Genomic DNA, 57,671 nt, shown 5'->3' on the forward strand with positions numbered 1-57,671 from the left:
CCAGAATAGTAAAGGTAAAGGTCAACTGACGCATTAATGAGTCATGGAAACGACTGGAATGTAAAATTTCTTCGAACCAGACAACACCTGCCCAGAAGAAATCGTTATTACCAAAGGTTTCCTGAACAGAATAGTTCACAACTGTCATCAACGGGATAATCGCGTTGAAGGCCACCAGAATAAGAACCGGCAGGACAAAGAACCAAGCTTTTTGATTTTCTGTTTTAGCCATGATTATGCTCCCTCTTCCAAAAGCCATCCATCTCCGTAGAGATAGGTACGGGATTGATCAAAGGATAAATGCGCACTGTCACTTGGAATATCAGACTTCTCATCCACAAGAAGTTTGATCATGCCACCATCTGATTGTGTTGTGACAATCTTGAAACGACCTGCATCAGATACAGCTTCTACACGGACCGGAAGGCCTTTATCCGCAAAATTAATAAATTCAGGGCGCACACCAACTTCAAGTTTCTTGGATGGAACAGCTGAAATTTTGTTGCTCAGTTCAACCGCTTGACCGCCGATAGAGGCTTGCTTGCCATCAGAGTCACAAGACAGGATATTCATACCTGGGGAACCAATAAAGTTTCCAACAAAAGTATGTTGTGGACGCTCAAACAACTCAACAGGCGTTCCGATTTGTACCACTTGACCAAAATTCATCACTACAACTTGATCCGCAAAGGTTAATGCCTCTGTCTGATCATGTGTTACATAGATCATTGTGGTTTTAACACGTTGATGAAGCTCTTTTAGTTTAGAACGCAACTGCCATTTCAAATGAGGATCAATCACGGTTAAAGGCTCATCAAACATGATAACATTCACATCTGTACGAACCAAACCACGACCCAATGAAATCTTTTGTTTGCCATCAGCCGTCAAACCGGATGCACGTTGATTGAGCATCGGTGTTAATTCGATCATCTCTGCGATTTCCATCACACGATCATGCACATCTTTTTCTGGTACCTTACGATTGCGTAGAGGGAAAGCCAGATTATCATACACAGTCATGGTGTCATAGAGCACAGGAAACTGGAATACTTGGGCAATATGACGTTGATCCGGTGGCAGAGTGGTTACGTCGTCATCATCAAACAGAACCTGACCATGACTTGGTGTCAAAAGGCCTGAAATGATATTCAACAATGTTGTTTTACCACAGCCGGATGGGCCAAGAAGTGCGTAAGCACCTCCATCTTTCCATTCAACGTCTAGATGCTTTAATGCGTAATCATCATCGCTTGCCGGATCAGGCATATAGCTATGACGCAAATCTTTAAGGGAAATTCTAGCCATTTCTTTTTCCTAAATCCTATAACGATACCAATTGATCTTTATCGTCAAAATAAAGACCCTGGGATACATCTGCGAAAAGATGAGCAACTGAACCAACATCGTGATATTGCACACCATGCGATTGGGAAACCCAGCTGTTACCATTCATATTGAAATGTACAACACTTTCAGAACCACTGATTTCTGTGATCTGAACACTACCTTCCACTTTGATAGCTTGTTCACCGAGTTCCTGAGCTGTCACATGATGAGGGCGAATACCAAATGTATATTGACCGTCTTTCATATTAGATAAATTGCCCTTGGCTTCCCATTTGATATCGGATCCAAGCTTGATCACATTACCTTCTTTGACAACTTTCGCTGTGTTGATTGGCGGCTCGGAAAATACCTTCGCGCTGATCAAATCTTTTGGGGTGCGATAAATGTCACTTGTCGGGCCGAACTGCGTCACGCGTCCTTGATGAAGTGTTGCGGTATGGCCTGCAAATAACAAAGCTTCAATAGGCTCCGTTGTTGCATAAACAACAACACAGTTACGTTTTGCGACCAGCTTTGGTAACTCGTCACGTAATTCTTCGCGCAGTTTAAAGTCCAGATTGGCAAGTGGTTCATCCAGTAAAACAAGACTGGAATCTTTCACCAATGCACGCGCCATAGCGGTACGTTGTTGCTGACCGCCTGAAAGTTCAGATGGACGACGTTGAAGCATCGGGCCCAACTTCATCAATTCTGCCATTTCATCAACGCGTCTCTTGATTTCAGCTTCTGGAACTTTTGCCACCCGTAATGGGGAAGCAATATTTTCAAAAACAGTGAAATTTGGATAGTTAATAAACTGTTGATATACCATTGAAACATTACGTTTCTGCACAGGTACACCTGTGACATCGGCACCGTTAAAGAAAATTTGACCGGAGGAAACAGGTTCTAATCCTGCCATAATTTGCATCAAGGTAGTTTTGCCTGAACCCGTTGTCCCCAACAGCATATTGAAACTACCTGTTTCCAGCTTCAAATCTGTTGGATAGATGTGGGTCTCGCCATCTACCTGCTTGCTTACGCCTTTCAGCTCTAATGACATTTCTTTATCCCATTAATTGCATGCGTGGTTATTGATTTCAGACTTTTCAGAGAAATCATACACAAAAATATCGTTTTTCAGAAAAGTCCTAATAATTAGGTCTTATACCTTAAAAAGGTACTCCCCGGGATGTTTAGGAGAACTTCGAGGCGATGAAGCCATCCCGGGGAGATTTAACAGGTCGTCAACAGGGAGGTTAGTTAGACGCCCAACGTTTTACCAACTCATCATAGTTGATTGTTTCACCTTGTGGTTTTTCGTTCGCAAGTTTTGCTTTCGCGCCACCTTTGCCCAACCACTCAGCCGCATCTTTTTCTTCGTTTAGACGAGGACCACAACCACCATATGTGTTGTTTGCTTCGTCCGCACGTTGCATGCGCGCCATAACTTGATCCATTTCTTGAGCCAAGCGAGACATAGCTTCTTGTGGTGTAAACGCACCAGAGTTCACATCACCGATATTCTGCCACCACAATTGAGCCAATTTTGGATAATCAGGAACGTTTACACCTGTTGGTGTCCACATTTCACGATCTGGAGAACGATAGAATTCAACCAAGCCACCCAATTTAGGCGCACGCTCTGTGAAGGATTCATGACGGATGTCACTGTCACGAATTGGTGTCAAACCAACATGTGTTTTCTTCAAGGAAACTGTTTTGGATGTTACGAACTGCGCGTATAACCAAGCAGCTTGCATACGATCCAATGGTGTAGATTTGAAGAATGTCCAAGAACCTGTGTCTTGGTAGCCAAGTTTTTGACCTTCTTCCCAATATGGACCATGTGGAGATGGTGCCATGCGCCATAATGGATTACCTGCATCATCAACAGTGTTGTTACCTTCAGATTTAGGCGCAACCATGGATGCTGTGAACGCTGTATACCAGAAGATCTGTTGCGCTACGTTACCTTGGGAAAGAGCTGGCAAGGACTGATAGAAATCATAGTCAGCTGCACCTGGAGGCGCATATTTACGCAACCATTCGTCCCATTTGCGGATCGCATAAACAGCCGCAGGACCGTCTGTACCACCACCACGTGTTACGGAAGCACCAGCAGGGTTACAGGAATTCTCTTCCATGCGGATACCCCATTCATCAATAGGCTTACCGTTTGGAAGACCTTTAGAACCAGCACCAGCCATGGACAACCATGCATCTGTCATACGCCAGCCTAGGTCAGGTGCACGCTTACCATAGTCCATGTGACCATAGATGCGTTGACCGTCAATTTCTTTTACGTCTTCAGAGAAGAACTCAGCAATGTCTTCGTAAGCAGACCAGTTAACTGGTACACCCAAGTCATAGCCATATTTCGCTTTAAACTGTTCTTTCAACTCTGGGCGGTCGAACCAGTCTTTACGGAACCAGTATAGGTTCGCAAATTGCTGATCTGGCAATTGGTAAAGTTTACCATCTGGACCTGTTGTGAAAGAAATACCCATGAAGTCATCAAGATCAAGACCTGGATTTGTAACAGCTTTACCGTCACCTGCCATAAAATCAGACAAGTTTACAGCAAGTTGAAGACGGGAATGAGTACCAATCAAGTCAGAGTCATTAATATAACCATCATAAAGGTTACGGTTTGTTTGCATCTGTGTTTGAACAGCTTGCACAACTTCACCTTCACCCAACAACTGGTGGTTTACTTTAATACCGGTGATTTCTTCAAACGCTTTTGCAAGTGTTTTAGACTCATACTCATGAGTTGGAATTGTTTCAGAAAGAACGTTAATTTCCATGCCAGCATAAGGCTTGGCAGCGTTCACAAACCATTCCATTTCATTGATTTGTTCACTTTGTGACAAAGTAGATGGTTGGAATTCGCTTTCCACCCATTTCTTCGCTTCATCCATACCTGCAAAAGCTGCAGACCCCATGGATGAAACCATAGCAACAGATACTGCTGTCGCCATAAGGAATTTTTTCATTGGATTTTCCCTCCACTGTTTCCCTATATGTTCGTCATGCCAATCCCATACTTTGAAAACTAGCATGTTCATTCATGTTCACTTATACTTTTTTATTAAGTAGCCTAACTTAAATGCGAACATAAATGAATGTCAACAACAAAAAAAACTTGAGCTACGAAACAAAAACGAATAATAGTGAAAATAAACGAGGGAAAAATGAACATTCTTACCGCACGTCAGCAAGACATCATTGATCTTGCGAAAAACAGGGGACATGTGGATGTGGAAAATTTAGCTGAACATTTTCAGGTAACACCACAAACCATACGCCGAGATTTGAACTTTTTATGCGAACAGAAATATCTGGGGCGCGTTCATGGCGGTGCTGTTCATTTATCCAGCGTCACAAATTTTGAATATCATTCCCGACGCCATATTGCGGCAGAAGGAAAAGAAAAGATCGCACAAGCGACGGCAGAAATCATTCCGGATAATGCCTCCCTTATTATGAATATCGGGACAACCACTGAACAAGTGGCTCATGCCTTGTCCCATCATAAAGGCCTGATGGTTATTACAAATAACCTCAATATCGCCAATATTATGATGGAATCACCAGAGGCTGAAGTATTGATTGCCGGGGGGATCGTCAGAAGACCAGATGGCGGCATCATTGGTGCGCCTGCTGTGGAATTCATCCGCAACTTCAAAGTGGATTATGCGGTGATTGGCGTATCTGCCATTGATGAGGACGGTAGCCTTTTGGATTTTGATTTCCGTGAGGTGCGCGTCTCTCAAGCGATCTTGGAACAAGCGCGCGAAGTCATTCTTGTCACGGATGGCATGAAATTCGACCGCCGGGCGCCTGTCCAAATTGGGGATCTTTCACAAATCAATACATTTGTGACGGATAAAACCCCGCCAAAAGAAATTGTAGAATTATGTAAGCTTCATAATGTCCGATTAATTGTAACCGGACCTGATGAAGTCTCGGAACTTGAAAGTGATTAGATGAGTCAGCAAACAGATCAAATTTTTGATTTATTTATTGTAGGTGGCGGTATCAATGGCGTTGGTATCGCCCGCGATGCTATTGGACGTGGTTTTTCTGTATATCTTGCAGAAAAAGATGACTTGGCAAGCGGTACCTCTTCCGGATCTACAAAACTGATTCATGGCGGCTTACGCTATCTTGAACATTATGAGTTCAATCTTGTTCGAAAAGCTTTAATGGAACGTGAAGTATTGTGGAAAATGGCACCACATATTGTACATCCACTGCGCTTTGTTTTACCGCATCATAAAGGTTTACGCCCCACATGGCTTCTACGTCTTGGTCTGTTTTTATATGATTACATTGGTGGTCGTAAGCTATTACCAGCAACCAAAAAGCTGAACTTAAAAACCCATGCGGCAGGTCAACCTATCAAAGATGACTTCACAACTGGTTTTGAATATTCAGATTGTTGGGTGGACGATGCACGCCTTGTTGTATTGAACGCTGTGGACGCACGCGAACGCGGCGCCGTTATTGAAACACGTCAACAAGTTGTTAAAACAAATAAAGTCGATGGAATTTGGGAAGTTGACGTAAAAGACGTTCTAACCGGGGATGTAAAAACCATTAAATCCAAACTTGTTGTCAACGCAACAGGACCATGGGTCGATCATTTCCTGAATGCGACCGGTAAGGGATCTAACATTCAAAATGTACGCCTTGTTCAAGGTAGTCATGTCATCGTTAAAAAGCTTTATGATCATGATCGTTGCTACATCTTCCAAAATGAAGATGGTCGAATTATTTTCGCAATTCCTTACGAAAACGATTTCACTATGATCGGTACAACTGATCATGATTTTACAGGTAATCCTGACGATGCAGGCATTACCAGAGAAGAAGCAGAATATATCTGTAAATCTGCCAGCGAGTATTTCAAAAAAGAAATCACCGCTGACGAAGCCGTCTGGGAATTCAGCGGCGTCCGCCCTCTTTACAATGATGGCGCCTCCAAGGCACAAGAAGCAACACGCGACTACGTGTTACGACTTGATGGGGAAGAAGGGGAGGCAAAAATGCTCAACATTTTCGGCGGTAAAATTACCACTTATCGCCGATTGGCTGAGGCAGCTATGGAAGAGATTGAAACCGTTCTAGGCACTAAAAAACCAGAATGGACAATGGGCGCAACTCTCCCAGGCGGTGATTTTGCTCATAATGGTCGCGAAGATTTAGCGGCGCGCATCAAATCTGCGCACAACTATTTACCAGATGAAATGATAACACGTTGGGTTCGTAGTTACGGAACATATGCCTTTAATATCCTCAAAAATGTATCTTCTTTAGCAGATATGGGTGAGCATTTCGGAGGTACTTTATACGCTGCCGAAGTCGATTATTTAATGAAAGAAGAATTTGCTGTGACTGCAGAGGACGTTTTATATCGACGTAGTAAGCAAGGGTTGATTTTTAATAGCGATGCGGAAGAAAAACTGGCAAGTTACATGATCGCAAAACGTTCATAATCAAAAAACAAGCATAAAATTTAATAGGGAAGTTTATCATGAGTGGGGAAACAAAATTCATTTTGTCCATTGATCAGGGAACAACCTCGTCCCGGGCCATTTTGTTCGATCAGAATTATAATATTTGCGCGGTCGGGCAAGAAGAATTTCCCCAACATTTTCCAAAATCCGGATGGGTAGAACATGACCCAGAAGATATCTGGAACACCACAATATCTACCTGTAAGAAGGCTATTGAAAAAGCAGGAATAACAGCAAGTGATATTGCGGCTATTGGCATTACAAATCAGCGCGAAACCACCGTTGTATGGGATCGTGATACAGGCAAACCTGTTTATAATGCCATCGTCTGGCAAGACCGACGCACATCAGAAACCTGTAAAGCGCTTAAAGATGCAGGCCATGAAGCAGGTGTAACCAAGAAAACCGGATTACTTTTAGACCCTTATTTCTCCGCGACCAAGGTTGCATGGATTCTAGATAATGTAGAAGGTGCACGCGCGAAAGCAGAGACAGGTAAATTGGCTTTCGGCACTGTTGATAGTTTCCTTTTATGGCGTTTGACAGGTGGCAAATCCCACGCAACTGATGCGACAAATGCAAGTCGCACCATGCTATACGACATCAATGAAGGTCGTTGGCGCGGTACGCTGTTAGACCTGTTTCGGGTTCCGGAATCCGTTTTACCTGAAGTGAAAGACAGTGCCGCCGATTTTGGTATCACCGATGAGAGTATTTTGGGTGCAGCCATACCCATTACTGGGATTGCTGGTGATCAACAAGCAGCAACGGTTGGACAAGCTTGTTTCAAACCCGGCATGATGAAATCCACCTATGGTACAGGTTGCTTTGCGCTTTTGAATACAGGCGATAAGGCCGTTGCCTCCAAAAATCGTCTCCTCACAACCATTGCCTATCAAATTGATGGGAAACCCACCTATGCCTTGGAAGGTTCTATCTTTATTGCAGGTGCTGCGGTGCAATGGCTACGTGATGGCATTGGCCTAATTGAAAAAGCAGAACAATCCGGCGAACTTGCGCTAAAAGCCGACCCAAATGAAGAGATTTATGTAGTCCCTGCTTTTGTGGGCATGGGAGCCCCATATTGGGATGCGGATTGTCGTGGCGCCATGTTTGGCTTAACTCGAAATACTGGACCAGCTGAGATTGCCTTAGCAACCTTGGAATCTGTTTGTTATCAAACAGCTGATCTTTTATCTGCCATGCGCAAAGATTGGGGTGAAGCACAAGAAACAGTTCTTCGTGTCGATGGTGGTATGGTGGCATCTGACTGGACCATGCAACGTCTGTCCGAAATTCTGGATGCTCCGGTTGACCGTCCTGAAGTTCTTGAAACCACAGCATTAGGGGCTGCATATCTTGCCGGGAAATTTGTGGGCTACTACCCAGATTTGGATGAATTTTCGCAAAACTGGAAACTGGAAAAAAGGTTTGAATCCCATATGCAGGATGATGTGCGGCAAGCGAAACTCGCACAATGGTCAAAAGCCATTAAATCCACATTAAGTTATCGACCATAAAATTTGAAAGCCTCCGATTTTCGGAGGCTTTTTTTATTAGACCGATGTTAACAGCATACTGGTCTCACTATTAGAGACACCATCAATCAAACGTACTTCCCGCAAGACACGATCAAATGATTGCAAGCTATCCGTATGGATTTCAGCAACCAGATCCCATTTTCCGTTAGTGGTATGCAATTTATTTAACTCCGGCATACCCCGAAGTTTCTTAATCACTTCTGTTGTCGACTTACCTAAAATCTCAATCATCATCACAGCACGGATTGTAGAATCCCCATGATCTTCACGGACGCGAACGGTGAAGCCTAGCAAAGCACCGCTTGCTAATAATCGATCAATCCGATTTTGAATGGTTGCACGAGAGACCCCCAATGCCCCTGCTAATACGGAGACTGGTGCGCGCCCATCGATGCGTAATTGAGAGAGCAATTCGCGATCCAGATCATCAAAGATATATTTTGCATTTTCATTCATAAATTTAACTTTTTGTATAATATAATTTAACAAATTGTATAAATTATTTGCATATTTTTCAACAGATGGAAATTTACGTTACAAATTGAAAGCAGGCATGATGCTTTCCTAAAACAAAATAAAGGATAAAATCATGTCTGCACCTCTTCCATCTCCTCTTGCCTTTGTTCCCTTCGTAAGCGTGGACCATATGATGCAATTGATTCATGAAATTGGCATCGAAGAAATGCTGAAGGGTATTGCGACTTATGTTGAAGATGATTTTAAGCGGTGGGAGTTATTTGATAAAACACCACGTGTTGCGTCTCATTCCAAAGAAGGCGTGATTGAACTTATGCCAACATCTGATGGTCAAACCTATGGATTTAAGTATGTAAACGGCCATCCAAAGAATACGAAAGAGGGCCTACAAACTGTCACAGCCTTTGGCATTCTATCTGATGTGAATACAGGATATCCGATTTTACTATCTGAAATGACCGTATTAACGGCCTTACGTACCGCTGCAACCTCTGCCATGGTTGCCAAACATCTTGCACCGGAAGGCACAAAAACGATGGCGATGATTGGCAATGGTGCGCAATCTGAATTTCAGGCGCTTGCGATGCGGGTCATTTGTGGTATCGAGAATTTACGCCTTTATGATATTGATCCAAAAGCCACATCTAAAGCACAAAGTAACCTGACTGCTTTTGGCTTTAACATCACCGCTTGTGATACAGCTGAAGATGCCATTCAAGGCGCTGACATCATCACCACATGCACCGCGGATAAACAATATGCAACCATCTTAACTGATAATATGGTTGGTTCAGGCGTGCATATCAACGCGATTGGAGGTGATTGCCCGGGCAAGACCGAATTACATAAAGATATCCTATCCCGTTCCGATGTTTTCGTAGAATTCCCACCTCAAACCCGTATTGAAGGCGAAATACAGCAAATGCCCGAAGACTTCCCGGTTACTGAAATGTGGGAAGTTATCACAGGTACAAAAGAGGGCCGCACTAGCGCTAACCAAATCACATTATTTGACGGTGTAGGTTTCGCGACGGAGGACTTTTCGGCACTTCGTTATGTACGCGATCAACTAGAAAAAACGGGTCTGTTCCAACAACTGGATATGCTGGCAGATCCAGATGATCCCCGTGACCTTTTCGGCATGGTACAACGCGCGAAGAAAACACAAGAGGCAGCCTAATGAATTCCCAACAACCTCTCTTGTCAATACAAGCGCCTTCTGCTGTCGTCATGATCCGCCCGCATCATTTCACGGTAAATACAGAAACAGCGGCTGATAATGCCTTTCAGGATAATGTGAGCGCAAATTCATCTGACGCAAAACTTGCTTATGATGAGATCACAAATGCAGCCAATATCCTGATAACCCATGGTGTTCGTGTTCATATGTTCGAAGATGAGGGAAAGCAAACACCAGATTCAGTTTTTCCCAATAACTGGTTTTCAACCCATTCAGGCGGGCATGTCGCCATCTATCCGATGAAACCGGAAAATCGCCGATTGGAAAGACGTTATGATATTATTGAAATGCTGAAGAAGGATTATCGTGTTCAGGATATGACTGATTATTCCGGCTTGGAACAAGACGATCTATTTTTAGAAGGCACAGGCGCCATGGTTTTGGACCATATGGCGCGGGTGGCTTACGCTGTTGAATCTGATCGGACCAATCCGATTATTCTGGAACGTTTTTGCACGCATTTCAATTTTGAACCCATGGTGTTCAAAGCAAGTGATGAAGAAGGCACAGCCATCTATCACACCAATGTTCTAATGTGTATTGGAACAGATTATGCGTTGATCGGACTAGATATGATCGAAAACCAAGCCCGTAGGGATGAAATCGCAACCCGATTAGAAAATTCAGGAAAACGCGTTATTGCATTAACCAATGATCAAATTCGTAACTTTGCGGGAAATGCAATTGAGTTACAGGGGCAAGACGGGCGACTATTGGCATTATCACAAACTGCCTTTGAGGCCTTGAGTAAAAAACAAATATCTATGTTGGAAACTTCGGTCAAACTTGTACCTCTTGAAATCCCAACCATTGAAAAGGCTGGTGGATCAGTCAGATGTACCCTTGCAGGTATTCATTTAGCCTCAAGAGATTAAAATGAAAAAGGCCTTCAATAATTTGAAGGCCTTTTAGAGTTATAAGTTATATCCTACGCATGTAGGTCTTGAGAAATCTTTGTGCCATCCGGCGCGACTTTTTCTGTCGGTTCCGGCGCCGCTGAACTATCTTCTTTCAACGACTTATAGAGCCCACAAACCATTGTCAGGATAACAAAGGATATTGGCAAGGCCGCGGCAATTGAGGCTGTTTGAAGCGCCCCCAAACCACCAGCCAACAAGAGCACTATTGCTGTACCACCAATACTCACACCCCAGATGATACGGAATTTCTTTGGTGGATGTTCATCACCCAAAGACAGGATTGTTGTAATTACCAAAGTCCCAGAATCCGCAGATGTCACAAACCAGGAGACCAACAACAACGTTGCCAAGGCAGATAACGGCCATCCAACCCAAGACATATCGCCTAACCAGGATGTCTTGCCTAGATTTTCGATTGTACCAAATAATGCAGAAGGTAGATCCCAAGCACGCACGGTGTTAATCAAACCAGCACCGCCTTCAGAAGCAGGACCAGCAGCCATATTCAGCTCTTGCCAGATCGCATTGCCACCAAACATACATAGCCAGAAGAAGGCAATTGCAGTTGGTACAAACAATACACCAACCATAAATTCACGGATGGTACGACCTTTGGAAATACGTGCGATGAAAATACCAACCATTGGAGCCCACGCGATCCACCAGCCCCAATAGAAGATGGTCCAACCGCCTTGCCATGCAACATTTTCTTCACTGCTTGCTGTCCAGAAGCCCATTGGAATGAAGTTCCAGAGGTAATCACCTAAGGTGGTTACATAGAATCCCAACAACCATTTGATTGGGCCAATAAAGACGAATGCACCCAGAAGCAACATAGACAACCAAATATTCCATTCGGAAATCATACGGATACCTTTACCAACACCAGATACTGTCGAAACCGTCGCAATGATGGTCACAATAATGATCAAGATAATTTGAGTGAGTGTTTCTGCAGGAATACCGAATAAGACATTCAATCCCGTTGTAATCTGGCTACTTCCTAAACCAAGCGATGTGGCGATACCAAATACGGAACCAAATACAGCCAACAGATCAACCATGTGACCAACAGGCCCATAAATACGATCCCCGATCAACGGATATAAAGCTGAACGCAAGGTCAAAGGCAGTTTTTTACGGAAACCAAAATATGCCAAACATAGTCCAACAATCACATAAAGGGCCCAACCATGAAAACCCCAATGGAAATATGTCACACGCATCGCATCAACGGCGCGCTGCATATTCATTTCACTATGTCCATTTAACTCTGCATGTGGGTTGTTCGGATAGCCCCATACAGCTGAATTATCAAAATAGAAAATAGGTTCAGCAACACCAAAGAACAGAATACCGATACCGATACCTGCAGAGAAAAGCATTGCAAACCAAGAGAAATTGCTAAACTCGGGACGAGAATCATCATCCCCTAAGCGTAAGCTACCCCATTTTGACATCATCAAGTAAAAACAAAATAACATGATGCCGGCTAGAACTGTGATATAATACCAGCTCAAACCACTTTCGATCCAACTACGAATGGAGCCATAAACACCCCCTGCAAAGTCAACGTTGATCACTGTAAAGACGATAAAGGCCAAAATCATTGCCTTCGCCGCCATACCCATTCCTGGGTGAAGTCCGGTAAAGAAACCGGATTTTGCCACAAGTTGCTCGTGGCTCTGCTGATTGGACATAGAAACCTCCTATTCCCACTAAGTTACTATGATTATTATTTTTATTATTCTGGTAAGTATTTTTCCGACCATTCACGCCCCGCGATTCCTTGTTGAATCATGGAAGCAATTTCCGCATCGGAATAACCAGCATCTTGCAAAATCTTATGCGTATGCTGACCATATTTCGGCATATAGCCAGGGATTGTAATTTTCCCCTTTCTTGGACGCACCGCATTCGGGGCTACCAAGTCACACCATCTTCCCATTGGATGCAGATCATGTCGGATCACCCGGAAAGTTGATTCTGTTAGATCGATATTTCCTTCGCTTTCACGCTGTAAGGAATTATCACGTGTATCATGCAATGAAGATAAAGGTACGATGGTTGCTGCACCTTCTTTAAATTGCTCTCGCCAGTAAGATAGTGGCTTATCTAAAAAACGATCCGCTAATTCAGCTTGCAACTGTTGACCTGACAACTCAGATAAATCGGCTAGTTCAGGTATTCTCTTTAAAGCTTCACCTTCTTCACTTGGCGCCGCAAAAAATGCCCATTCATCTTCCGTTTTATAACAGTGATAGAAAGGTCCCCATCCAAGAACTTCGCGACCAGACGGTTCATTAAATGCGGCGCGACCGTCGTAATCATACATAAACTGCGCTTGGATCATATTTCCTGCGCCTGCCAAAGCAGCGCGTGCAATACTTCCCTCACCCGTCGCTTTTAATTTCATCAATGCACCACCAAGACCGACACATGCACAATAGCCGGTCAAGACGTCGATAGTTCCGAAATGCGCATGCTCTTCCGGTGTTTCCATACCACCGCCAAAACGCACCATCACACCTGTTGCTGCCTGGGCTAAGTCATCATATCCTAGATGATCGGATTTAGGGCCTCGCATTGGGCCACCAAACGCATCCAGTTGCACCAAGATCAATTTGGGATTGATCGCTTTTAGCTCTTCCAAAGATAAACCAAGTTTATCGCGTTGCTCATCCGTCCCATTCATCGTGATGATATCAGATTGCGCAATCAATTTTCGCATAGCTTCCTTACCTTCATTCGAAGATAAATTAAGCAAAACACTCTCTTTGCCACGATGGGCATGAATACCAAAGACAACCGTATTCCATGGATCCACAGAAGGTTCAACAGGTTGCACCGATGTAACTTCCGCCCCAAAACGCGCCAAGGTAGATCCAATTGTCGGCCCGGCGATTACATTGGTAAGATCCAACACCTTCAAACCATCCAGCCACCCAGAGTAAGCTTGATGATCAGATTGCAGACGTGGTGTTTCTGCAAGAATATTGGCTAGCTTAACTCGCGCATCATCCGCAACAGGGCCAGCTTGCTTTTGTGCTGCCCCTTCATCTGTGGTTAACCATGCAACATTCCCCATTTGACGCATCATACCGTAACGTGGATCATCGACTTCCAACACCAAACCTGATGCCAAAGCATGCGGATCAGCAAGCCATTCTTTTGTAAAACGTTGTGCTGTCGCTGGCGCTTTTGCAACTCCAAACAACTCTTCCCATTCATAAGATGGTTTGGTCAGAAAAGCTTTCTTCATTGCTGTGGAGATACGCTCTCTTGCGTCCACGCCAACCGGATAGTTTCTTAACGACCAACTATCGGGCCATTCTTTTGTGTCTAGATACGCGCTAAAATCTGGTAAACCATCCAGTAGGTCGGCCAGTCCTAAAGTCTCAAGAACACGTCGAGGATGGGTCGCTACACTTCCTGATACAACATAAAATCCACGTCCATCTGCACAGGTATAAGTCCGATAGAAAGGATCAAGAAATTCTGAAAGCTCCTCAAATTTCAAATCCATTGGCAAGCCTGCTTCAGCCCGACGATCTAATTCCACTTCACGTGGAGACTTATAACGTTCAGGATAATCTTCAATTTGTTCGCAGTTATAAATTAGACCTTCCAACAAAGCCGAAGCCAAAGGTACCTCAATATGATCCCCACCATTTCGATCACGTGCGGCCAATGCAAATAGGACAGACATGGCCCCAAAAGAAGCGCCATAGGCAGATGCAAGTGTTAACGGCGTGAAGGAAGGATTGATACCCATTAATCGACGGTTCAATCCCATATCCGTAAACTGCCCTGTATAAGCCGCAATAACGGCTTCCCAAGCAGGAATATGAGCCAATTCAGGATCAGTAGATGCAAAACCCGGTAAGGAAAGTGAGATGATATTATTATTTAATTTTTGCAATTCATCAGGTGATAAGCCGAGGCGCGACATTACTCCGGGGCGGAAGTTATCAATCAGAACATCAGAACGCTTCACCAATTCTTGTATCGTCGCTTTCCCCTCTTCGCTTTTTAAGTCCAAAACCAAAGAAGACTTTCCACGTGATAGCATGTCATAGGATGGATCGTTAAATAAAGGGCCTTCCGGTGGGTCGATACGAATAACTTCAGCGCCCATATCGGCCAACATCATCCCCACCAATGGCCCCGCCAAATACTGCCCAAAGTCAAGCACCCGAATATGCGAAAGCGGTCGCTTCATCATTTTCACCCTCTATTTACTCACCTGTCTATTTTGCACTTTTTCAGCCTTATTTGACTGATTCCGACGATGTAAACAGAATGACAAAATAATTTAAAGGTGAGACAAATCTATTTTATCCATAGATTTTTTCTATACTATGTTTTACGAATATTAAAATCATACCAGTTAAAATAATTGTACAATTGTAAGATAGATGAGTAAGAAATTTAAACATGTCCCGGGCTCTCTCAACTCGCTTATTGTTCTTGAGTCTGCTGTACGACATGCAAGCTTTACCAAAGCAGGCGATGAGCTACTTTTAACCCAACCTACGGTCAGTCGACATATTGCGGTTCTTGAAGAAAGATTAGGCAAGGAACTGTTTCATCGTATTAAGAATCGCATTGTGCCAACAAAGGAAGGGCATCGCCTTGCAAATGCGGTATCTTTAGGCATTGGCCATACAGAAAGCGTATGGGAGGAACTTTCGCGTACCGAACATGAAGATACCATTGTATTGGCTTGTAGTTTTGGTTTTGCGGATCAATGGCTCTTACCACGCTTTTCTTCACTCCAAGAAGCAATTGAAGGTAAAAAGATAAGCGTAGTCACATCTGACTGGATGGGTAGTCTTGATATGACACAAATCGACGTGGCCGTTGTTGCCGATCTCGCACTCTCTTTTGATCGTCCCATCATTCCTCTTTTCCCTGAGATTGCATTTCCAGTCTGCAGTCCCGACTTTCTGGAACAACACCCTCAAATTTTAAATAATCCTCATGCACTTTTAGATGTAGAACTTATCCAGTTTGATGTGGGAAGTTCTGGATATTTGGACTGGAAAATATGGTTTGAGAAGGTCGGCATAAATATGAAAGAACGTAACTATAACCACATCTATGACTCCTACCCCTTCTTATGCAGAGCCGCACAAGAGGGTAAGGGTGTCGCTATTGGTTGGACCTATCTTGTAGATAAATACATTCAAGAAGGATCATTGGTCCGTATTGGTGCCGCTGTCAGGAATCGAGACAGTGCTTATTACCTTCAGTTTAAAGATGGTAGCTATCACAGTGCGACTTTAAAAAAGATTTCAGACTGGTTTGTTAAACGGGTAAATGAAGAACAAAACTTGGCGATTAGTGGCGGTTTAAACCCTATTGGATAAGTACAAGAACTAGTATGTACCAATCACTGTTTTGATCCACTTGCTAAATTCTTTGGCCACCTCCGCTTCAGAAACTGTTGCCAGATAATATCCCTCATTTCCCATTATCCCAACTTGACCAATCTGCTTAAGTTTGCCCACATCAACTGAGGATTTCGCAAGCAGTGAACTGGTCAAGGCAACACCGCTACCATTTGCAGCAAGATCTAATGCGACACCATAAGAATCCACATGTAGACTTGGCGAAAGATCAGTCCCATATTTTGCTTTCCTCGCCCATTCCTGCCATCCTTTTGAGGTACCAACAGCTTCGATCAAAATACTATCTTCCAACGGGGCAGTATGATCGACAGCAGCAACAGCGATAAGCTCATCTGGTCCTAATCTAGCAGCCCCTTTACCAACTTGTTTTTCAGAACCAAATCGGATCTCAACATCCGCAATTGAGGTATTAAACTCATCAGGCCAAATCGTACTCATCAACCGGATACGCAATCCCGGATGCATATCCAGGAAGTCCTGCATATTAGGCGCTAATATCCATTGAGAAATACTCACTGACGTGGCGATGGTTAAAAGTCCTTGCGTCGGGCCAACATCAAATAAACTTGCCGCAGCCCCTAGCGATTCCATCGCTGATCCAACCATTGGTAAAAGCTTACGGCCATCATCCGTCAAGGCCAAACCGCGGGCTTTACGGATAAACAACTGGGTTGCCAGCCTTACTTCCAAAGACCGTACTTGCTGACTAACTGCCGATTGAGTCATCCCCAATTCGTCGGCAGCAGCTGAAAAATTTAAATGTCTGGCAGAAGCTTCAAATGTCCGAAACCAACCAAGCGGCGGTAATGATTTTCCCATAGATGTAACCTAGATATAAGTATTACTAATATCTTAGTCTATGAATCTGTCGTTTGTCAAAAATAGCATTTCCTGTGATTAGTTTGTTCAAAGAATTACGCCATCTGTATTGGCAAAATAAAATCAACAAAAGGAAATGGAAATGAAGGCAGAAATTAGAAAAATCGTGACCTATGAAGAAGAAGTTCTGATCGAAGGGTATCGCGAAGTTTCAGAGCCTTGGCGCTTATTTGCTGTGGCAGCAGTTATTACCAACCCTTGGGCCGGCCGTTACGTGGAAGATCTAAAGCCTGAAATCCACGCATATGGCCCTGAACTAGGCGCATTACTAACAGACAAAATCATTAAACTAGCTGGTTCAGGTGATGCAATTGAAGCTTATGGAAAAAGCGCAGTTGTCGGGCTTGATGGCGAAATTGAACATGCCTCTGGCTTGATACATACTTTGCGCTTCGGGAATTATTTCCGCGAAGCTGTAGAAGCCAAATCATATCTCTCTTTTGCCAATACACGTGGCCCTGCCAATGCGCCTATCATGGTTCCTTTGATGGACAAAAATGATGCAGGGCGCCGCTCCCACTACCTCACCATTCAATTTTCCATTCCTGATGCACCGCGTGCGGATGAGGTTGTTATCGTACTTGGCGGTGCCACAGGTGGTCGTCCACATCATCGTATCGGGGACCGCTATCAAGATTTGAAGGAATTAGGTCATGATCTGGACAACCCAGCAGCGGTCTGATTTCGGGCAACTTAAAGCCATTATCAAAGGCGAAGGCCAAAACATTGTGTTACTTCATGGTGTTGGTCTTCGTGCAGAGGCATGGAATGCACAAATCAATGCCTTCAGTCAAAGCTATAAAGTCATCGCCCCGGATATGCCTGGGCATGGTGAAAGCAATCTTGATGCGATTACCTTGGACCTATCCAGCTATACAAAAAAAATCACAGAAGCCATCAGCGAACCTGCGATTGTGATGGGTCATTCCATGGGAGCTATGATTGCGCTTGATTTGGCTATTCATCATCCAGATAAAGTAAAAGCTGTCGTTGCATTAAACGCTATTTTTCAACGTGACAAAAATGCCGTAAATGCGGTTCAGAAACGCGCGAAAAGCCTAGATGGGAAAACAGTAGCTGATCCAACAGGCCCACTCACACGTTGGTTTTCGGATCAAGAAAGTGATGCTGCAACCGCTTGCAAAGAATGGCTCATAAATGTGAATCCGGCTGGTTATAGAAATGCTTATACAGTCTTCGCCACAGAAAATGGTCCTTCGCCTGAAAACCTAAGAAAACTAGCAATGCCAGCTTTGTTTATCACTGGCCAAAATGAACCGAATTCTACCCCAACCATGTCAGAGAGAATGGCCGCACTCACCCCAAAAGGTCAGGTAATGATTATCAAAGATGCCGCACATATGATGCCAATGACCCATATGGATGAAGTGAACCAAGCGCTCCTGAGCTTTATTGAGGAGGAAGTAAAATGATTAATATTGACCCACGTAAATTACGCGACGCTTTTGGAAGCTTCATGACCGGTGTGACTGTTGTCACAACAATGACAAAAGAAGGAAATCCTGTCGGCTTCACAGCCAATTCTTTCACGTCAGTATCCCTTGACCCACCGATGCTGCTGGTCTGTCCGGGGAAATATCTCTCTTGTTTCGATATCTTTGAGAATTGCGATTACTTCGCAGTCAATATTCTATCTGCAGATCAACAGGAAGTTTCCGATATTTTTGCAAAATTCAATGGCGATCGTTTTCAGCAGGTTTCATGGCAAAAAGGCCATATGGAAATGCCTTTATTAGATGCATCAACGGCACAATTCATTTGCAAAAAATCAAAGGCTATTCCCGCGGGAGATCATTCCATCCTTCTTGGTGAAGTTCATGATTTTAACAATAGTGGTCAACCAGGCCTTGGATATGCCGGCGGCACCTATTTCACACTCAACAACCAATAAAAACAATCGGGAGGAGACCTTATGAAATTCTCACTTTTTGCGCATATGGAACGTCTGTCACCGGACCAACCACATACGGAGCTTTACGAAGAATTTGTATCTCTATGTCAAATTGCTGATGAAGGTGGTATGCATGCGATCTGGACAGGTGAACATCATGGTATGGAATTTACCATCGCGCCGAACCCTTTTGTAACATTGGTTGACCTCGCTCATCGGACAAAGAATGTACGCTTAGGCACAGGTACAGTCATTGCGCCTTTCTGGCATCCGATCAAACTAGCAGGCGAAGCAGCTTCAACTGATTTAATCATTGATGGGCGCTTGGAATTAGGAATAGCACGTGGTGCTTACTCTTATGAATATGAACGTATTATGCCGGGCCTTGATGCTTGGGAAGCTGGTCAACGTATGCGCGAAACAGCACCATTATTGCGTCAATTATGGGAAGGCGATTGTGCCCATGAGGGAGAGTTTTATAAATTCCCATCCACCACATCCGCCCCAAAACCAGCACAAACAGATGGTCCACCTATATGGATTGCAGCACGTGATCCAAATAGTCACGAATTTGCCGTTTCAAATAACTTCAATGTTCAAGTAACTCCGCTTTGGCAAGGGATTGAGGAAATCGAAAGCCTCATGGAACGTTTCAATAATGCATGTGATAAACATGATGGTCCTCGCCCAAAAATCATGTTGCTTCATCATACATATGTCGGATCAGATACAAATGATGTTGATCTCGCAGCGAATGAACTAAGCCGATATTACAATTACTTCGGGGCTTGGTTCCAAAACAAACGGCCTGTGAAACAAGGTTTAATTGAACGGTTATCTGATGAAGATATCGCCAATAATGAAATGATGGCGGCCAGCAAATTGCGTAAAGACCTAACAATTGGCACAGCGCAGGAAGTGATCGACCAGATTAAACACTATGAAGATTTAGGATATGATGAATATTCTTTCTGGATTGATAGCGGCATGAGTTATGAGCGCAAACGCGATTCCCTTAACCGCTTCATCAATGAAGTGATGCCAGCTTTCGCCTAAGGATAACACAATGAACCAACCACATTATAAATTATATATCGATGGAAAATGGACAGAAGGCAGTACAGGACAAGTGATGCATTCACAAAATCCTGCCACAGCTGAAAACTGGGCAAGTTTCGCTTGTGCTTCTGAGGAAGATGTAAATCAAGCCGTTAGTTCTGCTAAAGCCGCACTTGATAGCCCTGAATGGCGGGATATGACACAAACCGCACGTGGTAAACTCCTATACCGCCTCGCAGAATTGATCGAAGAAAATGCAGAACTTATCGGGCGTGTTGAAACGACAGATAGCGGTAAATTACTTGCCGAAACCCAAAGCCAAACAAAATATGTAGGCGATTACTATCGTTATTATGCAGGCCTCGCCGACAAAATCGAAGGTGCAGTTTTGCCAATCGACAAGCCCGATATGCATGTCTTCACCACGCGCCATCCTATTGGTGTGGTCGCAGCGATTGTGCCGTGGAATGCCCAAATGTTCCTAACCGCAACTAAACTGGGACCAGCTTTGGCTGCAGGTTGCGCGGTTATTCTAAAAGCCTCCGAATATGCGCCAGCCCCAATGTTTGAATTTGCCAAACTTGTAGAACAAGCAGGTTTTCCAAAAGGTGTTGTATCTGTGATTACGGGAGATGCGCCAAACTGCGCAATTCCGCTCACCCGACATCCTGATATTGATCGCATCGCCTTTACAGGTGGGCCAGAGACTGCCCGTCATGTAGTTCGTAATTCTGCGGAAAACTTTGCTGTGACAAGTTTGGAACTGGGTGGAAAATCGCCGATCATTGTGTTTGAAGATGCAGATTTGGAAACGGCGTCAAATGGCCTGATCGCAGGTAATTTTGGTGCTTCTGGCCAATCTTGTGTAGCGGGTTCCCGCGGCCTTATCCATCGCCCAATCCTTAACAAATTGATTGAAATTATTAAGGAAAAAGCGAGTAAAATTGTTATTGGGGACCCATTAGAAGCAAATACTCATGTAGGCCCTCTTTGCACCGAAGCCCAAATAAACACGATTAAAGATACTCTTGAGAAAGCAAAATCCCAAGGGGCATCGATCCATCTTGGTGGCGCCCCGCTTGATCAAGCGGGCAATTATATGGCGCCGACCTTAGTGGAATGCGCCCATAATGAAACCGAGACCCTAAAAGTGGAAATGTTTGGACCTGTTATGTCTTTAATTCCATTTGATACGGAAGATGAAGCCATCGCGATTGCCAATGGTACTCAATATGGTTTGGGGTCCGGGGTATTCACCCAAAACATTGCCCGTGCCCATCGCGTGTCACAAAAAATCCGATCCGGAATTTGCTGGGTCAACACTTATCGTGCCGTGTCGCCCATAGCACCATTTGGTGGATTTAATGAATCCGGCTATGGTCGTGAAGCTGGCACCGAAGCCATCTTGGATTATACACGAACAAAAACAACCTGGATTAATACTTCCGCAGAACCAATGGCAAACCCATTTGTAATGCGTTAGGACAATTCGTGAAGGACGGAAAAAATGGATAATAACTTATTTGAAAAAGGGATAGAACAACGCAAAGCTACCCTTGGCGCAGAATATGTAGAAAACAATCTAGCCAAAGCCGATGATTTCACCCGCCCATTTCAAGAAGCCATGACTGCATGGTGTTGGGGTTTCGGCTGGGGCGATGATAGCATTGATGCCAAAACCCGTTCCATGATGAATCTTTCCATGATCGGTGCTTTGGGCAAAATGCATGAATGGGAAATACATTGTCGTGGCGCCTTAAATAACGGTGTCACTAAAGAGGAAATGCGGGCCATCATTCACGTGATTGGGATTTATTGTGGTGTCCCTCAATCACTTGAATGTTTTAGGGTTGCCCGCAAAGTTTTAGAAGAAGCTGGTGAATTGTAAAATACTGCCTTTAAAGTAAAAAACGGGGATGAATTTTCATCCCCGCTTCTTTTGACATATAAAGCAATTTATTCTGCAGCTGCCTTTGTTTCCGGCGGATGCGCTTTATGATGTTTAAGATATCCTTGTTGGGTTGCGATATGATCAGCAAGATATTTTGCATCATGCCACACGCCCCAGATAAAAGTGGATCCACGGCGAGACAACCAAGGTAAACCTACAAAATACACTCCCGGTTCAGAAGACACACCGCGTTGATGATTTGGATTTCCGTTCTCATCCAATGCATTTACCTTCAACCAACTAAAATCCGTTTTAAATCCTGTTGCCCAGATAATGGAACCAACTCCAGCCTCTTTCAAATCCAGATCCGAAAGTGGATTGGTCACACAATCCGGTGCACCCAACATTTCCCGTGCTTCTGGTTCTTCTGGCAAATCAAGGCCGTTACGCTCAATATACGCATCTGCCTGATCCAGAACGGATAGATAATTTGCGTCACCATCCGCAACATTCTGGGCCAAATCATCACCAAAGACCATCTTGCCATTTTCATAGCTTTCCGTTCGACCAACAAGGGTCATTCCATCTGCCGCAAGCTGTTTAAAGTCGATCGTATAACCACCATAAGCACCACTTACAGCAATAGTGACATGTTCTTTACCTTGTTCAGGTGTCGCCATATCCCACAGACCTAACACACCTAACCACCATACAAAGTCACGGCCACGGTAACTACGAGGCGGACGATCATGTGGGCCAACAGACAAATAAACCTTCTTACCAGCACGCATCAATTCTGTCGCGATCTGCACCCCGGAAGAGCCTGCACCGATAACCAAAACGGCCCCTTCAGGTAATTGATCCGGATTACGATATCCTGTGGAATGCATTTGTTCCACGCCTGCATCATCCGGCACAACCGCTGGGATCACAGGTTGTTGGAACGGCCCAGTTGCCGAGACAACATAACGTGCTTCAATCACACCATCAGATGTTTCTGCGACGAATCCCGGACCGCCTTCATTTTTTGTGACTTGCTTAACTTCTACACCGCAACGAATTGGTGAATTGATATGTTCTGCAAATTTCACGAAATAGTCTGCAACCTTCTCTTTTGGAACAAAATCACCCGGCTCATAATCTTCAAATTCCAATGTTGGAAAGCGGTCATGCCATGCCGGACCATTAGCCACCAAAGAATCCCAACGATGTGAACGCCAGCGTTCCGCAATACGATCTTTTTCCAAGACAAGATGTTCGATACCTGCATTACCCAAATGCTCGCTCACTGCCAAGCCAGCTTGGCCCCCGCCAATAACAAGCACCTCTGTTTTTTCAACTGACATTCATATGGTCCTTTTGATTATTCAAGTTTGTTCACATGTCTAATCCGCAGACTACCTAAGGACCCTTCTTAGCAAAATCATTTAATATTTAATCATTGATTTGGAATTGCCTAATTAAGAAGATTAGTTTTCATCTAATCATCTCTATAGGCCAATATATCTCAATCTGATAAAACAGGCTTATCAAAATGCTTGGGGAAAAGTTCTGATAGAAATAAGAAGCAATCATAGCGAGCTTGTTGTCTTTTCACCGCCTTGGGATACAGTAACATATGCAACCAAAGCCCATCGATCATTGTCACTAAACGCCTTGCTGTGACTTCTGGATCCAAATCATAATTCGCATCCATAATTAATTCTTTGGCGATACGTTCAATTTGCTCTGAACGCTCTTCATCATAACCACTATGAATATCCAGATAGGAAGGGCGATACATCGCCTGCCCCCAAAACGCAAAATAGACGGCCAGTTTCTTATGTGAAACTGTTTTTGGGCTAAAATCTGCCTCTAACATAGACGCCAATTGCATAACTGGATCATCGCCGGCTTTCTCCAGCGCCTTAAACCAATATTCGTAATGTTCACGAGTTAGATATTCCAAAGTTGCATCATAAAGAGCTTCTTTAGATTTAAAGTGAAAGTTCACCACACCATGAGAAACACCAGCGCCTTTGGTAACTGTTGTCAAAGTCGTTGCAGAAAATCCGCGTTTTGCAATGGAATCGATAGTTGCATCAATCAATTCCTGACGACGTGCTTCACGTGCCATCACGCGGCTATTTGGTAATTTTTTTTCTTCTGCTACAGCCATTTGATTACAAACCCAGCTCTTATTCTTTTTCAGATATGTGACATCATAATCACATCACCCGAAAGGATCAAACAGATAGCAGTTTTTCATTATATTTATCTGATTAGTCAGTCAATTTATATAGACAAAACAAAATAAAGCATGGAGAATAGCTACAGTTAAATACTAATTTAAAAAGGATATCTACATGAGTAACGTGAAGCGCGTTTATCGATTAGAGAAATTCGGTCCTGTCAAGACAGGTATGCAGGAAATGGAATGTAACGCAGAAGATTTTCACAGCCCTATTCCGACGCAGACACTGCATAATTACTATAATGAAGAAGAAATCGGTTTAAATGTTGGAGTTTGGACCACAACGCCTATGCAAGAAGCTTTTGGCCCTTATCCTGGCGATGAATTTATCTGGCTCTTGGAAGGCGGATTTAAGATGGTAGATGAAAATAACACTCTTCTTGATAGCTATCAGGAAGGGGACAGTGTTTTCTTCCGAAATGCAGCGCCTGTTAGCTGGCTCCAAGAAGAAAACTTGCGTAAGTTCTATATAACTTATCTACCACCTAATCGCCCGACGCCAGAAAATGTCCCTGCAAAAGGTGCCGTTCAGTCCGTTAATCCGGATATCACGCCTGATCAAATGGAAGTTTTGGAAACCACAGCCCCCTTTACCATTGAAGGGCAAAAGCCCAGACAGCGCGATTACAATTACTTTACCAATGATACTGAAGATATGTTTGTAGGTATGTGGGACACGGAAAGTTTTGAAAGTAAAATGGAAGCGTTTCCCGTCTATGAATTTGTGCAAATCCTAGTAGGTACAATCACTATCACAGAAGAAAATGGTACCGTGAATGTCTTCCAGAAAGATGAATGCTTCTTTATCCCGAAAGGTACTATCTGCAGCTGGAAGGTAGATGGTTACGTAAAAAAATATTACGCTATGCTTGATCCAAAATGAGACTAGACAAAAACGGGCGAAGTAAAAGTGAATTAACTTTTTTTGCCTGTTTTCGCCCCTTCAGCATAACCATCATTATATCCATGTTTATACCAAATATGGACGAGTTGATCGACATTATGCTTTAAATCATCAGGCAAGCATTTCAAAAGCTCAATATAGGCAGGGTCTTCTTCGGGTTTCATGACAAATCCCTTTCTTTTGCGTTTTCAAACGCCTCCCTACCTACATCATACTATATCTTTGAGCAGAAGTATAATTTCTGGAATTATCCCTCCTGGTAGAAAACACGATCCTGACGAGCAGAATGATCATTATTGACTTCCCTATCCATTTCACGCGCATATTTATGCCCCGCATATATTGCAGCCGCGATAATTGCGGGCGCCTCAGCATCCCCTATACGTTTAACGCTTTTTGGCACCCCTTCTTGCTTACTCTTGATCGCTTGTTGAACTTGATAATATAAATCATCTTCAGGCTCCCGCGATGTAATCATCACGATACTGTCTACGGCAATTTCTGTTTCTTTATCAGTATAGCTGCAAGCAATCTTCGCGATCATCCCATCAAAGCTATCCAGATATTTATTCAAGACAATTTCAACACCAACCTCATCAAGACGACAATGGACACGTTCTTGTTCTGCGTTATTTACGCTCCAATGCGACACCATGCTGGCTGGCGTCATGTAGACAACCTCATTTCCGTTAAATGCCAGTTTCTCGGCAATGACACTCCCCATATAAAATCCGTCATCATCATAAATAAGCGTTTTTCCCTTAGGTAACTTGCCATCCATAATATCATCAGGTGTGTAAACTTGCTCTTCTGGCATAACTGGTGAAATCGATTCCTGCAAAGTCACCCCAAAGCCATCACGCCGCCATTTCGCCCCAGTAGCAATAGCCACGTGATCGGCGCCAACCGCCAAAATATCGTCCAATTTCATACGACTTTCGCGAAAAACTTCCACATTCATCATTTTATCCAATTGCGTTTGACGATAGTCCCGAACCCGTGCCCATTCAGATAAACCCGGCAATGCAGATTCTTTTGTGACACGCCCCCCTAAGTCTCGGTTTGCTTCTGCCAACATCACCGCATATCCGCGCTGCCCCAATGCACGCGCTGCCTCAAGCCCAGCTGGACCACCACCAACAATTAACACGGAAGCATCCGACCCTTTATCTTCAATCTTTTCCGGATGCCATCCGCGGCGCCATTCTTCACCCATGGCTGGATTTTGCGTACAACGAATAGGGTAATGTTTACTGTCCCCCGTATAACAAATGTTACAACCAATACATTCGCGAATATCTTCCGGTCGCCCTTCCTCTACCTTTTTTGGCAAGAAAGGATCCGCAATGGAAGGACGAGCAGCGCCTACAAAATCAACAATGCCACGCTTAACCTGACTGACCATCGTATCTGGAGATGTAAAGCGCCCTACGGTAACGACAGGCTTGCTAGTCAAGGATTTCACATTGGCCATATAAGCTTCCAGCGCGCCTTCCTTCACAAATCGAGACACACCCATTTCATAGGAATAATCCCAGATATTCACATCCCATAGATCAGGTAGTTCGGCCAAAGCCTCAAATATTTCCAGACGATCTCCATGCACGGGCGTCCCATCCTTACCACCACCGTCATCCGTGGTATAACGCACCGCCACGGCACATGTATCACCAACAGCCTCCTTGGTTTCTTCGATCAATTCCCGCACCAAGCGCATACGGTTTTCTTGACTTCCCCCATATTCGTCACGACGATTATTCAGTTTCGGATTTAGAAAATTATCCAAAAGGTAATGATGCGTCGCATAAACATAAACGATATCAAATCCCGCTTCTTTCGCACGGATCGCTGCATTTCGATGCCAACGTCGTAAATCCTTAATATCTTGCTTATCCATGGCACGAGATTGAATTGGATCCCCCGTCCCACCCAGCATAGAACGTACATCCAATGAAACTTCACGGGATAAAAAATTAGGGGAACGACTGCCACCATGCCATAGCTCTACCCCTGCCAGACCACCATGATCATGGACTTGATCTGTCATCAAAGCATGTGCGCGAATATCATCATTATTCCACAAAGCATGTGTTGGATAAGGCGTGTCATCAGATGTCTGATGGATCGAACAATATTCTGTACATACGACGCCCCAGCCCCCTTCCGCCTTAATGCCACGCATGTCTGCCACCATTCGCGGGCGTAACCATCCCATACCTGTGCAATGCGGGACTTGGTAAAATCTATTCTTCGCTGTCACCGGACCGATTTTTACAGGTTCGAATAAAATATCATAACGTGGATCCCGGGCCATTTCTCACCTATCACTCAAAATTTACTTTTCTTTTAATTGATTAGAACTTATATTTATCTGACTAGTCAGTCAATATTTGAATCAAAAATCAAATTTTAACAATTAAAAACAAAAAACTAACTATAGATATCAGGTAAATTTACATGCCCAGAGACCCACGTTACGACATTCTTTTTGACTCAGTTGAGATAGGCCCGGTAAAAACCAAAAACCGTTTTTACCAAGTCCCGCATTGCAACGGTATGGGGCATCAATTCCCATCCAGTATGGCTGAGATGCGCGGCATCAAAGCGGAAGGTGGCTGGGGCGTTGTATGTACTGAGGAAACTGAAATTCACTATTCTTCAGAACACACCCCAATCATTGAAGGACGTTTGTGGGACGATAGGGACATCCCTACTTTTGAAAGAATGACCAGTAAAATTCACGATCACGGAAGCTTAGCGGGATTACAGCTAGCTTATACAGGTTTTACATCGCCAAACCATTACAGTCGCGAAATACCAATGGCCCCAAGCATAATTCCTGCAGAAGGCTCTATCCCTGTCCAAGCCCGTGCGATGGATAAAGCAGATATCAAGGCGTTACGTAAATGGCATGTGGAGGCTGCCCTTCGCGGCAAAAAAGCAGGCTTCGATATTATCTATAATTATGCAGGTCATGATATGACCATCCAGATGCACTTCCTTTCCAAGCGCATCAATCATCGTACCGATGAATATGGTGGTAGCTTGGAAAATCGTGTTCGTCTATTTAAGGAAATCATGTCTGACATCAAGGATGCTGTGGGAGACACATGCGCGGTGGCAGTGCGTTTCGCTGTCGATGAATTACTTGGTTCCGGGGGCATCACCTGTGATGGCGAAGGTCGTGAAGTTGTAGAAATGCTAGCAGAGGTCCCAGACCTTTGGGATGTGAATTTAAGCGAATGGGCAAATGACTCCTTGCCATCCCGCTGGGGTGAGACGGGAAATCAGGACAGCTATACTAAATTTGTCAAACAAGTCACTGGAAAGCCTGTCGTTGGGGTTGGACGGTATACATCCCCCGATAAGATGGTTTCCTTAATCAAATCAGGCCATCTGGATTTAATCGGTGCGGCACGTCCGTCAATCGCAGACCCCTTCCTGCCCAAGAAAATTGAAGAAGGAAGATTGGAAGATATTCGCGAATGTATCGGCTGTAATATCTGTGTTTCTGCTGATTTCATTTGCGCGCCTCTTCGCTGTACACAAAATCCAACCATGGGCGAAGAATGGCGTCGCGGCTGGCATCCAGAAAAGATCGCAAAGAAAAAATCAAATGATAGCGTTTTGATTATCGGCGCAGGTCCAGCTGGATTGGAAGCAGCACAAGCAGCTGGTAAACGGGGATATAATGTAATTTTGGCTGAATCCGGCATCGATTTGGGTGGGCGTGTAACAAAAGAAAGTCGCTTGCCGGGTTTAGCTGAATGGGGACGTGTCCGTGACTATCGGGAGGGGCAGTTACATAAACTGCCAAATGTAGAAATCTACATGGATAGTCATTTGGATACGTCCCAAATCCTTGAATTTAGTTTCCAACATGTGGCAATTGCTACCGGTGCAAAATGGGCACGAGATGGACGCGGAAAAAGTAACCATTACCCAATAAACATTTCCCCCGATGCAATGATCTACACACCTGATGATTTGATGGATGGCCAGACAATCAAAGGGTCCGTTGTTTTATTTGACGATGACCATTTTTATATGGGTGGTATTTTGGCTGAAAAATTACGAACAGAAGGTCATGACGTAACCTTCGTCACCCCTTTTGCAGATGTATCTAACTGGACACATTTCACTTTGGAACAGGAACGTATTCAGGCACGTTTGTTAAAGATGGGGGTTAAAATTTTGCCTCATAAAAATATAGGAGCAATTCGTAAGGGTGAGGTAGACTTAGAATGTGTCTTCACAGAAGAAACCGAAACTCTTCACGCAGATAATGTCCTTCTCCTCACGATGAAATATCCATCCGACACCATATATGAAGAACTTATGGCAGCACCAGATAAACTCAAAGAAGCAGGTATCAAAACGGTTACCCGCATCGGAGATAATTTATCCGCAGGCACCATCGCCGCAGCTGTCTGGTCTGGTCATCGCTTTGCCCGTGAATTGGACGAACCGATATCAGAAGACGTTCCCTTCAAACGTGAATTGCCAGGGCAACTGGTTGTTTAGTCAGAAAGGTATAATCATCTATTTCCATTCCAGTTCAGAAACATTAAGCTGCCCCCCAAAATGAATTTCAAAATCCTAGGGGTCAAAAATGATTGAGCGTCAAGAAATCGGTACACGTATGAGTAAGATCGTTAAACATAACGGTACGGTATATTTATGTGGTCAAGTTGGTGGAACCGATCCAGATATCAAAGAACAAACACGCGAATGTCTTCGCCGTGTAGAAGCCTTATTGGAACAAGCCGGCAGTAGCAAAGAGAAAATTTTGCAATGTGTGATCTGGCTTTCTGATATGAAATATTTTGCTGAGATGAATGAAATTTGGGATGCATGGGTACCAGAAGGTCACGCACCTGCACGCGCCTGTGGTGAAGCTAAACTAGCCCGTCCAGAGCTTTTTGTTGAAATGATTGTTACCGCCGCTTACGACTAAACGAAATTTGGATATTCCTCATGTCAGAGATCAAGTTGGAAAAAAGCTGGTTGGATAAACTGGAACCTGAATTTTCTGCGCCATATATGCAGAAATTAAAAAGCTTCTTGCAGGCTGAAAAACAGGCAGGAAAAACCATCTTTCCGGCAGGTAGCGAGTACTTCCGTGCGCTTGATCTCACCCCACTTGATAAAGTGCGTGTAGTCATCCTTGGACAAGACCCTTATCATGGTGATGGGCAAGCTCACGGCCTCAGTTTTAGTGTAAAGCCAGGCGTTAAAACACCGCCATCCCTGATGAATATCTATAAAGAACTTCATGCTGATCTAGGCATCACACCGCCAAAGCATGGCTTATTGGAAGATTGGGCCAAACAAGGTGTTCTTCTTCTAAATGCCACATTGACTGTCGAACGCGCCAATGCAGGATCACATCAACGCAAAGGATGGGAAGAATTTACGGATCGCATCATCCACGAAGTCAACAACCTACCTCATCCTGTTGTCTTTATGTTATGGGGCAGTTATGCACAAAAGAAAGCTGGCTTCGTTGATCAAAATAAACATTGTGTTTTAAAAGCCCCCCATCCCTCGCCACTTTCAGCACATCGTGGTTTTTTGGGATGTGGACATTTTTCCAAAGCCAATACGTTTCTACAACAAAACGGATTGGAACCTATTAACTGGCATTTGCCCGAAACGGTTTAACTATTACTTATGAAAGAGCAGGAATAGTTACATACAGGAAAACTATTTTGATGGGGTATTCTTTTGTTCCTCAGCCACGATATAAAGCGGTCGTGATTTTACTTCAGCAAAAACACGGGCAAGATATTCTCCAATCGTGCCTAATGAGATCAATTGCACACCGCCAATGAAGAAAATGGCAACTGACAAGGTGGCAAATCCTGGAATATCTGCGCCGGTAAACAAGGTTTTCACCAAAATCCAGCTACCGTATAGTAAAGATAAACTCGCCAAACTTGTTCCAATCACAGCCCAAATCCGTAAGGGTAAATTCGTAAAGGAAGTAAGTGCTGTTAAAGCGAGTTTGGATAAAGACTTCAGCCCGAATTTCGAACGTCCAAACTGTCTAGGTTTCATATTGATATAGATTGGTATAGATCGAAAGCCAACCCAGGCAAATAGACCTTTCATAAATCGATTTCGTTCCGGTAAAGCCAAAATACTATCAACCACCTTACGATCCATCAAACGAAAATCACGCGCATCTTCAGGAATATTTACATCTGATCCCATTCGCAGCATTTTATAAAAAATCTCTACAAAGAAGCGCTTTAATTTTGACTCATCTTCACGATCCTTGCGCACCGCATAGATCATCTCATAACCCTGATCATAAAGATCCAACATTTCATGCATATAGGAAATCGGCTCTTGAAGGTCTGCATCTAAAATGAAAACCGCATCACCAATGCAATGTTCCAACCCTGCTGAAATAGCATTTTCTTTACCAAAGTTCCGAGACAAACGGATCACACGTACAACTGCCTTCACGTCTGCTTTAACAGCAACATGAAACGTATCATCACAACTGCCGTCATCCACAACCAGAATTTCAAAACTTCTATCCAACACTGCCATTTCATCGGCAATCTGGATGATCGTAGCTTCAATTGTTTTACTTTCGTTATAGGCAGGCACAATAAATGAAAGGTCACATTTTGCCTTTATATGATGTGGCCCCAAAGTCATAGGAACGAAAGAGAGAGGTAATGCATCCATTTTATTGCTCCCATTTCTCAATCAATATCGCACGTCGATTTGTCATGTAAGGCGCATAGAACCTTTCTTGATATTCATCTGACAGCAACGACAAATCCGACTGTAATAAAACCAACGCATCTTGCTGGTCATTCTCCAACAACATTTCAACGTCTTGAATATGATCTATTCTTTCAACTTGTCCGGCACTATAAAATTCAAGAGAAAAACTTCGCTTGCCCAGATAAGTGATATCAACATCATCAAAATTTCCATAAACCCATTCGGCTGTGGCTCTTTCACTTTTTAATAAGCGGTTATCTGTATTCAACAACAAAACTGCAATCATTAAACAATAGAATATTGTTACGATTTGAATACCTGTTAACTGTATATATTTGGACAATCCTAAATCCCGTACCACCAAAGCTGTCAAAATTGCCGTCGCGGGAATAGCGGGTAGGACATATGCTGTCAGAATATTGGCGGACATGGTAAAAATAATTAAAGGACTGATAATCCAACATAAAAGATAAGATTCTAAACTTGGCGTTTTGCTCCTAAGCCATGCCGTCGGCCTGCAAACTTCTTTTTGAATCACTCGATAAATATACCCACCAATTAGAAGAATTGACCACGGAGCAAACGCTATGCCCCAGTCCAACCAGATTTTCCCTTTATGAAAAGCATGTCCATTGCCGTATCGATCCCCTTCCCAGCCAGATATCAAAAATCTATAAAAATGTTCTTCGACGAAGAAGTAATAAGCGAAACCTGGCGTTCTAAGTTCTGCGATCACAAACCACGGTAAAGACATGATCAAAAATAAACATATTCCGATAATCCAGTTCGTATTAAAAAGTACTGACCAACGCCCAATGAATGAGGTCCAGGCAAGAACCGCAACACCGACAATAAGTATGACGATAGGGCCTTTAGCCAAGAACCCAATCGTTAATCCAAACGCGAAACCCAGTATTGCTCTATAATTTGGTGCAGTGCATTCGTGATAACGCCAGAAAGCTAACATTATCATTACACAACCAAAAGTAAGCGGAATATCCGTAGACACGAAGGCAATTGAACCAAAAAACAAACCGGATGAACATAAGATAAAAATCGTCCAAAGAGCTATATGGCGATTAACTTCTTTTCTCACGAAATCAAATAATATCAGAATTAAAAATAATGATACTGATGCAAAAAATATACGTCCGGCAAGCTCCGACGTTCCCCAAATTTTAAAACCAATCGCAGCCATCCAGGTATGCAATGGTGGCTTTCCCCAAAATGGAATGCCATAATCAAAATAAGGTGTTATCCAATCTTGAGTTTCAACCATTTTCCTGGCGATTTCCGCATAACGGGCTTCGGTTGTGTCCGTGAAAGGAACCATTGCCGCAGCCAAAATTCGAATGCTACACAAAAAAATAACCGCCAATATTAGGAACTTGGATATATCACCTATGAGAACATTTCTTTGTCGCTTCATAGGAAAACCGAAGATTGAAGAAGGCATCATAATTTTATGACTTTCTATTTCGTAACATCAGTTGTTTTACCATGATTAGGCAGCATACGTGGCAACACATCGTGACCATCACGTCTATGCTTTATAACGGCGCCAATATGAAAAATTGTCAGTCCTAGCAATCCATAGGCTGCGTATTTGTGGACTGTCTCGCTTAACTCTTCCACATTAATACCTGCATAAAATTCCATGGTTGGGAAAATCTTTGGCATTTCGATACCAAACCATTTTACCCCATGACCACCAAGGTCGACCTCGGCCCAGCCACCAATCAAGGCAACAAAAATTAGCGCATAAAGTGCGAAATGACCTAGATGCGCAATCTTAACTTCAAATTTTGAAAAGGCTTCTAAAGGTGCAGGAATTTTACTTCGAAAGCGATTAATGACACGTGCAAGAAATAAACCAAGCAAAGTGACACCAACAGAAATATGCAACATGAAGAGAATTTCTTCCAAGGCACCATCATCAGGCACCAACGTTGTCATGGCATATCCGCAAGCCCACATAAAAATGAAACCAACTGCCATAATCCAATGAAAGAAACGCATCATTGGTGAATAAACGGTTTGTAATTTTGACATGCTCCGAACTTTCTTAATTCAATAATCCTGAGCATCTTTTACTAAACATAAGTTAAACGTGATTTTGCCTGAAAATTAAACTTTGTTCATGTTCTCCAAAGCCATTTCATCTTCCTGAGGAATCGGAAAAGAGATCGTCACCACTAAGCCATTGTCATTCGCAAGATGAATGTCGCCTTGGTTTAACTCAACTATCGCAGCAACCATACTCAAGCCAAGGCCATTACCTTTTTCATGTCGACTATTGTCCAAGCGATAAAATCTTTCAAATACTTTTGTAACCTTATCCTCAGGGATGCCTGCACCCTGGTCTTGAATAACAACTTCAAAAGTCTCACTTGTTTGTCGCAAGATCAGTATGATTTGAGATTTGGCGGGCGAATATTTAACCGCATTATCCAACAAATTTGAGATAGCTTGAAACAATAAATCACGATAGCCAGGAAGTCCCAAACCTTCTTGAATTTCAACGATCAGATATTGCTGTTTTTCCTCTGCCAAAGGTTCGTATAACTCGGCGACATCGCGACAAAGCTGGCTTAAATTAATTTCTTCAATATCTTGCGAAATTTGTTTCTTTTCCAGCCGACTAATATGCAGCAAAGATTGAAAAGTGGATAATAGTTCTTCAACATCATGCAGTGCTTCTGAAATATTTATTTCGCTATCTCGATCTTTGGTTCTTTGGTGAAGATTTTCCAGTTTATTATGCAAACGGGTTAAGGGTGTGCGCAAATCATGCGCAATGTTATCTGATACATGCTTGATTCCATCCATTAAAAACTGAATGCGATCTAACATTAAATTAAAGGTAATTGCGACTTGATTAAGCTCATCCCCCTTTTCTTCTGTCTGCATACGATGATCAAGATCACCAGCACTGATTTTCTGACACCCGTCAATGATAACGTTAATACGTTTTTGCAACTGTCGATGAAAAACGATGCCGAAAACCGCACCGACTATAAGGGAACATATAAGAAGAAATATAAGAGCGAAATATGTACTAAATCTAAATAACTCAATCTGACTATTGCGATGCCCAACCAATAGATGCGTCCCATCAGATAAGGTCCTATGGAAATATCTTAATTCAAGCCATTCTACCTCGCTCTGCCAGTCCACCTCTCCCCAGACAGTCGATTTATCAATAATATCTGGCCATTCCCGGATGTTTCCTAAGACCGGATGAAAATCACGATCCGTTAACAAATAAATACTTTCAGTATTTGGGTTTGTCCGCAGCCGATGAGAAAGAAGCTCCGTTAATCCCTCAAGTCCATTCAAATCATAATATTCAACCAAGCTATCAGAATCTGCCCGAATAATACTGTTCAATTGTTGGCTGAGGGAACTATTAGAAAGCCATAAGAAACCTTGTGAGAAAATGAGCGTTAACGCAATCAAACCGGATGTATAAAAGGCCATATATTTAAAGGATATGGATTTTTGTTTGAATTTAGCGAACATATTTTTCCCTTGGCATCTTTGGGAGGTAGTGTGGTTCCATGAACATATCATACCCCCCTGTTTTATGAAGGCTCAACTTTAGCCGACCTGATGCATTTCATTTATATCCAGTAAATTTTCACCATGACGATCATTTTCATAATTACGAATAAAAATCATCTTTCCCGTCACGGCATTGATCAAAGTAAGAGATAATCTATTTTCAAACCAGCTTCTGATTTCGAAATAAAAAATATCATCCTCTTCTTCCAATTCTACCGATAAAATGCCTCCTTCAATTTGTTCGGATGCCAATAGAAATTTGGACATAAATGTTTGCTCTTGCTCTGGGCTAAGAGTTAGCAAACCCAAAGTTACATAATTTGCCAAAGTTGCGCTTGAATCAATACTTTCATAGATCACCTCACCTGTTTCCGCTTTATAACGGAAATGATACACACTTGAACCGCTTGAAACTTCCACTTCATAAAATAATTCGCCATCATCCATATCAACCTCTGCACGTTCCACGATACCAGGGGTTGTCTTAAATGATTTTTCGATTGCATCGATTAGGGTAAATTTGCCTTTTGCATTTTCTCCAAAATCCAAAAGCGCTAAAACTTCCCAATCGCGCATATCATCCGCCCGAACGATAGGCATATTTAGGGCAAAGATTAGCGATATAAAGACGAAGGTTTTAAGTATAAATTTCCACATTTTTCTATCCTTAACAAACTGAATTAACGCCGTTATAACGATCAGCAAGTGGATAGAAGGTGTCCTTAATCTAAATAATTGTTCATGTTTTAAATAATATTACCAAGCCGATACCCTGCCCCACGCACCGTGTGCAGTAGCTCCCCCTCAAAATCGGAATTTAGTTTCTTGCGCAAACGGCTAATATGCACATCAATCACATTTGTTTGCGGGTCAAAATTATAGTCCCATACATGCTCTAAAATCATTGTTCTGGTGACAACCTGACCTGCATGACGCATCATATATTCAAGTAACTGAAACTCACGTGGTTTTAACTCGATCAACTTTCCTTGTCTCTCGACCCTACGTGTCAATAAATCCATGGTAAGATCTGCAACTTGTAGGGATGATTCACTAGAGAACGGACCTGATCTTTTAAGCAATACATGAATACGTGCAACCAGTTCAGAAATAGAAAACGGTTTAACCATATAATCATCAGCCCCGGAACGCAGACCTTCGACGCGGTTATCGACATCACCAAGTGCGCTCAAGATAAGCACGGGGACCTGAATATCATTTTCCCGAAGTAATTTTAACAAAGATAACCCACTAATCTTTGGTAACATGCGATCAAGCACTACAACGTCATACGCTTCTTCCGTCGCAAGAAAAAGGCCATTCTGCCCATCATTGGCAATATCAACTGCAAATCCATTTTCCATCAACCCTTTGGCAATGAAATCAGCGACATCACTTTCATCTTCTATGACTAGTATTCTCAATCTAAACCCTCATGCTCGCAATTAATTCCGAAGACGCCATCTTAACATAAAGAAACTGAATCTTATCTTACCGAATTATGAACAAGATTTAATATTTTAGCGAACTGTCGCTAAATAACCTCGTGGCGACAACCCAAATTGCTTTTTAAACTGGGATGCAAATCGCGCCTCAGATTTATACCCACATGCTAATGCCACGTCGATCGGACGTTTATCATCTTGCAGTAAACTGAGGGCAAATGTCATGCGTGTTTCGCGCAATATTTGTCGGAAGCTTGTATTTTCTGAATCCAGCTTCCGTGCCAAAGTCGCACGGCTCATAGATAATCCCTGCGCCACATTTTCCAATCGGAAATCCTGTCCCGGATTGTTTCCAATCAAAGAAAAGACCTTTTCGGCATATGTCGCCTGCTTTTGAGGAAATAAAAGCCGCAGGATACCTGCTTCATTTAATAAGGCGTAAAACCCATAGATAAACTGCTTTTGTGCTAACTGAGGTAATTTTTGAAACTCTTGAGACGTAATCACTTCCAAACCATAATCCAGCGCTTGGCTTCTCTTTATACGTGGTTTAGCTGGCGATGAAAGACGCCCTTCCACCAACATTTCTTCGGGTGGCGATAAAAAGAAAGATACACATTTAGACTGAAACAGCGTTTCTTCCGGGATATTCAGAAAGGTCAAATGTTGATTGGCATGAACAACCAACCAATAAGAAGGATCAAGATTAACCATCTCGTCTCGCCGCAGTAATTCTTTCCGGCCTTTTTGCACCCACATTATTGTTGGAACGCTTACTGGAACGTTTCGTAATTTTTGTGGGCTACGGCTATTAATATACTGTGTTTGAACAAATGGATTCATCTCTTGATCCTATCTCATCTTCAAATTCACTCAGTTACAAAAGTCGCTGTTAAACGCGCCTTATCAAGGTTCATATGATTTAGAAAATATCCAACTACAGCATTTGATGCACCTTTTGGGATTTCCAGCTTTTCAACTGGCAAAGCCCAAACCGTAAATTGATAGCGATGCATTCCATGCCCTTTAGGTGGGCAAGGACCACCATATCCAACCATACCATAGTCATTCATAAGTTCTTGGCCCGAGATACCATTTCCGCTTGCCCCTTTTGCTAAACCATTCTCTGATTCTGGGATATCTAAAACCACCCAATGCCAAAAGCCGCTCTCCGTCGGGGCATCAGGATCATACGCCGTCACAGCGAAACTTTTAGTATCTGCCGGTGCATTTGACCAACTTAAAGCCGGGGAAACATTTCCGCCTTCACACCCAAATCCGTTAAATTCGAAACTGGTATCCATGCGACTGCCTTCTTCGATATCCGCACTTTTTAAATCCAATGCAAATGCATTAACTGACAGCACAGCAGCGCCCAAAATTGTTACAATCCTTAACATCTATTCATCTCCATCTTTGAAATTGATGACGTAAAGATAGCAATTTCATTTCTCAATTTTATCACACAAATGCTCAACATTCATATAATTAGTATTAATTTGAGCATTTTTGAACAAAAAAACGCTCCTTCATTGGAAAGAGCGTTTTAAAGCTTCGACCGTCACTTAGATTTAGAAGAATATGTTAAACAAAAATCCTGCTAATATTGCCATACCAAAGATCACAGATAGAAAAGCAATAATCATTTGGCGCTTAAACATCGATTTCAACAAGATGACCTCTGTGATACTTGCACCAGCACTACCAATGATCAAAGCCATCACAGCCCCCATCCCCATTCCTTTTGCGGCTAGCGCTGCAGATAATGGAATAACAGCTTCTGCGCGCACATATAAAGGTACTCCAATCACTGCTGCGATCGGAACCGCTAAAGGATTATCTGCACCGGCATAATCTGCAATAATATCAGCAGGCATGAAGCCATAGGTCATAGAACCGATTGCCACGCCAATCGCTAGATAAGGTAGAACCTTCAAGAATTGTGACCAGGTTTCTTTCCAAATACGCAACCAACGATTATCAGATACGTCGCTGATCACAGCGGCACCGCAAGAATTCACTTCGACTTTCACATCGTCCGAAGGCGTACAACTTTTACTAACACAACTATTTTGCGTAACCTCTATCTTTGGTTCAGCACAACTACTTTTACAACCACCAACACCTTTATCTGAGAAAACTTCTTCCTTAACAAAGCGATCAAATTTAAAGTTTTCCAACAAATAAGCCGAAACCAACGATACCAATAGCGCGATCAAGGCATAAGCTATTGTAACCTTCAATCCAAAGGTCGCCCAAAATAGTCCTATAATGATTGGATTAAGTAAAGGTGAGGTAAACAAAAAGACCAATGTTGGACCAAAACCCGCTTTTGCCTTTAAAAGGCCAGTTAGCATCGGGATGGTAGAGCAGCTACAAAACGGGGTTACACTACCCAATAAAGCAGCAGAAAAATAACCCTTACCGCTTTTGGAACTCAAGATTGATTGAATTTTCTCTGCTGGCAGAAACTCTTGAATAACACCCACGATAAAACTGATTATCAGGAATAAGAGCGTCAGTTCTGTTCCAATGAATAAAAACATACCCACTGTTTCAGCGACCATAGGCCCCCATTCCCCCAAAGGTAAAGAAAGAATAAAGTCCGTTAACATTTTTTATCTCCATATTTCTAGAATTATCGAAATATATAATCTCAACCCATTTCAGAGTCAACTATATTTCCAGAACTATCGAAATGAACTTGTGAAAGGCACATTCAAACCTTATATTTAAATTTGAAAAACAAGCGAAAAGAGTGCGCAAAATGGATATGGAAAAAATGGCAGCCTGCTTTGCGGAATTAGGCCACCCCACCCGTCTTAAAATATTCCATTATTTAGTAAAAAATGGATTTAAAGGCGTGCCTGTTGGGGAATTGCAATCTACCTTGGATATCCCCTCATCCACCTTATCTCATCATTTAACCAAGCTGATTAACGTTGGTTTAGTAAAACAAAGACGAGAAGGTAAAACTCTTTTTTGCACTCCAGAACTGGAGGAGCTCTATCACGTTCTCAGTTTCTTAATTGATGAATGCTGCCGTGATGATGACGATGTAACAGACGATTTAAAACAAAAACTCTTAAAACAGTTTAAGAGTTAAGTTCTTTACGACCCGTGATCATACTATTTGCTAACTCGACAAAACCATAGCCGCCTTTTTGATTGGTTAAATACTTTGGCTGGTCTTTAAGGTCCGTGAGAAAAGCTGAAATATTTGCCACACCTACTGTATTATCAAAATGAGTGAACATAGCTTCATCATTTGGAGAATCACCAATAAAGGCACATTCACTTTGATCAACAGAAGCACTCTCTTCCTGTAACCATTTTAATGCTCCTTGCGCCTTATCATACGCCCCCATCCAAACATTAATATGGATGGAGCTACAACGCGCCAAAGCCCCTTTCATCTTCCACCAATTGGCAGCTTCCAACGCTAACGGCCTTTCAACTTTCACTTGTTGTCCAATATCAAAAGCAATATCTGTCAGACGAAAATTTTGATCCTCTGTATCTGGAATATCCGGAAATATTGAGTGAAATTCTTGTTTGAGATCATTTAACTTGTGCCAATTATTCCGGCGTTCTGTTTCATCCAGATAATAGTGACGTGTAACTTTGTTGGATGAATCCTTGGACAACCACATGCTACCATTTTCTGTAATAATAGTATCTATGGGCCAAGTTCTTATTAAACAATCAGCCCAACCAGCACTTCCCCCTGTCACGGGTACAACTTTGACACTCATATTCCTTAAGTCATATAACGCCTTATAGGTTTCTAAGGGTAGCTGCCCCTCCCAAGTCAACGTATCATCAATATCGGTGAACAGAATTTTTGTCTTATGCGGCCATTGATCAGGTAAGTTTTGTATCGACATAAGTTAATCTTAATCTTTTAGAAAAATGGAAATCGGCTGATGATCTGAAGCATCAGTTTCGATATCAACAGACATATTTTCTACATGATGCGATAAATCATCACAGATCATAAAATAATCACGACAATGCGGACCTTGCGGCCATTGTTTTTGATCAAACACACCACAAGTTGGTGCATGCACATGATCCTCATATAAATATGCCCAACAGTCCTTTAAACATTTATCATCCGTCAGCAATTCATACTCATCAGACGTCACTTCAAGATTTAAATCTCCGCATAACAACGTAAATTGGGATTTTGCAAACGGCTTATAGGCACCAGCAGGCTCAGCAGGCACATTACTTTTCTTCCTCACATTTATTTCCTTTGCCAGTTGGGAAATATACCTTGCCTGTGCGTATCTTTCGTATTGGCTATGAAAGGCCAAATGAGTGTTTAAAATCGATATGGAAGTATCTTGATATTTCACCGCAACTTCTACCAACATCCTTGGCATTTGAGGCGTATCTTCAAGAACAGGATAAGGTAATCGATGCAATCGACTATCAAGTAAATACGGGGACCTTATCAAAGATAAATTCCCAAATTCCTGGCGTGTGCCTGCATCACCACGCCCGCTCACTGCCGCCCCCCATACGACCTCGTGATCGGGAAATACTTTTTCAAAATAGGATAATTGGTCATCATTGCCATATTCGGGGAAATTTCTGGAAACTTCCTGCAGGCAGATCACATCAGGTTCGCCTTTTTTACAGATCACCTCAGAAATTCGTTCCAGATTAAATTCTCCATCACATCCAAGACCCGCTTGAATATTCCAACTCACCATATGCATTACTTGATCCCTGCACTCATAAAGGATTGCATAAATTGTTTCTGAAAAATTAAAAACAAGACTAACAGCAAACCCACTGAAATCAGCGTTCCTGCAGAAATAACCGACCAATCCACACCAGATTCAGGTGCCCCAAATATGGCCATTCCTACGGTCAAAGGTCGACTATTTTCTGTATTAGTCGCCACCATAGGCCAGAGGAAATTGTTCCAATGATAACTGATGGAAACAAGAGAAAAGGCCAGATAAGTTGGACGTGCAACAGGGACAAAAACTTTCCAGATAATTTGTAAACGGGAACAACCTTCAACCAAGGCTGCATTTTCCAATTCTTGCGGCACTGTCATAAAGGTTTGGCGCAACAAGAATATACCAAAAGCACTGGCGAAATAAGGCAATCCAACCGCCAAATATGTATCCAGAATATCCATGGAAGCCACGGTTTGATAGTTTTCAACAATTAAGATTTCAGGAACCACCATCAACTGCATGAGGATCAAGGCAAAAACCAAACCACGTCCCCAAAACTCTAATCTGGCAAGTGCATATCCGGCTAAAGTACATATCACCAATTGAACACCCAAGATCAATGTTGTGATAATCACCGTGTTAAACATATAGCTTAAGAAAGGAGCTTGATCCCAGGCAATCGCAAAATTTTCCAATGTTAAATCAGCTGTTAGATCAAAGCTTGTTGCATCCACACTTGAATGAAATGCTGCCCAGCATGCATAAAGTAATGGGAAAATCCAGATAATCCCCAAGGCCCAAGCCATCAAATTATTTATATATTTTGTTAAATGTTTCATGGGATCTTACCGATAATGAATACGTCTTTCCAACACACCAAATTGCAATACTGCCAATAACACTAAAATGGCGAGCAACAAGACTGTGAGTGCCGCTGCATAGGATGTTTCAAAGAAACTAAACGCATTTTCATAAATGTAATAAAGCAACAGATTGCTTGCGTTATTTGGTCCACCTTTTGTGAGGATAAAGAGATGATCAACCATCTTGAAAGCATTCAAAATAGCATTCACCAAGATGAACAAGGTGGTTGGCATTAATAATGGCAAAGTGATGCGGAAGAAGATATTTGCTTCACTTGAACCTTCAACACGGGCCGCTTGATATAAATCTGGTCGTATCCCCAATAAGGCCGCCAGATAAAAGATCATAAAGAAGCCAGCTTCTTTCCAGATCGTCATCGCCATCACGGAATAAAGCGCTAAGTCAGGATCCCCTAACCAGTTATATCCTTCATGCCCAAACAAGCCGAGGATGGAATTTAACAATCCAATTTCAGGGCTATAAAAAAACAGCCAAATATTGGCCACAGAAATCATTGGCAAGACGGTTGGTGTAAAATAGGAAAGCCTTAACAAGCTACGCCCCGGCATATGACGGTTAATCCACATAGCCATTGCCAATGCAATAATGATTGAGGCGGGTACGGTAATTACAAGATACCAAAAACTATTACCCAATACCTGCCACAATACATCATCAATCAGCAGGAACTCATAATTATCCCAGACAAATCCTGTATCGGTATTTTCCCCTAAGGAAAAAAAACTACGCCAGATGGTTTTAATCGTGGGGATATGCGTAAAGCCGGCTAATAAAACTAAAGCTGGCAGCAAGAGTAGCCACGCCTGTATATATTGTTTATTTTTCATATGTATATCAAAAAAAGAGAGGATGCCCTTGCCTAACAAGAGCACCCTCGACAGAGAAATTATTTATAACGTTTCAAGATATTTTCTGCTTGTTTCTGCGCTTTTTGCAACGCCTCTTCAGAAGACATCTGACCCGTTAAAGAAGCTTGGATCGCATCGTCTAATAGTTTACGAACACGACCGGCTTTATGTGTAGAAAGTTCCGCCGTTGCATGTTGCAACTGGTCACGTGCAACCGCAGCTGGTGGGAAATCTTGTACATATTGCTTTAATTCGCTTGTGTCATAAGAGGCCTGACTAACCCCCATATAGCCTGTTGCAATACTCCAGTTCGCAGCTTGATCTGGTGAGGTCATAAATTTAACCAATTTCAAAGCAGCTTGTTTTTCTTCATCAGAAGATTTTTTGAAGAGATAGAAGTTACCACCACCTGTCGGGGAACCTAACTCTTTACCTTTCGGCAATTTCGCAACGCCAAAATCAAAAGAGGCATTCTTTTTAACAGCTGTCAGGTTACCTGTGGAATGCCACATAATTGCAGTTTTCTGTTCTAGGAAGTTCTGACGCAATGTACCCCATTCAATTGTACCTGCTGGCATAATCTTATGCTCTTCGCCCAAGGATTTCCAATAATCCAACGCCTCAACAACACCTGCTTTGTCAAAATAGGTTTCATTACCAGCTTGGTTCATCAACACTTCGCCATTTTGTTTGGTAAACGCACCAAACATCCAGTAAGGATAACCAGTTGACGGGATCATTGCCCCCCATTGATCTTCAGTGGTAAGTTTTTTACCCATATCTACAAGCTCAGCCCAGGAAGATGGCGCTTTTTCTGGATCAAGACCCGCTTTACGGAACATATCTTTGTTATAATACATAACAATAGTAGAGCGCTGGAAAGGCACACCATAAGTTTTACCGCCTACCTTACCATTTTGCATCAATGGACCATAGAAGCTATCCAACCATTCTTTATCTTCGTCAGTGGACACAACATCGTCGAATGGCACAATCGCACCTAAATCCATCAATTCATGCACATCAATAGAAAACATAACGGAAAGCTGTGCTGGCTGGCCACTTTTTAACGCAGCTAAAGCTTTAATACGCGCATCATTGTAGTTACCAGCATAGATCGCCTCCACATCGATATCCGGGTTTTGAGCTTCAAAATCCTCAATCATACCATCTACGATTTTTGTAAGTGGACCACCTACGGCAACCGGATAATACATTGTCAATTTGGTTTCAGCATGCGCCATGCTGGTCAAACCAGTTGCAACAAGTCCTGCAACTGCAATTTTCTTAGCAAGTTTAAACATTAGTTTAATCCCTCATTCATAAAATGATTTTGTGTGGTGTCGGCCATTCTCTGACCTGTCGTTCTCGAGAAATAGTGAGCCTGCCCGCGATCCCAATTCAGTTTGAGAGAATGGCCAGCAGGGTATTGGCGGTGACCTTGAATCATAAAGTTCAAGATATGCCCGCAGAATTCAGTAGAAATTAGGGTATTGGCCCCGTGATAGTCACAATTTACCACGTTAGAATTAATACCTTTACTTTCATCCAGTCGAATATGTTCTGGTCGGATACCTAAAACGGTTTGATCATCCGGAATTAAATTCATCGGTGGATGCCCAATAAATCCAGCAACAAAATCGGTAGCTGGTTGATCATATAACTCTTCCGGTCGACCGATTTGTTCAATGCAACCTTTATTCAAAAGAGCAACCCGATCCGCCATACTCATGGCTTCAATTTGGTCATGGGTTACATAGATAACAGTTAAGCCTAACTTCTTTTGCAAGCTTCTAATTTCACTACGCATTTCATTACGCAATTTGGCATCAAGATTGGAAAGCGGCTCATCCATCAAACAGATCGGCGCATGGGATACAATGGCACGCGCCAAGGCGACCCGCTGACATTGTCCACCAGATAATTGTCCCGGCTTTTTGTCCATATGAGCACCAAGATCAACAAGTTCCAAAACTTCACTTAAACGCTTGTTACGTTCAGCTGGATCAACACGGCGGGCTTTCAAACCAAACAGAATATTTTCTTTAACACTTAAATGCGGAAACAAAGCATAGGATTGGAAAACCATGGATATTTTACGTTTTCCAGGTGCAAGGTCAGTGACGTTTTTCTGATTAAAATGGATTTGCCCATTTGTCGGATTTTCCAACCCAGCCAACATCATCAATGTCGTGGATTTACCGCAACCGGATGGCCCTAGAAGCGCTAGAAACTCCCCTTCCGCCACGTCAAAGCTCATATCATTAACAGCGGTCGCCTCGCCCCAACTTTTTGTTAAATTCTGGATAGAGATAAAACTCATTGCCCTTCTCCCTTTCCAGCACATTCAACAATTTTTACGCCACCTTCATCGCAGATCGCCTTCAAGTTTTCAGGAATAGTATCAATATAAAAACGGTCAATTTCATTAATTGATCCGGTACGTACAGGTGCGCTACGCATATATTTATTACGATCCGCAACCAGCAAACGCTTTTCACAATTTTCCATGATGGACCGAGAGATATTTGATTCTTCCGGTGAGAAATCAAGTAAGGTTCCTGTTTCACCAATACCGCCGACACCGAAGATCCCATAATTCACATGGAACTTACGCAAGAATGCGGTTGTTTCTTCACCTGTTGTATCCTGATCCGATGCACGCAAACGGCCACCGGCCAAAAATGTGGTGATACGTTCATTCTGACAAAGAATTAAAGCGGCATTTAGATTGTTGGTAATAACCGTTAACCCCGGATGGCTTAACAATGCCTCCGCAATTTTTTCCAATGTGGTGCCAATACCTAAAAAGATACTGGCGCCTTCAGGAATATCCCGCGCAATGCTTTGTGCAATTTGCTCTTTTTCTTGCAAATTGATGATCTGTCGATTTTGGAAAGGCAGATTCTGTGACTGGACCGGTAAGGTTATTCCACCATGTACACGCTTCACCAATCCCAGATCACTTAATTCATTTAAATCCTTACGGATTGTCTGCACGGAAACATCGAAATAATCCGTTAAAAGATTACTAGATATAACCCCGCCCTCATCACGTAAGCGCTTCAGGATTGTTTGTTGTCTTTCTGATAAATTCATTTCGTTCGATCTTCAATTCTTAAAATTTACTTTCGAACGAAATACTAATAGCTTCTTATGAAAGATCAATTACTTTCTTATGAAAATTATATGACATTGGTATTTTTCTTACCTTCTAGAAATAAAAAGGGCCGGATGAGAAACCCATCCAGCCCTTACAAACCATTAATTTAAAATGATTATTTTTCTTTTTGGAACAATATGCTGATCAAGGCCAAGAAAGCTGATCCAACCATCAAGAAAACAGAGACTGCATTCAAGACGGGTGTCGAACCCTCTTTCAAACGATCATACATTGTAATCGTCAATGGTGCGTCCGATCCAACCAACATCAAAGTTGTATTAAAATTCTCAAACGACATCAAAAACGCAACGACACCGGCCCCAAACATTGCGGGACGCAGATATGGCAATGTGATGGTACGCAACACATCAATCTTGGATGCGCCAAGGTTATAGGCAGCTTCTTCCAATGAAATATCGAACTTACGCAAACGGGCAGAAATCACCAAGGTCGCAATTGTTGTAATAAAGGCAAACTGACCTAACACAACAAGAACCAAACCCGGGCGTAAGAATTCCAAATCCCAATTTAAGCTATCCTCAATGCCATTCGCCAAGGTATTGGAAAAGACCAAGATGGAAATACCCAGGATCACACCCGGAATAACCAATGGCAACAACATCAAGATATAAGCCAAAGATTTGAAACGGAAATCATAGCGTTCAAACAAGAAAGCATTACTTGTACCAACTGCAATACTTAACGCCGTCACACAAAGTGCTACAAAGAAAGAAACGCTAATCCCTTTCAAGATAGAACGATCATGAAACACTCCAAGCTTTGGTTCGGTGTCATTAAAGAACCAATCAAAGGTAAAGCCTTCCCATGGCAAGGATGGGAAAATGGAATCATTAAAGGCGAAAGCCGCAACCACAACAAGTGGCGCAATTAGATAGATAAAGAAAATCCCTACATAGGTTGCATAGCTGTAACGTAATAACGGGTTTTGCGGAATAGATGGTATCATGTCTTACTCCTCCCTTAACTTTTCGCCACTGTGGATGCCAAAGTCTGACGACTTAACTTCAAGCCGCCCCAAACCATCAAGGATGATAAGGCAAGCAACAAGAAACCAAAGGCAGCCCCAAGTTCCCAGTTAAATCGAGTAATAAACTGGGTATAAATCTGCCCTGTGAACCACATGCTGGATTTACCGCCCAACAAGATTGGTGTCAGGTAATTCCCCAAAGTCAGCATGAACACCACGATACAGCCGGAAATAATGCCCGGCATCGCATGTGGAATGACAATTTCACGCATCACGGAAATCATATTTCCGCCAAGGTCGTATCCCGCCTCAATCAAACTATCATCCAAGCTATCTAATGTGCTTACCAATGGTACGATCATGAATAACATGGATGTGTAAACGAGGCCCATTACCACAGTAATATCATTGTAGAGCATCTCAACCGGCTGATCCAAAATACCCATCCACTGTAGGAAACTAGACACAATACCTGTTTCACGTAACAAGATCATCCAACCAAAAGTACGCACTAATTCACTGACCCAGAATGGCAGTAAGCAAAGAAGGAAAAGGACTTTCTTTGGTTTATTACGCGCGATTTTTGCAATATAGTAAGAAACAGGAAAACCAATAACCAATGTTATAACTGTGGCAAGAACAGACATGATCGCCGTGCGCGCCAAAGTATTCCAATAAAACGGTTCCCCAAAGAATTCAGCATAATTGCCAAAACCCATTTCGTATTGACGTGGACCAACTTTTTCACGAATGGAAAGCAGGAACATATCAATATGTGGAATGATGACCAATAACAGCATCCACAATATGAAAGGCGTTAGCAACAACCACAGCGTAAACCGCCGAGACGTATCTTTGTCCATTACTGCTCCTCCTCATCCAGGTCAGCGCAATGAGAAAAACATTTCGCCACATCCTGACGCCAGGAAACAGTTACATCAGAACCACGCTCCAAATTCGCAAACTCACCAGTTTGCGGCATATTTACAGAAATTTCTTCACCCGTTTCTGTGGCAATCAAACAACGGCTGTCTGCACCATTAAACAGGATATTTGTTAACTTACCTGTAAGCTGGTTCTCATCAGAACCAGAACTGTCTTTGCCGATAGAGATAGAGATAGATTCAGGACGAACAAAGATATCGACGTCGTCGCCTTTATTTAGCGCACCACCGGCCGATAGCGCAGACATTTGCAAGCCGCTCTCTGTTTCCACCTTCACACTGTTGGCATCGCTACCGACAACCTTACCGTGCCAACGGTTACTATCCCCAACGAAACCAGCAACGAAAGCTGTCTTAGGGTTATAATAAAGCTCCTGTGGGGAACCTACTTGTTCAAACACACCATGGTTCATCACAGCGATTTGGTCTGACATCACCAATGCTTCGGATTGGTCATGGGTGATGTAAACGAATGTCGTGTCAAATTGTGCCTGAAGTTGTTTTAATTCAACTTTCATATGTTCACGTAATTTCAAATCCAACGCGCCCAATGGTTCATCTAACAACAACACATCCGGGTTCAACACCATACAACGCGCAATAGCGATACGCTGTTTCTGACCACCCGAAAGTTGGTCTACACGCTTCGGTCCAGCGTCAGGCAAACCGATACGTTCCAGCGCTTCTTGCACCTTCGCATCAATGTCAGATTTCGCCATTCCATTACGACGTAAACCATAAGCGATATTTTCAGCCACATTCATCATTGGGAAAAGAGCCAAATGTTGAAACACCATATTCACAGGGCGTTTATTCGGGGCAACATTTAAAACAGATTTTCCTTTAATCTGAATGTCACCACTATCCGGATTATTAAAACCGGCAATCATACGTAGCAAAGTTGTTTTACCACACCCAGATGGACCCAAAATAGAAAAGAATGAGCCTTTCGGAATAGAGAATGAAACATCATTCACCGCCGTAAAGCTATCAAATTTCTTAACAATATTTTTGCATTCCAAATCAAAATTCATCGACATATCGCTTACTATTCACAAAACTAATCACACATTAAAAGAACGGAAGGGAAGTTTATAAAAACCTCCCTCCCTGATAACTTCAGATTCTAAATAGAGTCTTAGTTAGCCGCGTTGATTTTATCTAACGCCTTGCCTTCCATCTCTTCTAGACCTGCAGGTACTGTTGGGTACCATTTGATATTGTCGATATCAGCTTGGCTGAAAGATGCGTTGAAACGCGCTTTCAAGTCAGCATCAACATTCGCATCACCACCTTTAGCAGCTGTGAAGTTGCCTGCTGTATTTGTGATCATGGATGCGATTTCTGGTTGCATCACAAAGTTAATCCATTTGTATGCTGCATCTTCTGCTTTTGTCTTACGTGGCAAAGCGAATGTATCGATCCAGCCCAATGCACCGGATTTAGGCGCAACGAATGTTACATCAGCCATATCTTTGTTCAATTTCCAACCACCGGTATCCCAAGCCATTGCTGCTTTTACTTCACCAGAACGGATCAGCCCCATCAATTGGTCGCCACCTGTCCAGTAAGCTTTTACATTTGCTTTACAGTCGATCAATTTCGCTGTCACTGTATCAAGGATACCTTGATATTTTGCTTTATCGTTATATGCCGCAAATGGGTCTAAGCCCATAGAATATGCGAAACCAATCAATGTTGGACGCTTCAAACGATAAGATACACGACCAGCAACAGCCGGATCACAAAGATCAGCGTAATCTTTAACTGTATCGCCTGCTTCTTTTGTGTTCATCACAAGGCCGCTTGTACCCCATACATGTGGTACACCGTAAACTTCTCCATCAAATGTTGTGTTAGCTTTTGTTGCTTCCAACATAGATGTGATCATTTGAGAGGAATCGATTTTGGAAAGATCGATCGGCTTATAAATATCAAACTCTGCTTGTGCGCCACTGATACGGTCTTGGCTTGGTTGTGCCAAATCGAAACCCGCACCGCCTGTCGCACGCAATTTAGAAATCATATCTTCGTTGTTGGATTTTGTGACTTCAACGTCGATACCTGTTTCACTTTTGAACTTTTCGATAACGGCTTCAGGTGCATAACCGCCCCATGTCAAAAGACGCAATGTTTCAGCTTGCGCTACATTTGTCAGACTTGTTGTTGCTGCAATCGCCACAACACCGGCAAACAACCCCTTGAATTTCTTCATTTTATATTCCTTCTATACCTGTTCGATATTTTTCTAAAATGCAAATAATTGAAAATATATTTACATAAAGAGAAAATTACAATCGCGAATACTATACTATTTGCATCGGCATAGATATATTTTTATGACATTTTTATAAAAAAAATATGAAATGAAAATAAAGTGAAAATAATTGAACATTTCACCTGAAATTTCACTTAAAAAAAACACGAGAAAGAAAACACCCCAGACGCAAATGAGGGCAGCCAGAATCCCCACTCTGACTGCCCTACAAACGCATCTGCAACCTAAAAAGTTCAGCTCAACCTATTCTGCAAAACCGGTTTATTGCTTCACTTTATCCATTTTTGGATCAAATAAAGGTGCCAGATGCAGCGAAGCTTTTACTCTTTTGGTCGCAACTTCTAGCTCATATTCGCCAGATTTAAGGTAATCAGCGTCAACACCATCTTTATTACGCACATATCCGAAACCTATCGGTTTATTTAGTGTGTACCCAAAGCCAGCACTGCTGAGCCATCCGACACGCACCCCATCACGATAAATAGTTTCACGTCCCAACAGAATGACATCCGGATCATCAACGGTGAAAGTCGCCATCCGCTTTTGCACGCCTTCAGCCTTTTGTTTTTCAATCGCTTTACGTCCCTTAAAGTCGATATTTGTTTTCAACTTCACCGCAAAACCCATACCTGCCTCAATCGGGGTATGATCTGGCCCAATATCTGAGCTCCATGCACGATAACCTTTTTCAAGACGGCAGGACTCAATTGCACGATAACCTGCATTTTGAATACCCAGATCCTGACCAGCTTCCATAATCGCATCATAGACATTTGCAGCATATTCACTTGGCATATGCAGCTCCCAGCCAAGTTCGCCAACATAGGTCAATCGGAAGGCAAGAACAGGGGCGCCTGCCAAACCGATCTCCTTTGCAGTCCCGAAGGTAAATCCTTCGTGACTGATGTCATCTGTCGTTAATTTTTCAAGAACCTTACGGGCATTTGGACCCATGATGGATAACACAGCCTTAGAAGACGTGATATCAATCAAATATGCATTTAAACCTTCAGGAATATTTGAACTGATCCAGTGGAAATCATGGGTGGCGTAACCAGTTCCCGTTACAATGTAATATTCATCGCGCTTGGTACGTGCGACAGTCAAATCACATTCGATACCGCCATGATCGTTTAACATTTGTGTATAGATTAATGACCCTACCGGACCACTTACATCATTGGCACAAATCCAATTCAATGCCTTTTCTGCATCTGGTCCGACCATCAAGAATTTTGCGAAAGAAGATTGGTCAAACACGGAGACATTTTCACGGGTGTTTTGATGTTCCTTGCCAACTTTCTCAAACCAGTTTTGGCGACCATAAGAATATTCATCTTTGGCTTCCTGACCATTTTCAATATCTGCAAACCAGTTTGGACGTTCCCAACCCAGTTTTTCACCAAAACATGCACCTTGATTTAATAATCGATCATATAGCGGGGATTTACGTCCACCGCGACCCGTGGAATGCTCTTCATGCGGCCAGGCAATTGTATAATGCTTACCATAGGCTTCCAATGTGCGGGTCCGCACCCAATTATCATCAAAATGACGCGATCCGAAACGGCGAATATCAACAGGCCATACATCAAATGGCGGCTCACCCTTGGCAACCCATTCTGCCAGAACCATACCAGCGCCACCACCAGATGCGATACCAAAAGCATTAAAGCCTGCACCGACAAAGAAGTTTTTCAATTCTGGCGCTTCACCCAAAATGAAATTACCGTCCGGCGTAAAACTTTCAGGGCCATTCACCAATTCTTTAATCCCTGCAGTTTCAAGTGCAGGCACACGCCCCAAAGACAATTCCATTAATTGTTCAAAATGATCAAAGTTGGAATCCAGCAAGGTGAAATGGAAACCTTTTGGGATACCATCCATTGCCCATGGAATTGGATTAGGTTCATACCCGCCCATCACAAGACCACCAACTTCTTCTTTGTAATAGGTCAATCGATCTGGATCACGCAAAGTTGGAAGATTGGATTCCACGCCCGCGATCTGTTCTGTCACCATATATTGATGTTCTACTGGCACCAAGGGTACATTCACACCAACGGATTTTGCAAAGTTGCGTGTCCACTGCCCCGCACAACAGATAACTTTTTCACATTCAATAAAGCCTTTATCTGTATGCACACCCTTGATCACATCATCTTCCATCTCAATGGAAAGAACTTTTGTATCTTCCATGATGGTTGCGCCATTCATACGCGCGCCTTTTGCCAAGGCTTGTGTAATATCGGATGGATTTGCCTGTCCATCAGTCGGTAGGAAAGCTGCCCCAACCACATCGCCAATATCCATTAACGGCCACAGGTCCTGTGCTTCTTGAGGTGTAAGTAATTGCATATCCAAACCAAAGGAATGCGCGGTCGTTGCCTGACGTTTTACTTCTGTCCAACGTTCTTCATTACAAGCCAAACGCAAGCCGCCATTCATTTTCCAACCTGTACCTAAACCCGTCTCTTCCTCCAGACGATTATAAAGATCGACTGAATAGCCTAGTAATTCGGTAATATTGGCATTAGAGCGCAATTGGCCTACAAGTCCAGCTGCATGGAAAGTTGTACCAGATGTCAGTTTTTTGCGTTCCAACAATACTGTATCCGTCCAACCAAGCTTGGCTAAATGATACGCAACGGAACAGCCGATAATTCCCCCGCCAATAATAACCGCTTTGGCTGATTTTGGTAATTCAGACATTTATAATTTCTTCCTATATTTGATTAAATTCGTTGAGCGCAGCTTTAAATCCCGCGAGGTTTTCTTCTGTATAAGCCGCAAAATCAAAATCGATCTCTGAATGAAGCTCAGATACCATACTCCACATGGTTTCCCGTAACAGGGAGGCACATTTCATGGCGCTATATTGACGCCATAATTCATCAGTTACTTGCCTGTCGAAATACGCTTCTAACATCCATTTTTCCTGAATATCAGACAGATTATTATTTGACGCCAAGCCACCCAAATCAAACAATGGGCTGTTAAAACCTGCATAATCCCAATCAAGCAACCAGATGCGTGAGCCATCATCCAATAAGTTGGCAGGCAATAAGTCATTATGTCCGAAGACCACCTCAATAGACCCGACAGCAGTCTCCAATTGGTCGGCGGATTTCTGTAAATCTGCGAGTTTATTGAGATGGTTACTGTTACCGGCTTTTAAGGTCGCCGCATAATCTCTAACAATATGAAAAACCCAGAAGACAAGCGCAGGTCCCCTTACATATTTTGGCATATCGTAATGGCATTTATGTAATAAAGGTAGAATACGTCCCAGATTTGTCTGCATCTGAACATCTGAAGCATCAAAGGTTTTACCTTCAATAAATCTAATAACTAATGCACCTTCAGTATGAAAGACGACCTCCGGGGATAATCCAGCTTCATAGGCTGCCTTGCTCGCAGCCAGTTCATTGAAACGCATAACTTGGTGCAGAGGGATATCATTGCCAACACGGACAACAAATTTCTCACCACCATCTTCAACAACATAATTCACATTGGTGATGCCGCCGCTCAGCGGTTGTGGATCCACCTCCCCACGCCAACACGTCAATCCCTGAACAAATTTCTTGCTATCTTTCATCCCTGCCTCGGACATTCTTATTTTCATTTCTTGATTTAAATTGTCCTCCAAAAACCTGCTTCATGTCAACATTAAAACAACATAAAATGAATAATTAATGACATTTATTGTTGATTTAATGACTATATTTGTTGATATAAGCATTCAATTTTATCATATTGAAAATAATGAAGAGTAATCCCAATGACTTATAAGCCATTGAAAAGCACATATTTTCGACGCCGCATTTACCTAATGCGTCATGGTGACGTGTCTTATTTTGATAAAAACAACAAACCTGTAGATGAACCTAATAATGTTCAATTAACCGAACTCGGATGCAAACAAGCACAAGATATAGGCAACTTATTGTCCGACATCGAAATTGATAAAGCTATCTGTTCCGGCTTGATTCGAACGAAACAGACTGCTCAACTCGTATTAGGTGATCGTAGAATACCCATCGAAGCAGAACCATGTTTTATGGAAATTCAACCAAAAGGCTTTGATCAAATACCAATTGATCGACGCGAAGACGAACTCGCTTATGCATTTGAAAATGCCTATCTACCTAGCGCATCTTATGGAGCAGGTGAAACATTTGTGGAATTTGCAACACGTGTAACAAGCAAATTTCATGAAATTGCAAGACAAACCGATTGGTCACAACTTCTGATCGTCGCCCATGACGGTGTGAATAGATTGCTCTTATCTTTGATTGCATCAAACTGTCGTGCTAGCGCAGAAAGCACCTTACTTTCCATGGGTGGTTATGATCAAGATACATGCTGCCTGAATATTCTGGATATTGATGTAAAAGATAATGAGATTATTCTTTCAAGAATTAAAACGTTGAACTATACGCCAAGCAATCCATTAAAAACTGATAATCACTTTTCAAGTATGGAAAAAGTTTTTCATCCTTATGCCACATCGAATGTGAAGTTCAGTCCATAAAAAAGGAGGCTTTAAGCCTCCTTTCTCTAATTATTGTTTTCAGACTTCCATTCCTGAATAAGCGACAGCATTTCTGCATGTACCTTCGGATCACCACAAGCCAGCACATCCCCATCAGAATCCATCGTCAATCGATTACCATCCCAATCTGTGATAATACCGCCTGCACCTTCGACAACCGGCACCAAGGCACAGAAATCATACGGCTGTAGATTACGCTCAATCATTACATCGATCTTACCGGCTGCTACCTTTACATAGGGATAACAGTCATACCCAAAACGTGCCAAACGCGTCTTTTTCTGGATTTTTTCATAAAGCCCTGGTGCGCCTTCAAACATTTTGTCTGCTTCGCCAATAAAACAGAGAGCTTCGGAAAGGCTTGAGCATGCACGTACCTTCAGCATTTCTCCATTGTTATTTCTGGCATCTTTCCCCACAGCCCCGATAAATGTTTCACCAAGAGCCGGCATATGCACCACACTCGCCATTGGTAAGTTGTTATGAACCACACTGATTAACATACCAAAAAGCGGAATACCTGTGATGAAAGATTTCGTGCCATCAATCGGATCCAGAACCCAGATATATTCCGCGTCCATATTCTGCTTGCCGTGTTCTTCACCAAATATGCCATGATCCGGAAAAGCCTCACCAATAATGTTACGTAATACGGTCTCTGTTTCCCGATCCGCAATCGTAACTGGTGACTCGTCTCCTTTATAATCAACATCCACCGCTTCTTTAAAATAAGCTAAACTCGTTTTTGCTGCCTCAGTTGCTGCTTTTTGCGCAACATCCAAGATTGCTTCGACAGAAGTATTTGAAGAAACCAAAGTTATTTCATCCCTGTATCTAATATTATGTTTATATATTTCGCTTAATGATGATGCTGTCTAAGCTTCTTTGCCCCAGCATTGATCAAACGATCTGCAATAATAGCAATAAAAGCAATAGACAAACCAGCAATCAAACCACGCCCTGTATCTGCCTTGGTCAAAGCGATATAAACTTCCTGACCAAGATCACGTGTACCAACAAGTGCCGTAATTACCAACATAGAAATTGCCAACATCACTGTTTGATTCATCCCAAGCAAGATTTCTGGCACAGCGATTGGTAACTTTACCTTCCACAAAAGTTGACGTTTCGTACAACCAGATACGATGCCAGCTTCAATCAAAGATGGATCAATTTGACGCAAGCCATGAATAGTATAGCGTACAGCAGGCGCCAAAGCATAAAGGACCACAGCAATCATCGCAGCGAAATCACCGACACGGAATAACATTACAACCGGAATCAAGTAAACAAAACTTGGTAAGGTCTGCAACGTATCAATAGCGCCTTGAATGATACGATTAGCTGTTGGCTTTTCTGCTGCTAGAATACCAAGTGGCACACCGATTAACCCTGCAATTACCACAGAAATACTGCACAAATAAACCGTGATCATTGCTTTTTGCCATTGACCTGTAACCACAATAAACAGGCTTAATACAGCGCATAGTAACGACAGACGCCATCCGCCTAACTGCCAACCGATCAATGCCAACATGGCACAAACCCACGGCCATGGAAGACCAAGTAAAAACCGTTTTACCGGGATCATAAATGTCGTCAACAATGCTGTTTTCAATGCCTCAAATTGATCATAGAAATTTACATTTAGATATTTCACTGATGCTTCCCAGAAACTGGCCGTCGTGACTTCCCAGCTTTCAGGATACATCTGAAAAGCGTCAATCACATAGCCACCTATCCCGAAGAACAGAATTGCAACGCCTGAAATCAATGACCATTGATGGCGTTTAAGAAATGGTTTCTGAGCATGATGGTGGACCAGAGCCATATCATTTTGCTCTGCAAAGGCCTGACTTAATCGATCAAGCGCAATCGCCAGCACAACGATAGCTACGCCAGCCTCCAGACCACCACCAATATCTAATCGACGCAGAGATGTCAGGACATCATATCCTAAACCACCCGCTCCGATCATAGACGCAATAATCACCATATTTAACGAAAGCATGATCACCTGGTTCACACCAACCATTAAACCGGGTGCTGCACTTGGCACCAATACTTTCCACATTAATTGTCGGCGGGTACATCCTGCCATATAGCCAAAATCAACAATCTCACTTGGTACATTTTTCAAGGCCATAATTGTTATCCGCACCATTGGTGGCATGGCATAAATCACTGTTGCAATCATCGCTGCGACGGGCCCAAATCCAAATAAAAACAAGAT

54 protein-coding genes (2 of these 54 running past the window's edge) are annotated in these 57,671 nt (G+C 42.7%); 18 read left to right on the plus strand and 36 right to left on the minus strand.

Annotated elements, in window-relative coordinates:
• The 4 genes from ACOQOA_RS07155 to ACOQOA_RS07170 all read right to left on the minus strand — a co-directional run.
• Nucleotides 1-232, minus strand: the beginning of a protein-coding gene (locus ACOQOA_RS07155; protein WP_420547958.1) for a carbohydrate ABC transporter permease. 632 nt of this gene lie to the left of the window's left edge; 232 of the gene's 864 nt are visible here — the first part of the coding sequence; it begins with the start codon at nt 230-232; the stop codon falls past the left edge of the window.
• A 2-nt stretch (nt 233-234) separates the two neighbouring features.
• The gene (locus ACOQOA_RS07160) at nt 235-1,308 is read right to left on the minus strand and encodes an ABC transporter ATP-binding protein (protein ID WP_420547959.1); all 1,074 of its coding nucleotides are present in this window, start codon (nt 1,306-1,308) and stop codon (nt 235-237) included.
• Between the two features lie 16 nt (nt 1,309-1,324).
• A complete protein-coding gene (locus ACOQOA_RS07165; protein ID WP_420547960.1) occupies nt 1,325-2,392 on the minus strand; it encodes an ABC transporter ATP-binding protein in 1,068 nt (355 codons plus the stop codon).
• Between the two features lie 196 nt (nt 2,393-2,588).
• Entirely contained in the window at nt 2,589-4,328 is a 1,740-nt protein-coding gene (locus ACOQOA_RS07170) for an ABC transporter substrate-binding protein (protein WP_155154983.1), read from the minus strand.
• Nucleotides 4,329-4,526: 198 nt separating this feature from the next.
• Here ACOQOA_RS07170 and ACOQOA_RS07175 point away from each other — a divergent pair, with 198 nt between their 5' ends.
• Genes ACOQOA_RS07175 through glpK form a run of 3 tightly spaced genes read left to right on the plus strand, consistent with a single transcriptional unit; the run spans nt 4,527 to nt 8,374 of the window.
• Nucleotides 4,527-5,321 carry a DeoR/GlpR family DNA-binding transcription regulator gene (locus ACOQOA_RS07175; protein ID WP_420547961.1) on the plus strand — a complete coding sequence of 265 codons (795 nt, stop codon included), beginning with the start codon at nt 4,527-4,529 and terminating at the stop codon, nt 5,319-5,321.
• The gene (glpD, locus tag ACOQOA_RS07180) at nt 5,322-6,833 is read left to right on the plus strand and encodes a glycerol-3-phosphate dehydrogenase (protein WP_420547962.1); all 1,512 of its coding nucleotides are present in this window, start codon (nt 5,322-5,324) and stop codon (nt 6,831-6,833) included.
• Nucleotides 6,834-6,871: 38 nt separating this feature from the next.
• Nucleotides 6,872-8,374, plus strand: a complete 1,503-nt coding sequence (gene glpK / locus ACOQOA_RS07185; RefSeq protein WP_420547963.1) for a glycerol kinase GlpK — start codon at nt 6,872-6,874, stop codon at nt 8,372-8,374.
• A 36-nt stretch (nt 8,375-8,410) separates the two neighbouring features.
• Here glpK and ACOQOA_RS07190 read toward each other — a convergent pair whose 3' ends face one another.
• The gene (locus tag ACOQOA_RS07190; RefSeq protein WP_420547964.1) at nt 8,411-8,851 is read right to left on the minus strand and encodes an Lrp/AsnC family transcriptional regulator; all 441 of its coding nucleotides are present in this window, start codon (nt 8,849-8,851) and stop codon (nt 8,411-8,413) included.
• A gap of 133 nt (nt 8,852-8,984) precedes the next feature.
• Between ACOQOA_RS07190 and ACOQOA_RS07195 the strand changes: the two genes are divergently transcribed.
• Entirely contained in the window at nt 8,985-10,052 is a 1,068-nt protein-coding gene (locus ACOQOA_RS07195) for an ornithine cyclodeaminase (protein WP_420547965.1), read from the plus strand.
• Nucleotides 10,052-10,987: a citrulline utilization hydrolase CtlX gene (gene ctlX / locus ACOQOA_RS07200; RefSeq protein ID WP_420547966.1), complete on the plus strand. Its 936-nt coding sequence runs from the start codon at nt 10,052-10,054 to the stop codon at nt 10,985-10,987. Before ACOQOA_RS07195 ends, ctlX begins: the two co-directional genes overlap by 1 nt.
• 53 nt (nt 10,988-11,040) lie before the next feature.
• On the opposite strand, the gene ACOQOA_RS07205 is transcribed toward ctlX, so the two are convergent.
• Both ACOQOA_RS07205 and ACOQOA_RS07210 read right to left on the minus strand, forming a co-directional pair.
• Nucleotides 11,041-12,732, minus strand: a complete 1,692-nt coding sequence (locus ACOQOA_RS07205; protein ID WP_420547967.1) for a BCCT family transporter — start codon at nt 12,730-12,732, stop codon at nt 11,041-11,043.
• A 44-nt stretch (nt 12,733-12,776) separates the two neighbouring features.
• Nucleotides 12,777-15,257, minus strand: a complete 2,481-nt coding sequence (locus ACOQOA_RS07210) for a CoA transferase (protein WP_420547968.1) — start codon at nt 15,255-15,257, stop codon at nt 12,777-12,779.
• 193 nt (nt 15,258-15,450) lie between these two features.
• On the opposite strand from ACOQOA_RS07210, the gene ACOQOA_RS07215 reads away from it, so the two are divergent.
• Nucleotides 15,451-16,404, plus strand: a complete 954-nt coding sequence (locus ACOQOA_RS07215) for a LysR substrate-binding domain-containing protein (RefSeq protein WP_420547969.1) — start codon at nt 15,451-15,453, stop codon at nt 16,402-16,404.
• Nucleotides 16,405-16,413: 9 nt separating this feature from the next.
• Here the strand turns inward: ACOQOA_RS07215 and ACOQOA_RS07220 are convergent, their stop codons facing one another.
• Nucleotides 16,414-17,265, minus strand: coding sequence for a LysR family transcriptional regulator (locus ACOQOA_RS07220; protein WP_420547970.1), 852 nt, complete (start codon nt 17,263-17,265; stop codon nt 16,414-16,416).
• A 142-nt stretch (nt 17,266-17,407) separates the two neighbouring features.
• On the opposite strand from ACOQOA_RS07220, the gene ACOQOA_RS07225 reads away from it, so the two are divergent.
• The 6 genes from ACOQOA_RS07225 to ACOQOA_RS07250 are packed head-to-tail and all read left to right on the plus strand — an operon-like array spanning nt 17,408 to nt 22,184.
• The gene (locus tag ACOQOA_RS07225; protein WP_420547971.1) at nt 17,408-18,007 is read left to right on the plus strand and encodes an amino acid synthesis family protein; all 600 of its coding nucleotides are present in this window, start codon (nt 17,408-17,410) and stop codon (nt 18,005-18,007) included.
• Nucleotides 17,979-18,758, plus strand: coding sequence for an alpha/beta fold hydrolase (locus tag ACOQOA_RS07230; RefSeq protein WP_420547972.1), 780 nt, complete (start codon nt 17,979-17,981; stop codon nt 18,756-18,758). The genes ACOQOA_RS07225 and ACOQOA_RS07230 overlap by 29 nt, the downstream gene beginning before the upstream one ends.
• On the plus strand, nt 18,755-19,237 hold the full coding sequence (locus ACOQOA_RS07235; protein WP_420547973.1) for a flavin reductase family protein: 483 nt from the start codon (nt 18,755-18,757) through the stop codon (nt 19,235-19,237). Before ACOQOA_RS07230 ends, ACOQOA_RS07235 begins: the two co-directional genes overlap by 4 nt.
• 21 nt (nt 19,238-19,258) lie before the next feature.
• Entirely contained in the window at nt 19,259-20,293 is a 1,035-nt protein-coding gene (locus ACOQOA_RS07240) for an LLM class flavin-dependent oxidoreductase (protein ID WP_420547974.1), read from the plus strand.
• A 10-nt stretch (nt 20,294-20,303) separates the two neighbouring features.
• Nucleotides 20,304-21,779, plus strand: coding sequence for an aldehyde dehydrogenase (locus ACOQOA_RS07245; RefSeq protein ID WP_420547975.1), 1,476 nt, complete (start codon nt 20,304-20,306; stop codon nt 21,777-21,779).
• Between the two features lie 24 nt (nt 21,780-21,803).
• Nucleotides 21,804-22,184 (plus strand): carboxymuconolactone decarboxylase family protein, encoded by a 381-nt coding sequence (locus ACOQOA_RS07250; protein ID WP_420547976.1) that lies wholly within the window; start codon nt 21,804-21,806, stop codon nt 22,182-22,184.
• 68 nt (nt 22,185-22,252) lie between these two features.
• Here ACOQOA_RS07250 and ACOQOA_RS07255 read toward each other — a convergent pair whose 3' ends face one another.
• The gene (locus ACOQOA_RS07255; RefSeq protein ID WP_420547977.1) at nt 22,253-23,533 is read right to left on the minus strand and encodes a flavin-containing monooxygenase; all 1,281 of its coding nucleotides are present in this window, start codon (nt 23,531-23,533) and stop codon (nt 22,253-22,255) included.
• A gap of 161 nt (nt 23,534-23,694) precedes the next feature.
• Complete coding sequence (locus tag ACOQOA_RS07260; protein WP_420547978.1) at nt 23,695-24,345, minus strand: TetR/AcrR family transcriptional regulator; 651 nt, start codon at nt 24,343-24,345, stop codon at nt 23,695-23,697.
• Between the two features lie 187 nt (nt 24,346-24,532).
• Between ACOQOA_RS07260 and ACOQOA_RS07265 the strand changes: the two genes are divergently transcribed.
• Nucleotides 24,533-25,303, plus strand: a complete 771-nt coding sequence (locus ACOQOA_RS07265; protein WP_420547979.1) for a cupin domain-containing protein — start codon at nt 24,533-24,535, stop codon at nt 25,301-25,303.
• Between the two features lie 32 nt (nt 25,304-25,335).
• On the opposite strand, the gene ACOQOA_RS07270 is transcribed toward ACOQOA_RS07265, so the two are convergent.
• On the minus strand, nt 25,336-25,488 hold the full coding sequence (locus tag ACOQOA_RS07270) for a hypothetical protein (RefSeq protein WP_420547980.1): 153 nt from the start codon (nt 25,486-25,488) through the stop codon (nt 25,336-25,338).
• Between the two features lie 83 nt (nt 25,489-25,571).
• The gene (locus ACOQOA_RS07275; protein ID WP_420547981.1) at nt 25,572-27,638 is read right to left on the minus strand and encodes an FAD-dependent oxidoreductase; all 2,067 of its coding nucleotides are present in this window, start codon (nt 27,636-27,638) and stop codon (nt 25,572-25,574) included.
• 143 nt (nt 27,639-27,781) lie between these two features.
• Between ACOQOA_RS07275 and ACOQOA_RS07280 the strand changes: the two genes are divergently transcribed.
• From ACOQOA_RS07280 to ung, 3 genes are all read left to right on the plus strand, one after another.
• Nucleotides 27,782-29,848 carry an FAD-dependent oxidoreductase gene (locus ACOQOA_RS07280; protein ID WP_420547982.1) on the plus strand — a complete coding sequence of 689 codons (2,067 nt, stop codon included), beginning with the start codon at nt 27,782-27,784 and terminating at the stop codon, nt 29,846-29,848.
• Between the two features lie 88 nt (nt 29,849-29,936).
• Nucleotides 29,937-30,281: a RidA family protein gene (locus tag ACOQOA_RS07285; RefSeq protein WP_420547983.1), complete on the plus strand. Its 345-nt coding sequence runs from the start codon at nt 29,937-29,939 to the stop codon at nt 30,279-30,281.
• A 20-nt stretch (nt 30,282-30,301) separates the two neighbouring features.
• On the plus strand, nt 30,302-30,988 hold the full coding sequence (ung, locus tag ACOQOA_RS07290; protein WP_420547984.1) for a uracil-DNA glycosylase: 687 nt from the start codon (nt 30,302-30,304) through the stop codon (nt 30,986-30,988).
• 42 nt (nt 30,989-31,030) lie between these two features.
• Here ung and ACOQOA_RS07295 read toward each other — a convergent pair whose 3' ends face one another.
• The 9 genes from ACOQOA_RS07295 to ACOQOA_RS07335 all read right to left on the minus strand — a co-directional run bounded on the left by ACOQOA_RS07295 (nt 31,031) and on the right by ACOQOA_RS07335 (nt 39,692).
• Nucleotides 31,031-32,026: a glycosyltransferase family 2 protein gene (locus tag ACOQOA_RS07295; protein ID WP_420547985.1), complete on the minus strand. Its 996-nt coding sequence runs from the start codon at nt 32,024-32,026 to the stop codon at nt 31,031-31,033.
• 1 nt (nt 32,027) lies between these two features.
• Complete coding sequence (locus ACOQOA_RS07300; RefSeq protein ID WP_420547986.1) at nt 32,028-33,527, minus strand: ArnT family glycosyltransferase; 1,500 nt, start codon at nt 33,525-33,527, stop codon at nt 32,028-32,030.
• 14 nt (nt 33,528-33,541) lie between these two features.
• Nucleotides 33,542-34,120, minus strand: coding sequence for a cytochrome b (locus ACOQOA_RS07305; protein WP_420547987.1), 579 nt, complete (start codon nt 34,118-34,120; stop codon nt 33,542-33,544).
• 75 nt (nt 34,121-34,195) lie between these two features.
• Entirely contained in the window at nt 34,196-35,590 is a 1,395-nt protein-coding gene (locus tag ACOQOA_RS07310) for an ATP-binding protein (RefSeq protein ID WP_420547988.1), read from the minus strand.
• Nucleotides 35,591-35,668: 78 nt separating this feature from the next.
• Complete coding sequence (locus ACOQOA_RS07315) at nt 35,669-36,289, minus strand: PepSY domain-containing protein (protein WP_420547989.1); 621 nt, start codon at nt 36,287-36,289, stop codon at nt 35,669-35,671.
• A gap of 89 nt (nt 36,290-36,378) precedes the next feature.
• Complete coding sequence (locus tag ACOQOA_RS07320) at nt 36,379-37,056, minus strand: response regulator transcription factor (protein ID WP_420547990.1); 678 nt, start codon at nt 37,054-37,056, stop codon at nt 36,379-36,381.
• A 96-nt stretch (nt 37,057-37,152) separates the two neighbouring features.
• Complete coding sequence (locus tag ACOQOA_RS07325) at nt 37,153-37,920, minus strand: helix-turn-helix transcriptional regulator (RefSeq protein WP_420547991.1); 768 nt, start codon at nt 37,918-37,920, stop codon at nt 37,153-37,155.
• Between the two features lie 26 nt (nt 37,921-37,946).
• Nucleotides 37,947-38,477 carry a YbhB/YbcL family Raf kinase inhibitor-like protein gene (locus ACOQOA_RS07330; protein WP_420547992.1) on the minus strand — a complete coding sequence of 177 codons (531 nt, stop codon included), beginning with the start codon at nt 38,475-38,477 and terminating at the stop codon, nt 37,947-37,949.
• A 171-nt stretch (nt 38,478-38,648) separates the two neighbouring features.
• Nucleotides 38,649-39,692, minus strand: a complete 1,044-nt coding sequence (locus tag ACOQOA_RS07335) for a permease (protein ID WP_420547993.1) — start codon at nt 39,690-39,692, stop codon at nt 38,649-38,651.
• Between the two features lie 152 nt (nt 39,693-39,844).
• Between ACOQOA_RS07335 and ACOQOA_RS07340 the strand changes: the two genes are divergently transcribed.
• Complete coding sequence (locus tag ACOQOA_RS07340) at nt 39,845-40,183, plus strand: ArsR/SmtB family transcription factor (RefSeq protein WP_420547994.1); 339 nt, start codon at nt 39,845-39,847, stop codon at nt 40,181-40,183.
• On the opposite strand, the gene ACOQOA_RS07345 is transcribed toward ACOQOA_RS07340, so the two are convergent.
• From ACOQOA_RS07345 to ACOQOA_RS07405, 13 genes are all read right to left on the minus strand, one after another.
• A complete protein-coding gene (locus ACOQOA_RS07345) occupies nt 40,173-40,964 on the minus strand; it encodes an HAD-IIB family hydrolase (protein ID WP_420547995.1) in 792 nt (263 codons plus the stop codon). The genes ACOQOA_RS07340 and ACOQOA_RS07345 overlap by 11 nt on opposite strands.
• Before the next feature lie 9 nt (nt 40,965-40,973).
• The gene (locus ACOQOA_RS07350) at nt 40,974-41,804 is read right to left on the minus strand and encodes an endonuclease/exonuclease/phosphatase family protein (RefSeq protein ID WP_420547996.1); all 831 of its coding nucleotides are present in this window, start codon (nt 41,802-41,804) and stop codon (nt 40,974-40,976) included.
• Nucleotides 41,804-42,613, minus strand: a complete 810-nt coding sequence (locus ACOQOA_RS07355) for a carbohydrate ABC transporter permease (protein ID WP_420547997.1) — start codon at nt 42,611-42,613, stop codon at nt 41,804-41,806. The genes ACOQOA_RS07350 and ACOQOA_RS07355 overlap by 1 nt, the downstream gene beginning before the upstream one ends.
• 6 nt (nt 42,614-42,619) lie before the next feature.
• Nucleotides 42,620-43,486, minus strand: coding sequence for a carbohydrate ABC transporter permease (locus ACOQOA_RS07360; protein WP_420547998.1), 867 nt, complete (start codon nt 43,484-43,486; stop codon nt 42,620-42,622).
• Nucleotides 43,487-43,545: 59 nt separating this feature from the next.
• A complete protein-coding gene (locus ACOQOA_RS07365; RefSeq protein WP_420547999.1) occupies nt 43,546-44,811 on the minus strand; it encodes an ABC transporter substrate-binding protein in 1,266 nt (421 codons plus the stop codon).
• Nucleotides 44,811-45,830, minus strand: coding sequence for an ABC transporter ATP-binding protein (locus tag ACOQOA_RS07370; RefSeq protein ID WP_420548000.1), 1,020 nt, complete (start codon nt 45,828-45,830; stop codon nt 44,811-44,813). Before ACOQOA_RS07370 ends, ACOQOA_RS07365 begins: the two co-directional genes overlap by 1 nt.
• Complete coding sequence (locus tag ACOQOA_RS07375) at nt 45,827-46,606, minus strand: DeoR/GlpR family DNA-binding transcription regulator (RefSeq protein WP_420548001.1); 780 nt, start codon at nt 46,604-46,606, stop codon at nt 45,827-45,829. Before ACOQOA_RS07375 ends, ACOQOA_RS07370 begins: the two co-directional genes overlap by 4 nt.
• Before the next feature lie 179 nt (nt 46,607-46,785).
• Complete coding sequence (locus ACOQOA_RS07380) at nt 46,786-47,637, minus strand: ABC transporter permease (protein ID WP_420548002.1); 852 nt, start codon at nt 47,635-47,637, stop codon at nt 46,786-46,788.
• 14 nt (nt 47,638-47,651) lie between these two features.
• Entirely contained in the window at nt 47,652-48,521 is an 870-nt protein-coding gene (locus ACOQOA_RS07385) for an ABC transporter permease (RefSeq protein ID WP_420548003.1), read from the minus strand.
• Nucleotides 48,521-49,636 carry an ABC transporter ATP-binding protein gene (locus tag ACOQOA_RS07390; protein ID WP_420548004.1) on the minus strand — a complete coding sequence of 372 codons (1,116 nt, stop codon included), beginning with the start codon at nt 49,634-49,636 and terminating at the stop codon, nt 48,521-48,523. The genes ACOQOA_RS07385 and ACOQOA_RS07390 overlap by 1 nt, the downstream gene beginning before the upstream one ends.
• A gap of 104 nt (nt 49,637-49,740) precedes the next feature.
• Nucleotides 49,741-50,817, minus strand: coding sequence for an extracellular solute-binding protein (locus ACOQOA_RS07395; protein ID WP_420548005.1), 1,077 nt, complete (start codon nt 50,815-50,817; stop codon nt 49,741-49,743).
• 324 nt (nt 50,818-51,141) lie between these two features.
• Nucleotides 51,142-53,592: a GcvT family protein gene (locus tag ACOQOA_RS07400; protein WP_420548006.1), complete on the minus strand. Its 2,451-nt coding sequence runs from the start codon at nt 53,590-53,592 to the stop codon at nt 51,142-51,144.
• A 13-nt stretch (nt 53,593-53,605) separates the two neighbouring features.
• Entirely contained in the window at nt 53,606-54,496 is an 891-nt protein-coding gene (locus tag ACOQOA_RS07405) for a choline/ethanolamine kinase family protein (protein ID WP_420548007.1), read from the minus strand.
• Nucleotides 54,497-54,664: 168 nt separating this feature from the next.
• Between ACOQOA_RS07405 and ACOQOA_RS07410 the strand changes: the two genes are divergently transcribed.
• Nucleotides 54,665-55,417: a histidine phosphatase family protein gene (locus ACOQOA_RS07410; protein ID WP_420548008.1), complete on the plus strand. Its 753-nt coding sequence runs from the start codon at nt 54,665-54,667 to the stop codon at nt 55,415-55,417.
• Nucleotides 55,418-55,443: 26 nt separating this feature from the next.
• Here the strand turns inward: ACOQOA_RS07410 and hisN are convergent, their stop codons facing one another.
• Both hisN and ACOQOA_RS07420 read right to left on the minus strand, forming a co-directional pair.
• Nucleotides 55,444-56,253 (minus strand): histidinol-phosphatase, encoded by an 810-nt coding sequence (gene hisN, locus ACOQOA_RS07415; protein WP_420548009.1) that lies wholly within the window; start codon nt 56,251-56,253, stop codon nt 55,444-55,446.
• 44 nt (nt 56,254-56,297) lie between these two features.
• Nucleotides 56,298-57,671 carry the 3' portion of an ABC transporter permease gene (locus ACOQOA_RS07420; RefSeq protein ID WP_420548010.1) on the minus strand. It continues 609 nt past the right edge of the window, so 1,374 of the gene's 1,983 nt are visible here — the last part of the coding sequence; its start codon lies beyond the right edge, outside the window; its stop codon occupies nt 56,298-56,300.

Origin of the sequence: Curvivirga sp. (assembly GCF_965219885.1) — a bacterium.
GTDB lineage: Bacteria > Pseudomonadota > Alphaproteobacteria > UBA8366 > Aestuariispiraceae > Curvivirga.

What these genes read in the sequence shown, in the direction of transcription:
- ACOQOA_RS07170 (WP_155154983.1), bottom strand. Translation starts at nt 4,328, where the DNA reads ATGAAAAAATTCCTTATGGCGACAGCAGTATCTGTTGCTATGGTTTCA.
- ACOQOA_RS07205 (WP_420547967.1), bottom strand. Translation starts at nt 12,732, where the DNA reads ATGTCCAATCAGCAGAGCCACGAGCAACTTGTGGCAAAATCCGGTTTC.
- ACOQOA_RS07315 (WP_420547989.1), bottom strand. Translation starts at nt 36,289, where the DNA reads ATGTGGAAATTTATACTTAAAACCTTCGTCTTTATATCGCTAATCTTT.
- ACOQOA_RS07215 (WP_420547969.1), top strand. Translation starts at nt 15,451, where the DNA reads ATGAGTAAGAAATTTAAACATGTCCCGGGCTCTCTCAACTCGCTTATT.
- ACOQOA_RS07400 (WP_420548006.1), bottom strand. Translation starts at nt 53,592, where the DNA reads ATGTCTGAATTACCAAAATCAGCCAAAGCGGTTATTATTGGCGGGGGA.
- ACOQOA_RS07385 (WP_420548003.1), bottom strand. Translation starts at nt 48,521, where the DNA reads ATGGACAAAGATACGTCTCGGCGGTTTACGCTGTGGTTGTTGCTAACG.
- ACOQOA_RS07270 (WP_420547980.1), bottom strand. Translation starts at nt 25,488, where the DNA reads ATGAAACCCGAAGAAGACCCTGCCTATATTGAGCTTTTGAAATGCTTG.
- ACOQOA_RS07300 (WP_420547986.1), bottom strand. Translation starts at nt 33,527, where the DNA reads ATGATGCCTTCTTCAATCTTCGGTTTTCCTATGAAGCGACAAAGAAAT.
- ACOQOA_RS07335 (WP_420547993.1), bottom strand. Translation starts at nt 39,692, where the DNA reads ATGTTAACGGACTTTATTCTTTCTTTACCTTTGGGGGAATGGGGGCCT.
- ACOQOA_RS07230 (WP_420547972.1), top strand. Translation starts at nt 17,979, where the DNA reads ATGATCTGGACAACCCAGCAGCGGTCTGATTTCGGGCAACTTAAAGCC.
- ACOQOA_RS07175 (WP_420547961.1), top strand. Translation starts at nt 4,527, where the DNA reads ATGAACATTCTTACCGCACGTCAGCAAGACATCATTGATCTTGCGAAA.
- ACOQOA_RS07305 (WP_420547987.1), bottom strand. Translation starts at nt 34,120, where the DNA reads ATGTCAAAATTACAAACCGTTTATTCACCAATGATGCGTTTCTTTCAT.
- ACOQOA_RS07255 (WP_420547977.1), bottom strand. Translation starts at nt 23,533, where the DNA reads ATGTCAGTTGAAAAAACAGAGGTGCTTGTTATTGGCGGGGGCCAAGCT.
- glpD (WP_420547962.1), top strand. Translation starts at nt 5,322, where the DNA reads ATGAGTCAGCAAACAGATCAAATTTTTGATTTATTTATTGTAGGTGGC.
- ACOQOA_RS07285 (WP_420547983.1), top strand. Translation starts at nt 29,937, where the DNA reads ATGATTGAGCGTCAAGAAATCGGTACACGTATGAGTAAGATCGTTAAA.
- ACOQOA_RS07405 (WP_420548007.1), bottom strand. Translation starts at nt 54,496, where the DNA reads ATGTCCGAGGCAGGGATGAAAGATAGCAAGAAATTTGTTCAGGGATTG.
- glpK (WP_420547963.1), top strand. Translation starts at nt 6,872, where the DNA reads ATGAGTGGGGAAACAAAATTCATTTTGTCCATTGATCAGGGAACAACC.
- ACOQOA_RS07240 (WP_420547974.1), top strand. Translation starts at nt 19,259, where the DNA reads ATGAAATTCTCACTTTTTGCGCATATGGAACGTCTGTCACCGGACCAA.
- ACOQOA_RS07380 (WP_420548002.1), bottom strand. Translation starts at nt 47,637, where the DNA reads ATGATACCATCTATTCCGCAAAACCCGTTATTACGTTACAGCTATGCA.
- ACOQOA_RS07260 (WP_420547978.1), bottom strand. Translation starts at nt 24,345, where the DNA reads ATGGCTGTAGCAGAAGAAAAAAAATTACCAAATAGCCGCGTGATGGCA.
- ACOQOA_RS07340 (WP_420547994.1), top strand. Translation starts at nt 39,845, where the DNA reads ATGGATATGGAAAAAATGGCAGCCTGCTTTGCGGAATTAGGCCACCCC.
- ACOQOA_RS07165 (WP_420547960.1), bottom strand. Translation starts at nt 2,392, where the DNA reads ATGTCATTAGAGCTGAAAGGCGTAAGCAAGCAGGTAGATGGCGAGACC.
- ACOQOA_RS07350 (WP_420547996.1), bottom strand. Translation starts at nt 41,804, where the DNA reads ATGCATATGGTGAGTTGGAATATTCAAGCGGGTCTTGGATGTGATGGA.
- ACOQOA_RS07310 (WP_420547988.1), bottom strand. Translation starts at nt 35,590, where the DNA reads ATGTTCGCTAAATTCAAACAAAAATCCATATCCTTTAAATATATGGCC.
- ACOQOA_RS07225 (WP_420547971.1), top strand. Translation starts at nt 17,408, where the DNA reads ATGAAGGCAGAAATTAGAAAAATCGTGACCTATGAAGAAGAAGTTCTG.
- ACOQOA_RS07195 (WP_420547965.1), top strand. Translation starts at nt 8,985, where the DNA reads ATGTCTGCACCTCTTCCATCTCCTCTTGCCTTTGTTCCCTTCGTAAGC.
- ACOQOA_RS07330 (WP_420547992.1), bottom strand. Translation starts at nt 38,477, where the DNA reads ATGTTAAGGATTGTAACAATTTTGGGCGCTGCTGTGCTGTCAGTTAAT.
- ACOQOA_RS07410 (WP_420548008.1), top strand. Translation starts at nt 54,665, where the DNA reads ATGACTTATAAGCCATTGAAAAGCACATATTTTCGACGCCGCATTTAC.
- ACOQOA_RS07160 (WP_420547959.1), bottom strand. Translation starts at nt 1,308, where the DNA reads ATGGCTAGAATTTCCCTTAAAGATTTGCGTCATAGCTATATGCCTGAT.
- ACOQOA_RS07395 (WP_420548005.1), bottom strand. Translation starts at nt 50,817, where the DNA reads ATGAAGAAATTCAAGGGGTTGTTTGCCGGTGTTGTGGCGATTGCAGCA.
- ACOQOA_RS07280 (WP_420547982.1), top strand. Translation starts at nt 27,782, where the DNA reads ATGCCCAGAGACCCACGTTACGACATTCTTTTTGACTCAGTTGAGATA.
- ACOQOA_RS07390 (WP_420548004.1), bottom strand. Translation starts at nt 49,636, where the DNA reads ATGAATTTTGATTTGGAATGCAAAAATATTGTTAAGAAATTTGATAGC.
- ACOQOA_RS07355 (WP_420547997.1), bottom strand. Translation starts at nt 42,613, where the DNA reads ATGAAACATTTAACAAAATATATAAATAATTTGATGGCTTGGGCCTTG.
- ACOQOA_RS07360 (WP_420547998.1), bottom strand. Translation starts at nt 43,486, where the DNA reads ATGAAAAATAAACAATATATACAGGCGTGGCTACTCTTGCTGCCAGCT.
- ACOQOA_RS07235 (WP_420547973.1), top strand. Translation starts at nt 18,755, where the DNA reads ATGATTAATATTGACCCACGTAAATTACGCGACGCTTTTGGAAGCTTC.
- ACOQOA_RS07250 (WP_420547976.1), top strand. Translation starts at nt 21,804, where the DNA reads ATGGATAATAACTTATTTGAAAAAGGGATAGAACAACGCAAAGCTACC.
- ACOQOA_RS07365 (WP_420547999.1), bottom strand. Translation starts at nt 44,811, where the DNA reads ATGTTTAAACTTGCTAAGAAAATTGCAGTTGCAGGACTTGTTGCAACT.
- ACOQOA_RS07345 (WP_420547995.1), bottom strand. Translation starts at nt 40,964, where the DNA reads ATGTCGATACAAAACTTACCTGATCAATGGCCGCATAAGACAAAAATT.
- ACOQOA_RS07375 (WP_420548001.1), bottom strand. Translation starts at nt 46,606, where the DNA reads ATGAATTTATCAGAAAGACAACAAACAATCCTGAAGCGCTTACGTGAT.
- ACOQOA_RS07325 (WP_420547991.1), bottom strand. Translation starts at nt 37,920, where the DNA reads ATGAATCCATTTGTTCAAACACAGTATATTAATAGCCGTAGCCCACAA.
- ACOQOA_RS07210 (WP_420547968.1), bottom strand. Translation starts at nt 15,257, where the DNA reads ATGATGAAGCGACCGCTTTCGCATATTCGGGTGCTTGACTTTGGGCAG.
- ACOQOA_RS07190 (WP_420547964.1), bottom strand. Translation starts at nt 8,851, where the DNA reads ATGAATGAAAATGCAAAATATATCTTTGATGATCTGGATCGCGAATTG.
- ACOQOA_RS07295 (WP_420547985.1), bottom strand. Translation starts at nt 32,026, where the DNA reads ATGGATGCATTACCTCTCTCTTTCGTTCCTATGACTTTGGGGCCACAT.
- ung (WP_420547984.1), top strand. Translation starts at nt 30,302, where the DNA reads ATGTCAGAGATCAAGTTGGAAAAAAGCTGGTTGGATAAACTGGAACCT.
- ACOQOA_RS07370 (WP_420548000.1), bottom strand. Translation starts at nt 45,830, where the DNA reads ATGAGTTTTATCTCTATCCAGAATTTAACAAAAAGTTGGGGCGAGGCG.
- ACOQOA_RS07245 (WP_420547975.1), top strand. Translation starts at nt 20,304, where the DNA reads ATGAACCAACCACATTATAAATTATATATCGATGGAAAATGGACAGAA.
- ACOQOA_RS07265 (WP_420547979.1), top strand. Translation starts at nt 24,533, where the DNA reads ATGAGTAACGTGAAGCGCGTTTATCGATTAGAGAAATTCGGTCCTGTC.
- ctlX (WP_420547966.1), top strand. Translation starts at nt 10,052, where the DNA reads ATGAATTCCCAACAACCTCTCTTGTCAATACAAGCGCCTTCTGCTGTC.
- ACOQOA_RS07220 (WP_420547970.1), bottom strand. Translation starts at nt 17,265, where the DNA reads ATGGGAAAATCATTACCGCCGCTTGGTTGGTTTCGGACATTTGAAGCT.
- ACOQOA_RS07275 (WP_420547981.1), bottom strand. Translation starts at nt 27,638, where the DNA reads ATGGCCCGGGATCCACGTTATGATATTTTATTCGAACCTGTAAAAATC.